Source organism: Paraburkholderia sp. BR10937 (genome assembly GCF_040965695.1).
Lineage (GTDB): Bacteria > Pseudomonadota > Gammaproteobacteria > Burkholderiales > Burkholderiaceae > Paraburkholderia.
On record NZ_JBFRCL010000001.1, the window covers coordinates 282,709 to 338,232 of the forward strand.

General features: G+C 63.2%; 55 protein-coding genes and 1 tRNA gene (2 of these 56 cut by a window edge). 31 read left to right on the forward strand and 25 right to left on the reverse strand.

The annotated features are described in order from the left end of the window. Nucleotides 1-842, reverse strand: partial view of a hypothetical protein gene (locus AB4Y44_RS01265; protein WP_368698486.1) — the 5' end (the start) only. Its footprint begins 1,066 nt before the window's first position; 842 of the gene's 1,908 nt are visible here — the first part of the coding sequence; the start codon lies at nt 840-842; its stop codon lies beyond the left edge, outside the window. Nucleotides 843-1,260: 418 nt separating this feature from the next. Further along, nucleotides 1,261-3,864 carry a DNA phosphorothioation-associated putative methyltransferase gene (locus tag AB4Y44_RS01270; RefSeq protein ID WP_368698487.1) on the reverse strand — a complete coding sequence of 868 codons (2,604 nt, stop codon included), beginning with the start codon at nt 3,862-3,864 and terminating at the stop codon, nt 1,261-1,263. Nucleotides 3,865-4,575: 711 nt separating this feature from the next. On the opposite strand from AB4Y44_RS01270, the gene AB4Y44_RS01275 reads away from it, so the two are divergent. From AB4Y44_RS01275 to AB4Y44_RS01305, 7 genes are all read left to right on the forward strand, one after another. Then, nucleotides 4,576-5,544, forward strand: a complete 969-nt coding sequence (locus AB4Y44_RS01275) for a DUF932 domain-containing protein (protein WP_368698488.1) — start codon at nt 4,576-4,578, stop codon at nt 5,542-5,544. Nucleotides 5,545-5,611: 67 nt separating this feature from the next. After that, nucleotides 5,612-6,607 carry a YqaJ viral recombinase family protein gene (locus AB4Y44_RS01280; protein ID WP_368698489.1) on the forward strand — a complete coding sequence of 332 codons (996 nt, stop codon included), beginning with the start codon at nt 5,612-5,614 and terminating at the stop codon, nt 6,605-6,607. Between the two features lie 41 nt (nt 6,608-6,648). Beyond that, nucleotides 6,649-7,572, forward strand: coding sequence for a phage capsid protein (locus AB4Y44_RS01285; protein WP_368698490.1), 924 nt, complete (start codon nt 6,649-6,651; stop codon nt 7,570-7,572). Further along, complete coding sequence (locus AB4Y44_RS01290; RefSeq protein ID WP_368698491.1) at nt 7,569-8,636, forward strand: hypothetical protein; 1,068 nt, start codon at nt 7,569-7,571, stop codon at nt 8,634-8,636. Before AB4Y44_RS01285 ends, AB4Y44_RS01290 begins: the two co-directional genes overlap by 4 nt. 64 nt (nt 8,637-8,700) lie before the next feature. Next, complete coding sequence (locus AB4Y44_RS01295) at nt 8,701-9,507, forward strand: DUF4942 domain-containing protein (protein ID WP_368698492.1); 807 nt, start codon at nt 8,701-8,703, stop codon at nt 9,505-9,507. A 111-nt stretch (nt 9,508-9,618) separates the two neighbouring features. Next, entirely contained in the window at nt 9,619-10,002 is a 384-nt protein-coding gene (locus AB4Y44_RS01300; protein ID WP_368698493.1) for a hypothetical protein, read from the forward strand. Further along, nucleotides 9,999-10,289 (forward strand): hypothetical protein, encoded by a 291-nt coding sequence (locus tag AB4Y44_RS01305; protein ID WP_368698494.1) that lies wholly within the window; start codon nt 9,999-10,001, stop codon nt 10,287-10,289. The genes AB4Y44_RS01300 and AB4Y44_RS01305 overlap by 4 nt, the downstream gene beginning before the upstream one ends. Before the next feature lie 56 nt (nt 10,290-10,345). Here the strand turns inward: AB4Y44_RS01305 and AB4Y44_RS01310 are convergent, their stop codons facing one another. Beyond that, nucleotides 10,346-10,687, reverse strand: a complete 342-nt coding sequence (locus AB4Y44_RS01310) for a helix-turn-helix domain-containing protein (protein ID WP_368698552.1) — start codon at nt 10,685-10,687, stop codon at nt 10,346-10,348. A 226-nt stretch (nt 10,688-10,913) separates the two neighbouring features. Here AB4Y44_RS01310 and AB4Y44_RS01315 point away from each other — a divergent pair, with 226 nt between their 5' ends. Further along, nucleotides 10,914-12,176, forward strand: coding sequence for a hypothetical protein (locus AB4Y44_RS01315; protein WP_368698495.1), 1,263 nt, complete (start codon nt 10,914-10,916; stop codon nt 12,174-12,176). Between the two features lie 154 nt (nt 12,177-12,330). After that, a complete protein-coding gene (locus tag AB4Y44_RS01320) occupies nt 12,331-13,179 on the forward strand; it encodes a hypothetical protein (protein WP_368698496.1) in 849 nt (282 codons plus the stop codon). Nucleotides 13,180-13,360: 181 nt separating this feature from the next. On the opposite strand, the gene AB4Y44_RS01325 is transcribed toward AB4Y44_RS01320, so the two are convergent. Next, nucleotides 13,361-14,662: a hypothetical protein gene (locus AB4Y44_RS01325; protein ID WP_368698497.1), complete on the reverse strand. Its 1,302-nt coding sequence runs from the start codon at nt 14,660-14,662 to the stop codon at nt 13,361-13,363. 28 nt (nt 14,663-14,690) lie between these two features. On the opposite strand from AB4Y44_RS01325, the gene AB4Y44_RS01330 reads away from it, so the two are divergent. Further along, on the forward strand, nt 14,691-14,846 hold the full coding sequence (locus tag AB4Y44_RS01330) for a transporter substrate-binding domain-containing protein (protein WP_368698498.1): 156 nt from the start codon (nt 14,691-14,693) through the stop codon (nt 14,844-14,846). Between the two features lie 257 nt (nt 14,847-15,103). On the opposite strand, the gene AB4Y44_RS01335 is transcribed toward AB4Y44_RS01330, so the two are convergent. From AB4Y44_RS01335 to AB4Y44_RS01385, 11 genes are all read right to left on the reverse strand, one after another. Then, the gene (locus tag AB4Y44_RS01335; protein ID WP_368698554.1) at nt 15,104-15,745 is read right to left on the reverse strand and encodes a hypothetical protein; all 642 of its coding nucleotides are present in this window, start codon (nt 15,743-15,745) and stop codon (nt 15,104-15,106) included. Between the two features lie 645 nt (nt 15,746-16,390). Continuing rightward, nucleotides 16,391-18,118, reverse strand: a complete 1,728-nt coding sequence (locus tag AB4Y44_RS01340) for a YfjI family protein (protein ID WP_368698499.1) — start codon at nt 18,116-18,118, stop codon at nt 16,391-16,393. Further along, entirely contained in the window at nt 18,115-18,495 is a 381-nt protein-coding gene (locus AB4Y44_RS01345; RefSeq protein WP_368698500.1) for a hypothetical protein, read from the reverse strand. The genes AB4Y44_RS01340 and AB4Y44_RS01345 overlap by 4 nt, the downstream gene beginning before the upstream one ends. Continuing rightward, nucleotides 18,485-18,745, reverse strand: coding sequence for a hypothetical protein (locus AB4Y44_RS01350; protein ID WP_368698501.1), 261 nt, complete (start codon nt 18,743-18,745; stop codon nt 18,485-18,487). Before AB4Y44_RS01350 ends, AB4Y44_RS01345 begins: the two co-directional genes overlap by 11 nt. Beyond that, nucleotides 18,742-18,990 (reverse strand): hypothetical protein, encoded by a 249-nt coding sequence (locus tag AB4Y44_RS01355; protein WP_368698502.1) that lies wholly within the window; start codon nt 18,988-18,990, stop codon nt 18,742-18,744. Before AB4Y44_RS01355 ends, AB4Y44_RS01350 begins: the two co-directional genes overlap by 4 nt. A gap of 138 nt (nt 18,991-19,128) precedes the next feature. Then, nucleotides 19,129-20,193, reverse strand: a complete 1,065-nt coding sequence (locus tag AB4Y44_RS01360; protein ID WP_368698503.1) for a hypothetical protein — start codon at nt 20,191-20,193, stop codon at nt 19,129-19,131. Nucleotides 20,194-20,336: 143 nt separating this feature from the next. Beyond that, nucleotides 20,337-20,412, reverse strand: a tRNA-Ala gene (locus AB4Y44_RS01365). A gap of 67 nt (nt 20,413-20,479) precedes the next feature. Continuing rightward, nucleotides 20,480-20,815, reverse strand: coding sequence for a c-type cytochrome (locus AB4Y44_RS01370; RefSeq protein WP_368698504.1), 336 nt, complete (start codon nt 20,813-20,815; stop codon nt 20,480-20,482). After that, nucleotides 20,815-21,597, reverse strand: coding sequence for a BON domain-containing protein (locus AB4Y44_RS01375; protein ID WP_368698505.1), 783 nt, complete (start codon nt 21,595-21,597; stop codon nt 20,815-20,817). Before AB4Y44_RS01375 ends, AB4Y44_RS01370 begins: the two co-directional genes overlap by 1 nt. 28 nt (nt 21,598-21,625) lie before the next feature. After that, nucleotides 21,626-22,213 carry a phosphoheptose isomerase gene (locus AB4Y44_RS01380; RefSeq protein ID WP_069265196.1) on the reverse strand — a complete coding sequence of 196 codons (588 nt, stop codon included), beginning with the start codon at nt 22,211-22,213 and terminating at the stop codon, nt 21,626-21,628. Nucleotides 22,214-22,326: 113 nt separating this feature from the next. Beyond that, nucleotides 22,327-22,854 (reverse strand): YraN family protein, encoded by a 528-nt coding sequence (locus AB4Y44_RS01385; protein ID WP_368698506.1) that lies wholly within the window; start codon nt 22,852-22,854, stop codon nt 22,327-22,329. Between AB4Y44_RS01385 and rsmI the strand changes: the two genes are divergently transcribed. After that, nucleotides 22,853-23,755: a 16S rRNA (cytidine(1402)-2'-O)-methyltransferase gene (gene rsmI / locus AB4Y44_RS01390; protein WP_368698507.1), complete on the forward strand. Its 903-nt coding sequence runs from the start codon at nt 22,853-22,855 to the stop codon at nt 23,753-23,755. The genes AB4Y44_RS01385 and rsmI overlap by 2 nt on opposite strands. A gap of 154 nt (nt 23,756-23,909) precedes the next feature. Here the strand turns inward: rsmI and AB4Y44_RS01395 are convergent, their stop codons facing one another. Continuing rightward, nucleotides 23,910-24,509, reverse strand: a complete 600-nt coding sequence (locus AB4Y44_RS01395) for a septal ring lytic transglycosylase RlpA family protein (protein ID WP_342924392.1) — start codon at nt 24,507-24,509, stop codon at nt 23,910-23,912. A 769-nt stretch (nt 24,510-25,278) separates the two neighbouring features. Here AB4Y44_RS01395 and AB4Y44_RS01400 point away from each other — a divergent pair. From AB4Y44_RS01400 to AB4Y44_RS01410, 3 genes are all read left to right on the forward strand, one after another. Beyond that, nucleotides 25,279-25,923, forward strand: coding sequence for an MBL fold metallo-hydrolase (locus AB4Y44_RS01400; RefSeq protein ID WP_342924393.1), 645 nt, complete (start codon nt 25,279-25,281; stop codon nt 25,921-25,923). Between the two features lie 14 nt (nt 25,924-25,937). Further along, nucleotides 25,938-26,570, forward strand: coding sequence for an exonuclease (locus tag AB4Y44_RS01405; RefSeq protein WP_321907423.1), 633 nt, complete (start codon nt 25,938-25,940; stop codon nt 26,568-26,570). Nucleotides 26,571-26,647: 77 nt separating this feature from the next. Beyond that, nucleotides 26,648-27,118, forward strand: a complete 471-nt coding sequence (locus tag AB4Y44_RS01410) for an Lrp/AsnC family transcriptional regulator (RefSeq protein ID WP_174479506.1) — start codon at nt 26,648-26,650, stop codon at nt 27,116-27,118. A 61-nt stretch (nt 27,119-27,179) separates the two neighbouring features. Here the strand turns inward: AB4Y44_RS01410 and AB4Y44_RS01415 are convergent, their stop codons facing one another. From AB4Y44_RS01415 to AB4Y44_RS01425, 3 genes are all read right to left on the reverse strand, one after another. After that, nucleotides 27,180-28,361, reverse strand: a complete 1,182-nt coding sequence (locus AB4Y44_RS01415) for a cation diffusion facilitator family transporter (RefSeq protein WP_368698508.1) — start codon at nt 28,359-28,361, stop codon at nt 27,180-27,182. 294 nt (nt 28,362-28,655) lie between these two features. Beyond that, entirely contained in the window at nt 28,656-28,964 is a 309-nt protein-coding gene (locus AB4Y44_RS01420; protein ID WP_069265202.1) for an H-NS family nucleoid-associated regulatory protein, read from the reverse strand. A 413-nt stretch (nt 28,965-29,377) separates the two neighbouring features. Then, nucleotides 29,378-30,064, reverse strand: coding sequence for a pyridoxamine 5'-phosphate oxidase family protein (locus AB4Y44_RS01425; RefSeq protein WP_342924395.1), 687 nt, complete (start codon nt 30,062-30,064; stop codon nt 29,378-29,380). 154 nt (nt 30,065-30,218) lie between these two features. Between AB4Y44_RS01425 and AB4Y44_RS01430 the strand changes: the two genes are divergently transcribed. Next, entirely contained in the window at nt 30,219-31,439 is a 1,221-nt protein-coding gene (locus tag AB4Y44_RS01430) for an MFS transporter (protein ID WP_342924396.1), read from the forward strand. A 126-nt stretch (nt 31,440-31,565) separates the two neighbouring features. On the opposite strand, the gene AB4Y44_RS01435 is transcribed toward AB4Y44_RS01430, so the two are convergent. Both AB4Y44_RS01435 and AB4Y44_RS01440 read right to left on the reverse strand, forming a co-directional pair. After that, entirely contained in the window at nt 31,566-32,711 is a 1,146-nt protein-coding gene (locus tag AB4Y44_RS01435) for a branched-chain amino acid ABC transporter substrate-binding protein (RefSeq protein WP_342924397.1), read from the reverse strand. 571 nt (nt 32,712-33,282) lie between these two features. Next, a complete protein-coding gene (locus AB4Y44_RS01440; RefSeq protein ID WP_368698509.1) occupies nt 33,283-34,449 on the reverse strand; it encodes an NAD(P)H-dependent flavin oxidoreductase in 1,167 nt (388 codons plus the stop codon). Between the two features lie 266 nt (nt 34,450-34,715). Between AB4Y44_RS01440 and AB4Y44_RS01445 the strand changes: the two genes are divergently transcribed. After that, nucleotides 34,716-35,414 carry a dienelactone hydrolase family protein gene (locus AB4Y44_RS01445; protein ID WP_342924399.1) on the forward strand — a complete coding sequence of 233 codons (699 nt, stop codon included), beginning with the start codon at nt 34,716-34,718 and terminating at the stop codon, nt 35,412-35,414. 188 nt (nt 35,415-35,602) lie between these two features. Continuing rightward, entirely contained in the window at nt 35,603-37,117 is a 1,515-nt protein-coding gene (locus AB4Y44_RS01450) for an amidase (protein ID WP_368698510.1), read from the forward strand. Between the two features lie 80 nt (nt 37,118-37,197). Here AB4Y44_RS01450 and AB4Y44_RS01455 read toward each other — a convergent pair whose 3' ends face one another. The 3 genes from AB4Y44_RS01455 to AB4Y44_RS01465 all read right to left on the reverse strand — a co-directional run bounded on the left by AB4Y44_RS01455 (nt 37,198) and on the right by AB4Y44_RS01465 (nt 39,335). Continuing rightward, nucleotides 37,198-37,509 (reverse strand): high-potential iron-sulfur protein, encoded by a 312-nt coding sequence (locus tag AB4Y44_RS01455; protein WP_342924401.1) that lies wholly within the window; start codon nt 37,507-37,509, stop codon nt 37,198-37,200. 209 nt (nt 37,510-37,718) lie between these two features. After that, nucleotides 37,719-38,825: an NAD(P)/FAD-dependent oxidoreductase gene (locus AB4Y44_RS01460; RefSeq protein ID WP_342924402.1), complete on the reverse strand. Its 1,107-nt coding sequence runs from the start codon at nt 38,823-38,825 to the stop codon at nt 37,719-37,721. A 201-nt stretch (nt 38,826-39,026) separates the two neighbouring features. Further along, on the reverse strand, nt 39,027-39,335 hold the full coding sequence (locus tag AB4Y44_RS01465) for a DUF4148 domain-containing protein (protein WP_342924403.1): 309 nt from the start codon (nt 39,333-39,335) through the stop codon (nt 39,027-39,029). Between the two features lie 614 nt (nt 39,336-39,949). Here AB4Y44_RS01465 and AB4Y44_RS01470 point away from each other — a divergent pair. The 14 genes from AB4Y44_RS01470 (at nt 39,950) to AB4Y44_RS01535 (ending at nt 55,318) form a co-directional block, all read left to right on the forward strand. Then, nucleotides 39,950-40,402, forward strand: coding sequence for a hypothetical protein (locus AB4Y44_RS01470; RefSeq protein ID WP_342924432.1), 453 nt, complete (start codon nt 39,950-39,952; stop codon nt 40,400-40,402). A gap of 54 nt (nt 40,403-40,456) precedes the next feature. Continuing rightward, nucleotides 40,457-41,257, forward strand: a complete 801-nt coding sequence (locus AB4Y44_RS01475; protein ID WP_069265212.1) for an endonuclease/exonuclease/phosphatase family protein — start codon at nt 40,457-40,459, stop codon at nt 41,255-41,257. Nucleotides 41,258-41,389: 132 nt separating this feature from the next. Continuing rightward, nucleotides 41,390-42,034 (forward strand): LysE family transporter, encoded by a 645-nt coding sequence (locus tag AB4Y44_RS01480; RefSeq protein ID WP_342924404.1) that lies wholly within the window; start codon nt 41,390-41,392, stop codon nt 42,032-42,034. 650 nt (nt 42,035-42,684) lie between these two features. Continuing rightward, the gene (locus AB4Y44_RS01485; protein ID WP_042265508.1) at nt 42,685-43,455 is read left to right on the forward strand and encodes a ferredoxin--NADP reductase; all 771 of its coding nucleotides are present in this window, start codon (nt 42,685-42,687) and stop codon (nt 43,453-43,455) included. 407 nt (nt 43,456-43,862) lie between these two features. Beyond that, on the forward strand, nt 43,863-44,885 hold the full coding sequence (locus tag AB4Y44_RS01490) for a sensor histidine kinase (protein ID WP_368698511.1): 1,023 nt from the start codon (nt 43,863-43,865) through the stop codon (nt 44,883-44,885). Then, nucleotides 44,882-45,538 carry a response regulator transcription factor RqpR gene (gene rqpR, locus AB4Y44_RS01495; protein ID WP_368689412.1) on the forward strand — a complete coding sequence of 219 codons (657 nt, stop codon included), beginning with the start codon at nt 44,882-44,884 and terminating at the stop codon, nt 45,536-45,538. Before AB4Y44_RS01490 ends, rqpR begins: the two co-directional genes overlap by 4 nt. Nucleotides 45,539-45,862: 324 nt before the next feature. Further along, nucleotides 45,863-47,281 (forward strand): amino acid permease, encoded by a 1,419-nt coding sequence (locus tag AB4Y44_RS01500; protein ID WP_368698512.1) that lies wholly within the window; start codon nt 45,863-45,865, stop codon nt 47,279-47,281. Nucleotides 47,282-47,745: 464 nt separating this feature from the next. Further along, on the forward strand, nt 47,746-48,243 hold the full coding sequence (locus AB4Y44_RS01505; RefSeq protein WP_368698513.1) for a (2Fe-2S)-binding protein: 498 nt from the start codon (nt 47,746-47,748) through the stop codon (nt 48,241-48,243). A gap of 14 nt (nt 48,244-48,257) precedes the next feature. Beyond that, complete coding sequence (locus AB4Y44_RS01510) at nt 48,258-50,648, forward strand: xanthine dehydrogenase family protein molybdopterin-binding subunit (protein WP_368698514.1); 2,391 nt, start codon at nt 48,258-48,260, stop codon at nt 50,646-50,648. Between the two features lie 13 nt (nt 50,649-50,661). Next, nucleotides 50,662-51,459, forward strand: a complete 798-nt coding sequence (locus tag AB4Y44_RS01515) for a xanthine dehydrogenase family protein subunit M (protein WP_368698515.1) — start codon at nt 50,662-50,664, stop codon at nt 51,457-51,459. A 76-nt stretch (nt 51,460-51,535) separates the two neighbouring features. Further along, nucleotides 51,536-52,423, forward strand: a complete 888-nt coding sequence (locus AB4Y44_RS01520; protein ID WP_368698516.1) for an AAA family ATPase — start codon at nt 51,536-51,538, stop codon at nt 52,421-52,423. Between the two features lie 53 nt (nt 52,424-52,476). After that, nucleotides 52,477-53,760 (forward strand): VWA domain-containing protein, encoded by a 1,284-nt coding sequence (locus AB4Y44_RS01525; protein ID WP_342924433.1) that lies wholly within the window; start codon nt 52,477-52,479, stop codon nt 53,758-53,760. After that, entirely contained in the window at nt 53,751-54,323 is a 573-nt protein-coding gene (locus AB4Y44_RS01530) for a CoxG family protein (protein WP_368698517.1), read from the forward strand. The genes AB4Y44_RS01525 and AB4Y44_RS01530 overlap by 10 nt, the downstream gene beginning before the upstream one ends. Then, on the forward strand, nt 54,296-55,318 hold the full coding sequence (locus AB4Y44_RS01535) for an XdhC family protein (RefSeq protein WP_368689419.1): 1,023 nt from the start codon (nt 54,296-54,298) through the stop codon (nt 55,316-55,318). The genes AB4Y44_RS01530 and AB4Y44_RS01535 overlap by 28 nt, the downstream gene beginning before the upstream one ends. Before the next feature lie 175 nt (nt 55,319-55,493). Here the strand turns inward: AB4Y44_RS01535 and AB4Y44_RS01540 are convergent, their stop codons facing one another. Further along, nucleotides 55,494-55,524: the final stretch of an oxalate:formate antiporter gene (locus tag AB4Y44_RS01540; RefSeq protein WP_342924414.1), read on the reverse strand. 98 nt of this gene lie beyond the right edge of the window; the window shows 31 of its 129 coding nt (coding positions 99-129); the start codon falls outside the window, past its right edge; the stop codon is at nt 55,494-55,496.

Sequence of the window (55,524 nt, forward strand, 5' to 3'; positions counted from 1 at the left end):
AGGTCGCGAACTGGAAGATGAAGGCCGTTGAGCCGCGCGATCTCGATCAAATCACCTAAACGGCGTGCAAGCTGCCCCCCATCGGATTCACCGAGGAGCCTACGACGGTTTTCATCGATAGGGCAGACCTTACCTGCTGCCTTGAGCGAGCAACGCTTGCAATTCTCCCACTCGGGGTGACCCGCTACCGCTTTGGCGACTTCTTCGAGCGTCTTCCGACTAGTTGTGCGGCTAAGGTCGAATACAGCGAGCCGATGGGGTGACGGACCCGCCTGCAAAAATCGCTCTTGCAGGGGCTTGCGAAGCGGGTGTATGCGGTCTTGCCGCTTTCCCAAATCACGCAAGCGGTCGAGCAATTGGCCGTGGTTTGCAGCCAGGATAACCACCTCGGAGTCGTCGCTCCCCAGTACAGACTTTTCAAGCCGCTGCAACGGCAGATCGCTCTCCTCGCCGTTAAATTCGGAGAGGTCCTTTATAAAAACAGCTAGACGACCGTCCGCAAGTCTGAGCTCCTTGATGTTGCCCTTGCTCGACCACTCTTTCGGATCGCCTCCCAATCGCGTCCACAACGCGCGACAGTGATAGGTTTTGCCGTCGCCTGCAGTACCAGCGATCAAGATAGAACCTGGAACCTTGGAAGCGACATGCTCCACCATCGCGTCCAGCAACGGTGTCGACAAGCCGATGGGTTGTACTTTGGCCCTTGCGAGCGCACCTGACACGTACTCATCGAACATCGTTAAGTTGTTCGGTGTCGGCCCATAGCTTCGAAGAAACCGAACCCAGGCTGCTGAAGGCAGTGCGTACGAGCTCGCATCCCCCTGCTGTTCAGAATCAATCACGTTGGTCTCCCTCAGGTTATTCGACGCAATGCCGGATATTGACGCGCTCGTGCTGCCATCGAGCCATGAGCGCGACTGGGTAGAAGTTGTAAATGTCGACCGGCGGATGTAAAGGGGCTGCCAATTGGACGTTCACAAACAGGATTACAAGGGCCCCGACGCCTCTTTCCGCCGCCATAAAGACGGCGGCGCAAGCAAGAATTTTTTATGCATTTTGAATCCCCCGCAGTCGCCCATTACTATCGACCGGAAATAGCAATTCTTTCATAGCTTGGCATCGTTGCACAGCGCCGAACCCGCAATTGTTACTCGCTCGGCGGCTTTTTCTAGCGACGAGACTTGGCTGCCCCAGTGCTCGCAACGGCACGACACCGTCATCATTCTCATACAGCCCGGCTCTGGCTCGACAGCGACCCAGTCAAATGCTGATGCGGCGGCGCTTCGGGACCAACCTGCCCTCTGAAGTCTCGATCATATCGATCACCTGTCGAGCCGGCGTCGGGCTATAGCTAACGTGGATGGGCCGCTTGCTACCGTAAAAATACAGGCGGTCAAACTTCACGTTACCTATGATCCATTCGACAACGTCAGCCATATCCTCATCCTCGACAAGAAAATCACACGCCGCGCCGAGACGGTCGCAAATATGTCCGCCACGACGCGTTCTTTCGTGTGCAGCGTGTTGATCCAGCTTTGGCGCGATACGCCCGCTTATCTTTGACGCCAAGGCTGGAGAGCAAAAGCCGAACGTCAATTTGACCATGCCAAAGTACTCGATAACTGGGTCAATTACGTGGGAGGCCAGATCGAAGATCGCATTAAAGCTTTCCGGCTCAAGCGGGATATTATCGACACCCGATGCCGCCTGCGTTTCACCGCATTCAATTAAATCTCGAAATGTTAAATAACGCCCGCAATTCTGGTCCAATGACGGAATCGATTTAGATCGAATCAGCCTATAGCCATCTACAACCAATCGCATCTCATCAATTTTTTTGTTGAATGTCTCAGCATTCGGTCCGTAACCATCAAAATCGAACACCTCCAACTCATCCAGCGCGGACTCAAACAACACTTGCTCGGCAAAAAAAGGCGACTCCTCGTTAAGGAAGCGAGATTTTCTATATAGATACGGTTCAGGATAGACATCCCCGTAATCGAAAATAGTCAACTCCTGCTTACGCAAATTAATCTTTACCCGCTGAATCATTCGAGGCAATGGCGATCCAAAGAAATCGTCAAATTTCATCATCGTCAGCTTTCCAGACGAAATATGGATCTTCAACAGATCTGCGCTCGTGACATCGCCATAAAGAACCGTACCGCAACCAATATAGGCACGGAGGATTGGAGGCAGTCGCTCAACGAGGCCCGTATGGAGCTGAAGAGATACACCATCCTCCAGCCATCCTAAACCTTGCTCCGCCGCTTGAGTGCACGCACTAGATATCTGCGCCACATCCGCCAAGCTGAACAGTAGCTGTTTGCCGGCGAAGAGTGCACTAGGATAGCTGCCGAAGAATGCTTTCACGTCAGCCTGGAGTTGGGGCTCGAGCCTGCTGTATGGGGAACGCTTGTCGAATTCCAGTAACGCGAAGTAGACGCGGAGATCATCCGTGCGCGAGGACGCCGCTCGCTCAAGGAGGAGCGTGGCATCGTCCTTTGTCTCTTTGAGAAACCTGATGGCGGCAGCTGGCGATCCGAACGCACTAACCTCTTGCTGCAGCTCCTGCAATTCGTTTCTGACCGGATCGCGACCGAGCGTCAGGCATAGTCGCCAGAGTTCATCGAGAGACTCCCGATGGCGTTCATACAACAGCTCGAGGCGATTTGTCCGGCGCTTAGCAACCGGATTTTCTGCTGTGCTTCGAGCCACCGGACGCGCCAAGGACGTGGGCGGGACGATTCGCCGCTTACTTTTGACTCGAGCAAAACGAAAGCGCTGCTCCTGATCCTTATCCTTGAAGACAAAAAATACACCCGGCCCAACCGCTATGGCATCGTTCCCCGTGACGCGATCGATGAAGGCCTTCAATTCCGATTGCGAGTAGTACTTTTGGAAAGTATTTCTCGAAGTTAGGACGCCGTCACCGTAGGGAACACCGCGGACAGAATCCTGATTTGAAAGCATGGCTGAAACGACAAGGATCTCGTTCGACAGAGAGTACGATGTCTTAATAGCGAGTTCACGTTCAGCCACGTTCTCGATCACATTTATGACAAATCCAAGATTAACGATGGAAGCAGATGTGATCGGCTGCTCATTCGCGTAGTGAGGATCCCAGCCTGCTGCGTCAACGCCCAGCCCCCTGAGCCCTCTTATGTCGTCCCCTCGGCCACAACCGTAATCGAATAGCGAACGCGTCCCGTCGAGAAATCCAAAGCGTGAAAGCATCTGTATCGGCGCCGAGAAGCTGTAGCGAGACAACGCAGTGCGATGACGTTCGATTAGACCGCTAGTGCTTGCGCTCTGCGAGTCCTCCGGCTCTTGGTTCGCAATCGGCACGAGCTCGTGATCCGACAACAGATAGCCCCGCTGCTTGATGAGAGATTCGAAGTTCTGGCGAAAGCCAATACGAGCTGGATCGTCGAATAGCCCTATCTGCTCAGCCACATCGGTCAACTGCCTGAAGACTTCCCAACGCGGATGATCACGGGCTATGAGCAATTCCTTACGATGCAAGATCGGTGGGTTGATCGACGATTCGTAGCTCCGGAACCGGCACTTCTTCTGATCAAGATCAACAGACCAACTGCGCTGCAAGACGGGGAACGCCTCGTCAAAGAACCTCGGGTAGTCGAGCAAAGACATATTCGACATGGAGAGTCCTACCCGGATAACGTTGAAATCGCTCCCAGCAGTCAGGCTCGCCAGCGAAATACCCTCGCCTATGCTGCGTTGCAACATGTCTGGAAGGCGCTCCAGAAGAGACACATGAAAATATGCGTCGCCCGCAACGACCTTTCCGATCCCACCATCTAGATGCGTCAACAGATTTTCCCTAGTGGTTGTCAAACTCATCTCGTAACTCTCGATACTGGAATCGCCGTTCCCGCGCGCTTGCCGCCTCCGTAGAGGACTGCCTAGTTCGGCCTCACAACAGGATAACGCGCTTCAAGACGACATAAGTACTCTACCAACTGATCGAATTGCAGCACTGGTCAACCGGGAGGCGGAATCAAGCGCACTTAGGCTTCCGGCGCGCACACCACTCCAAACAAATTTCAGACATATATCACCTACCTGAGGACGGCCAATGATGGCCTCTCCACCTGCGCAATTTCGCACTGGTGCAACTTCGCTCAGGAACATTGATGACTACCCCCTGCCCACGCTGCCAGTCCACCCGGATTGAGCCGCTCAACCGAGCAACCAAGATCGGCGGTACAGTCGGAGCCATCGCAGGCACCGCCGGCGGCGTTGCCATGACAGTGACCGGCGCGGAAACCGGCGCCGCGATTGGAATGATCGCTGGTCCCATTGGGGCCGTACTCGGAGGTATCGCAGGCGCGCTCCTCGGCGGATTGGTGTGCGGCACAACTGGATGCGCCGCCGGCGCTGCTCTTGGCGAAGCCGTTGATACAAACGTGCTTGACAACCTCCGCTGCCTGGAATGCGGGCACACGTTCGGCAATCCCCGCCCCTAAATCTCCCCTCCGCTTCCCTTTTTTGCCTCGTGATAGAGCCCGGCGTACGCCGGGCTCTATCCGTTTACGTCCAAGGAGTTTCATCATGCATCTCGTCCAATCCATGGCCTACGTCGGCGAATCCCCGTGGCATGGTATCGGTAATCAACTTGCGCCCAAACAGCCACTCGAAATGTGGGCACGGCAGGCCGGCATGAATTGGCGTATTGAGGAAGCCGAGGTGCGCTTCATCTCGGCAACCGCTGGGTCTGGCCTTGGCGCGATTCAAGCCTTCCCGGAGCAGAAGGTGCTCTATCGCTCGGATACGAAAGCGCCGCTGGCCGTCGTCTCCTCGAAGTATCAAGTAGTACAGCCGGAAGCCATTCTCGAGTTTTATCGAGACCTTGTGGATGTCGGTGGCTTCGAGCTGGAAACGGCTGGCGTGCTCAAGGAAGGGCGCAAACTATGGGCGCTTGCGAAGACGGGCCAGAGCTCCACGCTCAAGGGCCGTGATCGCGTGGATGGCTATCTTCTACTTGCAACCGCTTGCGATGGTTCGCTCGCAACAACCGCGCAGTTCACGTCGGTTCGTGTCGTGTGCAACAACACGCTCGCAATTGCTCTCGGTAGCAATACCGGTGCCGTCAAAGTGTCGCATCGCAGCCATTTCGACGGGCAGGCTGTCAAGCGCCAGCTTGGGATCGCGATCTCATCGTGGGACGGCTTCATGGCACGTGTGAAAGCACTATCGGAGCGCAAGGTCAACGATGCAGCAGCCGAAACATTCTTCCGTCGCGTGCTGACTTATCCCGCAAGTAGCGCCAGTACCACGATCACCGCGACCAACGACAGTGCGGTCAAAGTAGTTCAGGAACTGTTCTCGGGTCGCGGCAAGGGCGCAGACTTGGCGTCGGCGGCAGGTACGGCGTGGGGACTACTCAACAGCGTAACTGAATTCGTCGACCACCAGCGCCGTGCGCGCAGCGACGATCACCGGCGCGATGCCGCGTGGTTCGGCACCGGCGCAGCCCTCAAGCAGAAAGCATTCGATGAAGCGATGAAGCTCGTCGCCTAAAACCATGCCTTTTCCATCCATGCCCGGCCGGGACTTCCTGCCGGGCATTTCATCTGTGGAGGTTGAAATGGCTTCGCCTGAACCCGTGGGACGTCGTCGCAGCCGTCCGGCATTGCGGCTTGTGGAGACGAAAGACATGTCGCGCGAAGACTGGCTGGAGGCGAGAAAATTTGGGATCGGTGGATCGGATGCGGCGGCAGCCGTGGGTCTCTCCCCCTACCAAAGTGCTCTCGAATTGTGGCTTATAAAGACTGGGCGCGACGCAAACCTGCCGAAACCCGATCCGGACGACACGACCGAGCCGGTCTACTGGGGAACATTACTGGAGCCGATTGTCGCGGCGTCTTATACGAAGCAAACCGGCAACCGTGTGCGGCGCGTCAACGCCGTTCTACAGCATCCGTCATTACCCTGGATGCTCGCCAACGTAGATCGTGAAGTCGTCGGAAACCGCGACGTGCAACTGCTCGAATGCAAGACCGCTGGGGAATTCGGCGCACGCTTGTGGCGGGATGGCGTCCCCGAATACGTGACTCTTCAGGTCCAGCATCAGCTCATGGTCACAGGCAAGCAGGCCGCCGATGTCGCTGTATTGCTCTGCGGCCAGAAGCTCGATGTGCATCGCATCGAACGCGACGATGCACTGATCGCCCGACTGGTCGAACTCGAAGCGGCCTTCTGGCGCTACGTCGAAACCGATACGCCACCGCCTGCCGATGGTTCGGAATCGGCGGATCGCGCGCTGCGCTGCCTGTATCCGGGCGCGGGTGGCACGGTCGATTTCACGGATGACCGTCGCATGTCGTCAGCGTTCGCTGATCTGGTCGCTGTACGGGCCGATATCGAAACGCGTCAAACCATCGAAGCCCAGCTCAAACAGCAGATCCAGCAGGCCATGGCCGAGGCCGACCGTGCGCAGTTCGAAACGGGTTCGGTGTCGTACAAGCGCAGCAAGGACGGCTCAGGCGTCGATCTCAAGAAGCTGCTCGCCGATCACCCCGAGCTTGCCTCCCGGTACGCCATCACGAAACCCGGTTCGCGCCGGTTTCTCGTGTCCACCTGATCCGCTTTTCCATTCCCTCTACTTATCTACAGGAGCCAGACATGCTTAAGGGCCTTGCGCTAGTACCCCCCAGTATCGGGAGGATCAGCATCGGGAGAGTTGTCGAGAAGAACGGCAAACGCCTCCCCGAGAAAGACGATCAGTTTACTTTGACAACTCAAATTTGGAGCAGGGAGGGGTGGCTTCTGCACCCGCTCAACGAATCGCTGCGCAAGGCCAGTACCGGCAAGCTGCGTGCGATCCCAGTTCGTTTCCTGTTCAACGATCCCGACCTGAACCTTCGTGCCGAATACTCGTGCTTTGATCGCGATACCGGGAGGCCCGTCTGCGTCGGTAATGGCGAAACCTGCCGTCGCGCGGGAGACGGCGGTATTGAGGAATTGCCCTGTCCGTCACCAGATGCGTGCACCCTTGGCCGTGGCGGCGCATGCAAGCCCTACGGCCGGCTCAATGTGCTGATTGGCGACGAGGACGAGCTTGGGAGTTTCACGTTTCGCACGACAAGCTTTAACAGTATTCGTACTCTCGCAGCGCGGCTGCATTACTTTAGTGCCGTGTCTGGCAACCTGCTCGCCTGCCTGCCGCTCGAACTCAAATTGAGGGGCAAGAGCACGACTCAAAGCTACCGCTCCGCGATCTACTACGTCGATCTCGGCGTGCGCACGGGTAGCAGGCTCGAAACAGCAATTACCGAAGCGCGCGAACTGGATGCCCGGCGCAAGGCCGCTGGCTTCGACCAACAGGCACTCGATACCGCCGCGCACGCCGGGTTCAGTAACGGCGCATTCGAGGAGAGTATCGAGGATGGCGGCGCAGTCGTGGACGAGTTCTACCCACAGGAAACGCCTGGCTACGCGCCGCACGATGCCCCCGCATCCCCCGCAGCGGCAAGCGGGTCGCCGCCGTCAACGCTGCGCGACAAGATGGAACGCAGGGCCGCGCAGCTTGGCGGCAAGGCAGCATGACGCGTCGCACTGCGCTTGCTCTGGCAGTCGTGGCGACGGCAACCGCGCTTAGCCTGTCCGTTCTGGCAGGCTGGCAGCGCGGCGGGTCGCTCCTGGAACGGCTCGCCTGGGTGGCAATCGGCCTAGTGCTCGTCACGAGCGCGCACCTGTTACCGGCTCTACTCCGGGAATCGTCGTTCCTCGTCCGCAGCATAGGTAGCGTTCTATGGGGAGCATGCCTGATCACCGCATGTATCGGCCATGCGGTGTTCTTCGTGACGGCCCAGCAGCATGCGGGGGAACTGCGGGTGTCAGCTGTCCCTGCGCCTCCCGCTCCGGCATCCAGTCGCAGTCTCACGACGGTCATGTCGGAACGGGCGAATGCGACGGCACAACTCGCCACGGCTCATGCCGGTTACTGCGTTGGGAACTGCGCGACGCTGGAAGCCCGTCGCACGACGCTCGCGGCCAGGGTGGAGGCGTTGAACGCCGAAGCGGACGACATTCGACGCCAGCATGCCGACGACGACCGGACCACAGCCCGTCGCGACGCGGTACGCGCCGATCCGGTCACGTCGCGACTCGCTGCGTTACTCGGCATACCCGTCGCACGCATCGACCTGCTGTTCGGGTCACTCTTCGCAGCGGTACTGGAGGGCGTCGCCTGCCTGCTGTGGGCGCTGGCACTGCGGCCATCGTCGTTGCCCGTCGTAACAGAAGTCGCGACGGTACCGGGCTCTGCCGACACGACTTCGCCGACGGTCGCGGCAGTCGCAAACGGGACGCCCCCGCCCGATCCAGTCGTCGCGCCGGTCACGGTAAGTCACACCGATGCAGCCGTTAGTCGCAAAACTGCCTCACCCCGTCGCAGCGGCATGAGGAACAGTCGCGTCCAGCGAAACGATCGGCGATTGTCATCATCGACCTCCGAATCGACAGACGTGCACCTGGCGCAACTCGCTGGCGACGTTGCAGCCGGGATCGTCCGACCGACCGTCGCTGATATCCGCCGTCATCTGGGTTGCTCCCAGGCGAAGGCGGTCGCCCTGCGTCGCCAGCTCACTGAACCCGACGTAACGGCATAGAAGTCCGACCTCGCGTCCGACTTCCTTGCCGTTCATCTCCCTTTCTTTTATTGCGTCATGGAACATGGACCCGACTGATCTCGTCCCCAGCATCAGCATTACGAATCTCGCCAACCAGCGCACCGCCGTCATCGAACGCGTGCGCGCCGCACTCGATCTGCTCGGCGAAGCCCAGCAACTCGCAAAGGCCGCACGTCTCGGATTCCCGAGGCTCATTCTCGACGAAAGCTACGGGTGTCGCGGTCGCCCCACCATTACCGGAGAGTATGCAAAGCGCGATGAAGCGGAAGCCGCCATGGTGCGCATCGTCGACATACGCGGCTGGGATTACCTGCTGTCCGAATCGGGCCTGCGCACCTTCATGGATGCCACGGCCCGCGAGCAGTGGAGCCACCAGATTGCAGAAGGCGACGTGCCCGCACTCACGGCCGACAACATCAAGGCCACTTTCACCCAGCTCTATGGCGCGCGCGGGGACATGTTCGAACGGGGCGTCCTTCAATGCTTCCGGCGACTGTCCTGGAATTACCGGACGAACGAACCGTTCCGGTTCGGCAAACGCATCATTGTGAGGCACCTGCTCTCGCAAGGCAGCACGAACCACCGCATCACCAACGAACTGGACGACTTGATCCGGGTGTTCAGCGTGCTCGACGGCAAGCCCGAGCCGGATCACCGGCATGGGGCGTATTACCTTATCTCAGACGCCCAGCGAGAGCGGCAGACCGAAGCCGCGAACAGCTATTTCCACCTGCGCTGGTACAGGAACGGTAACGGGCATTTGACGTTCAGCCGCACCGATCTGGTTGACCAGATGAACCGCATCCTCGCGAAGCACTATCCGAACGCGCTCGCCTCCGAGGCGCGGTAGCTCCTTTCACCGGACGCGTCCTGCGCCCTGCTTACTTTTTTCTCACTTTCAGCGACACGCTATCCGGTCGATCCGGAGGCCTGTGCTCGACCGTCTTCTGGAGAATTCGCCATGAATCAGCCTACCCGACTCAAACCGCTTTTCCGTCCGGGACGCCTGCTCGTCGCGCCGGACGCGCTCACGGCACTCGGTGCGAACGGCATCCCCGTCGTCAGTGTTTTACTCAGGCATGTGGCGGGCGACTGGGGCTCGGTGTCAGACGAGGACTGCCAGCAGAACGACCTGTCAGTTGCGGCAGGCCTGCGCCTGATCTCGCTCTACCGTCTGCCAGACCAGACCCGCATTCTCGTCATCACCGAGTGGGATCGCTCGAACACGACCATCGAACATCTTGATGACGTCGTGCCCGACTGCGCGGCACGCAAGGACCCGCCCGCGACTCGTCGCTATCCGGTCTGGCCTTCTGTGGGTTACTTGCAGGTGGTACGCGCATGAGCCGCTATGAAAACGGGCCACGCTTCCCGATGGGCCGTCCCGCCATCACGCCTGCGGCCGAAGCCGCCCTCAATGCCGCCGACATTCATCCGGTACGGCTTCTGGCGCGCCATATTCACGGCGACTGGGGCGAACTCTCCGCCGAAGACCGGGCCGCCAATGAACTCGCGCTGCTCTCCGGCAGGCGGCTGCTTTCGAGCTATGCGATACCGGGCGGCACCAAGGTCTGGCTGATCACCGAAGCCGACCGTTCGGTCACGACGATACTGCTACCGGAGGACTATTGATGCCTTTCCTCGTCCAGAAACTGGGCCCGGCTGCGTCCCGGAAAAGCGGCTAATGCTTACCGGAGCCTGCTGCGCTTGATCTCTGGCGGCGTCGCCGCATTCGACCGGCGTTCGCCGGTCGGTGCCAGCGACACACTGTCCAGCGGCGCAAACAGCGACGCCAGCGTGACGTTCAATGAATGGCAGATGTTCGCCAGGGTCTCGACGGACGGATTGGCAATACCCCTCTCGATCGCCGAGATGTATGTCCGGTCAACGTGCGCTTCAAAGGCAAGCGTTTCCTGCGACTTCCCGGCCGCATGCCGGCATTCCTTGACCCGCCTGCCGAGGGCAATCGAGATCGGGGCGGGCCGGGCTACAGGAGGAGTTGGGCGCTTCGCAGTCATGGCGTGCAGGATGCCCGCCCGTCGACTGATTCACGACGCTATAAACTCTACACTTAATGTCGTGTATACACTTCATTTCTTCCGCATATAGCCGATACTGAGGGTTGTGGGCTCGCATCCAAGCTATCCCGCACCCATCTTTGTCGAGTAAACACTACATTTAACCACTTGAGGAAGCTACGCCGTGCAGAAAAACAAGCTCAATACGGGGATCACGAAATTCGCGCTCGGCGCGTCCATGTGCGCGGCGCTCGTCGCCTGTGGCGGGGGCAACAGCAGCAATTCGGGCACCAGTAGCCCAAGCGTCACAACGAACGGTACGGCCGCGGTCGGCTCGGCGATCGTTGGAGGCACCGTTTCGCTCAAATGCGCGTCGGGCGCAACGGCGTCGGCGACGACCGTCGCCGATGGCACGTATTCCGTTACCTTGAAGTCGGCAGATTACCCGTGCGTCGCCCAGGTATCGGGCGGGCAGGCGAATGGCGCAGCCTTCGCGTCGGCGCTGCACTCGGTCGCCACCGCACCCGGCACAACAAACGTTACCCCACTGACCGATCTGATCGTCGGCGTGCTGGGTAATGGAAATGCGGCGGCGCTTGATGGAGCTACGGCGGGCACCCTGTCGAGCACGATTACGGCCGGCAACCTCGCTAGCGCGCTCACGAAGGTCAAGACTGCAATCTCGACCCTGCCGGGCAAACTGGCGATTGCGAGCGGCTTCAATCCGCTGAACTCACAATTCAGCGTGGGCGACGCCAACGATGCGCTACTCGACCAGTATGCTGCGGCGCTGGGTGCTGCCGGTCTGACGCAAGCCGATGCTGTCACGCACACGCAAGCTGGCACACCGATGACGACTACGCCGTATTCGGCGATTGCCTACACGACGCCGGGCATCACGGCCGTTCCGATGGGCACGTCGGTCAACCTCGACAATACTTTCGGCATCGCTATCGCTGACCCGAATCGTGGCCTGTACGTGGCCAAGGCGAATCTCGATGCGAGCGGCAATGTCAGTTCGTTCGCGACTCCCGGCAAGTTCACGGCCATCGTGAGCGTCCTGGGCAACCGCGTCGGCGAACTGTGTACCGCCAACGGCGGCGTCGGCAGTGTGTCGGCCAGTCAGCCGGGCCAGTATGTCTACGTATCGAGCGATATGGTGGAAGTGACCGACCTGAGCGAACTGAACGGCAAGACCTTCGACGAGTACGAAGACTGCGTGCAGTCAGGTACGGCGACGTTCGCCGGCAACGGCATCGTCACGTTCACGGGCAATGACGGGCAGGTGGACTCTCCGGTCAGCATCGTACAGGCGCTCACTACGGCGGGTGCCCCTGACCCGGCAAACCATTCGGTCGAGCATGCCAAAGTCTATAAATACATCGATTCGACCGGTGCTGCACGGTATGCCTACATCACGATCAACAGCACGACGGGCACTGACGATCCGCTCACGTTCGATACCGACACGAAGTACGTGACGATCGGATTGTCGCGGTAAGCATCCTGCTATCCGTACCCCGATGTTCCAACCGGGTGCGGCGGCATCTTTCCTAGCGCAGCGACGGGTTGTTCCAGCCGGCTGCGCTTTCTTTATCTGGCGAGCGCGATGTCATCGTGCTGTGTGCGCCACTTTCCACCTACTTTTGTTACCGATGAAAACGAAATTCACCACGCTTGCTTCGGCGGCGTTGTTGAGCGCAGCACTGGCCGGCTGCGGTCATTCCGAAATCGATACGGTCAAGGCTGCATCCGTTCCGCAAGACTCGACCCATACCTACGAGACGGCTCTTTCGAATCGGGCCTCATGCGAGAAGGATAGCTGGCACACGTTCAAGGACGACACGAACCGTACGGTCGTGGAATACCGCTGCGAACTGAAGAATGGGGCGGCGCTGCTCGCCGCCTGGCGTCAAAAGAAAATCAGCGATACCCAACACGATTTCCAGGGCTATTACAACGGCCTCGACCAGGCAACCGAGAGCGCCCGTCAGCAGAATCCCGAAGAACTGAAGAAGAAACTCGCAGATGCGCAGAGTCAGCTCGCGCAGTTGCAGGTTGATGGAACGCCGTCGGGTGCGGCTACGCCGGAAACTCTGAAACAAGCCATTGTCAACCGCGACAGCGCAATGCAAACGGCCCAGTCCGCCGTCGAGCGTGCGCAACGTGAGTTGGATGACGCCCGAAACGCACTCGTCAGCCTGCCGCAAGATCGTATGCGCCTGGAGCAGCAGGAAAAGGATGCGCTCGCGCAGATCGACAAGGCATATGGCGGCGTGACCGGCGCAAGCGAGGTATTCCAGTGGTACGTTCGGGATAACGATGTTGCGCCCGCATGGGTTGGTGTCGAACTGACAAAGCAGAACGGCAGCAATGTGCGACAGGATCGTGGTTGGCAGCAGACCCTGTGGGATTTGCTCAATCACCGGGGCGACGATCACGTTCATGCGGTGCTCAACATCCCGGACAATTTCGCGCCGAGTCAGCAGCCGTCGGCATCCTGATCAAACTGGCTGAACCAGAACAACGTGCCGCGCCAGTATGGGCGGCATTTTTTTTGGTTCTTCGCGGATTCCCGTGGGGGCAATACCGGCTGGAGTCGGCCAAGAGCGCACTAATCAGCTAGGCTTCATGTCGGTGGCAGTCCGCTCATCCTGTATATCTTGGAGTGCGAGGCGACGGGGCCTACTCGGCTTGTTGCACTTCGAAGTACAAATTGCCAGTTGTTTGCCGTGGCAGTTCATCTGCTCCGACTCGATAGCCAACCTCGAACGAATGGATATCCGCCTGGGTGCTCATCACAATCGTGAACGATTTGAAAATCTTCCGAAACCCATGTTGAATCTTTCCCGCTCGGAAAGCGATGGATTTATGGTCGTCGCCGATACGTGGCCCTTCCCTCAAATACGAACTATCGACCTGCGGGGAGTGAACTGTCGTCGAGCTTATGAATCCATGGGGCGCCAGAGGCGGAGGTTCCGGTAGTTCTGGGCCCTTTGGTAAATCATCCTCTTCGTAGACCAGAACACCGTCCGGGAATGTAACTCCTGCCCATACATCTGTTGCAGGCCGTGTCCCTCGGTTTACAACAGCGAGCTGGATATGCACGGTCCGCTGTAGAAGCAACCTGTGCTCCTTGAGCTTATCGAGGTACTTCTCATAGCTGTCGTAGTACCATTTCACGCGCATGTTGTATCCCTCGAGTTCCTCCTCCGTCCATTCTCCAAATCGCTTAACGCGCGGTCCCCCAAACGGAATCAACGCCCCGGAACGAAGCATTTCAAACGGCGACTCGGGCTCATCCTGTTGAGCCTTTGTTCTCAACGGTGTCTTGGCCATGACGTCAGCTAGCGACGGCACATCGGTCAGTTGTACATCTTGCCGAACGACAAAGACTTTCGGGATATCCTCGGTTACCTCAACCGACAGCGACGGCATTGGATTGCGAATCAACTGGTCTTCTCTCGGCGCTGCCAAATTCGTCCTAAGCGCTGCAACAAGCTGTCCAACAAGACCATTTCGAATCTTTTCGATAGCAGGGTTCTTTTTACTGTCGAGGTGATAGGTGATAGCACCACGCCTGTGCCGCAAGTCGAACGGCAGTTCCTCTGGTTTGCCGCCAAACGCTAGGTTAGCAACGGTGATAACGCGCTGCGGGCCTACTTCACGAATGGCATAGCCCAGCTCAATCATGACATTGGGATTTGGAATCTTCTTCGTCGCCGTATCTTTCTTGACCTCGGCAACCGGAGTGACATCGGCAACAAATATTTGACAGTCGTCTATCTTCCGGAAAATCGTGGCCACGATTTCAACCAGTCCTGCTTCGCCCTTGGTGTCATGGTCTAACTCGAGACGGTCCGCCACCTCTAGCTGAAGCTCCTCGGCAACCTTTTCTATGGCCTGATCGAGCGCATCCTTGATGAAGTCTTTGGTAGTTGCGGCGGGAAGGTCGCTCTGCCACGACCAAAAAACGGTTCTGCTCATGATTTCACGTTGACGGTTGCGCCCACAATTGGACCGAAAATTCTACCAAACACCAACCGAACGAAAGCATCCTCCGGGATCGTTCAAGGACGCATCTGGCCAACTGAACGGCTTCGACATCGATATTGCAAGCGCAGTGTGCGCTGAAATGAAGATGACCTGCCAAATCACCGCGCAGCCGTAGGGCGGCATCATTCCTAGCCTACAGGCAATACGTGAGTGCCCGCTCCTCGCAACTTCAGATGTCCGCATCGGGTCCGGATACCGCCCCTTGCCTCGGTTGCGCGGGACCTGGTCTGACGGTGACTGTCATATCGAGCCCCGACCTCTACACATCAAGCGATTCGCTGAAGGTGATGACCGCAAGCAGGTTGCACTACTGCCCGAATGCGTCGACAACTACATTGGGCACGACAATCCAGTCAAGGTCACAGACTCCCCTCAGTCAGCACCGAACTTCCGTCTGCCACTCAATTTGTCATCCTCCTCTCGATCCACAGGAGCCTGCGTCACCTTGCTCATGTACAGACCGATGACCTTACGTAGCGATTCACGCTTTTCGTCGTCGTCACGGTGAAGATAGCCCACAGCTACGCCCCATTTGTTCTTGTAGGAATGCGCATAGCGATTGCCGTTGTCGTAGTCGCCCCAGCCACGAGTAAGCGCTACCCAATATTGCCCTAGCTCGTCGCAAGCTGTAACGTGATCACGCCGACTGGCAGAAACGAACACGACCAGATGCAGGTGATGATTTTCATCACCTCTACTATCACCGCTGCCACCGCTCTCCTGTCGCCATATCAGGCCGTGAATGTCATGGAGGATTCCGCGAGTCGCATCCTTAATGCGCTGAAATAATGTTCGACGAAGCGTCTGCATCGTTTCGAAGTTGACATCGTCACGTAAATATTTCTTGATAACCAGCGTGATGAAGATGAGTTGGTAGCTCTTACGTCGCTCAAACATTTCCTGCTCAAAGCTTAGGTTCCTGATTCTGCATCTATTGAAGCGTTGCTTCTTACGTCTCTGGGTATTGGAATCATCGCTTCTATCGAGCCAATACTTGTTCGTTCTATCGGACATGGTTGACCTCATTGGTTGCTATGCCAATGAATCAAGTCATGCAGCAGAAAAATATTTATTAAACGTCAATCATCAACATGCCATTTTGGCATGTTGATTTCCCGTTTGTTTTGTTATGCCTCGTTAAATCATTATCCACGTTTTAACAGTGATCATCTAAAACCTATTACATATGGACTGCAATTTACACCAACCAGCATGCAGGAGAAAGAACGACGATTGATTAATAGGAGATCGATGAATCATTGCATTTTTGAAAATTATTTCTTCCTCCCAATATGCAACTGATGCAGAGCGAGAAAGCAGGAAAAGTTGCTTCGCGCTGCACTGCCCGATAGCGCCACGCAGACCAACTTACTTACGTAAAAAATTCGATCCGAGCAGTAACGGCCGGGCCACTTTCTGAGCCAGTTTCAAGGCAATTTTCGGTCTCGACGCCAGGTGATTTCAGGAGCGAGCGGCGGCAGGAGTCCGACCGCTCCGCCCCCTCTCAGTTGCCTCCAGACTCTCGGGGCCTAACCGTCCTGGGGGCTGTTTTGAAAAATCGCGCGCGAAAGACGAAAAAAAATCGCCTTTCTCACCATTAAAAGGCGAAAAAGGCGATGTTTTCCGTGCAACACTACAGAAATTCTTTATATCATCCCGCTACCGAAAGCGGGGACGGCGCCACGGGTTATCCAGGTCGAAGAAGAACTCGTACCCGTTATCGCCTACGCGGCCTTGGATTTCGACGGACTCCTGCGCCAACCTGCTCCGATCCGGCACGTCCCTGGCGCTACGTCGCTCCGCCTCGTGGATGACAACGTTCCCCCTGGCATGCAGCCAGTCCAACACGGACCTGAAATTCTTCATCTCCTTCAACCCATATTTCGAACAGTTGGCGCGAAGATTTTGCACCGGTGTGCGACGCTGGATCACATAGTCTCTCGGCAGACTCTCTAAAGAACCGCCATTCACGCGCTCAAGCATGTCCTTGAATTTTCCCAAAACATACTCTGCCATCTCACGCATCCGGGCTTCCTGGTTGAACACCCGTTTGAACTCGTTGAGATACCACTCTGCCACCTTCATGGCTGATTCCACGGTTGACTTCGGAATTGCCACGCCCGCATTGGTCGGGTTGCTCATTTCGCCGCATTCAAAAAAGTGAAAGAGCGCCGATAATCTTGCTACATGTTCGGCAACGCGATTGGCAAATTCCCGCTCATTTTCAAGCTCGCCATTCGTCGCCATGTCACGCTCAATAGCGTTGTACATCTCCTCCCAGAATTTTTGAGCATCAGGCTCGAAGTGCAGTGTCCACCGGTTTTCCGCTCGATCCTCGATACTTTTGTGCGAGTGCGAAAGCAGCTCTTTAACCCGCCGGTTAAGGCGGTCAATCCATGCGGTCGAGCGATCCTCCGGCCTGACAAAAATACGCTTCCCATACGGCGTATCCGGCCGTGACAGAAGCAATCTGGACATTAACCCGATGCCCTTCGCCAGTTCCCCTTTCCGCTCCAGGAAGCGGTCAAATACGACGGGCTGCACCATGAGCGATAAGGTCAATCTCGGATCGTGGACGGAAAAGCTTTCCTGTTTCGTGCGGCCAACTACATCAATCGCATGACCGTCCCACAGATGATCCAGACTCGCCATGTCCGATTCGCCCTTTGAATTGAGAATCCCGGCGGCTTCGTCCGAAAACAGTCCGGCGGCTGGCCAATTTTGCGACAAGCTCTGCTCAAGCTGGCGTATCGGGATTTTCGAATACAAGACCCGCTGCAATCGCGGCGGGCGGTGATCGATGACTTGCCGGTTGAGTTCAGCAAGCTCCCTCGTTATCGCCCCCGCCTCGTCGCCCGCGTTCTGTGCGAGTTTCTTTACCTCGGCGTCTTCGCTTATGGACAGCGTTCTGGATTTGCGAAGCAATTGCCCTTCGGTCTTTTCCAGCTCACGGATTTTTCGTCGCAATGCAGTCTGATCGAGTTCGTCTGCAGTTGTGTCCGCCTCGAACACCGTGCGCCTGGCGAGGTCGTATGCCTCAATCGGCTTGACAACGAGTTGGTCTGCGCGAGACTTGCGCGCCCCCGTATCAGCCACCGCCAGAAAGAAAAGCGAACACACCGATTTATAACCAGCGTCTATGCCGCGATCTACCCAGATCAGGTCCTGGCAAGCCAGGGAAACGGAAGACAATACCGCCTGTGCCGCAATGGGCACAGACAGGTTGTCGTTCTTACACATTTCGATAACTGCACCCCTGATGGTCTGTGGCAAGGCTTCCCAAGGGTAGGTTTCGTCTTCCGGGTGAAAGTCGGGGAAAGGGGGTTTCTCACTGTACTCGGCTGAGGGTTCTGCCAGCGCTACGGCGAATTTGTCGTCGTCGGTCATGCACGATCCCCCTGCGGTTTCTGCTGCGCCTGCGAGGAAAACGGTGCTAGGGCCGCTTTCAATGCGCTGTCCGGCTTGCGTTTTGTTGCCTTACGTGTCGCACGTGCCGAAGGGTCTGCGCGCCCGTTTTCCTGAAAAAACTTTCCGACCTCGATCCCCGTGAGCTTGGGGCCACCATGTTCAAAAATTGCGTCGGCGATCTTGTCCCAAGAGACATCCTTCTCACGGGCCAACTGGACAAACTTGACGCAGGCCTGGAACTGCTCGCGCTTCACGTCCTCAGCGCTTTTCACATCGGCCAGCGCGGCCAACGCCGCCAGTTCATCGAATACGGACGGAACGGTTAGATTTCTGGAGTCACGATTCTTAGCAGCCACGGCCATTCTCCTTGCCGACGACTACGCGCGCGCGAGGGCGGCTGGCATTCCGCTCATCGACCTCATGCGCGATCCGGCGGTTGCTCACGCGGCGACCCTTGGCGAAAGCATTGATAGGCAAGGGAAAATTGCGGCCACCCACGGAGTCAGGGGTGGGCATGCGGGTTGATACCGAACTGCGAAACAGCTCTGTACGCCGCTGGCCGGGCACGCAAGGAATAACATTCGGATAGGTGAACGCAGCGTTCATGCGAGACCGCCATTGCCGTCGATGGCAGTGTCATTCGCGGCGATCGCACCATCACGCATGGTCACGATCACGTCAGGCCACAACAATCGACCATTGGCAAGCTTGGTGGGTACGACGCCGAGGTACGCGCCATTGATGCAATAGCTCTTGCGAACCGTTTGCGGCTTGACTAGGTTTTTACTGGCAAAAATCGTGGTGTCAACACCGCGCGCCAGCGACGGCATATTTTGATCTGCAAGGGCCATGATGAACTCCGTTCTGAATCGACCAAAGCGTGGTCGCTACGCGCCATCTGCGTGGAGCCATGTGGCTCTGCGTGGATGACGGAACGGAGTGTGCGGGTGAAAAGTCCGCCGTTCAGAGTTATGGGCTGCTATGGTGCCTTATGGGGTCTTGCACGAGGATTTGACCGCCTTTACTGCCCGTCCGAGGCTTTTTTCGAGCGAGCTTTTTTCGTAGACATTCGTCTTGCCTTCGCGGTTTCTAAATCTAATCTTTCCCTCTTCATTCACACTGAGAAGAGGAGCCATCTTCGCCTCAGCCAGTTTAAGCAGCTCCTCCCATACCGAGTGAAAACTTTCCGGATCAACAGCTGCGTGTACGGCATTGGCAATGGCAGAGGACATTTCCCCGCGAAACGGATATTCCGCAATCTGGTTTCTGACAACCGTAGAAACAGAGTCATTCTTCTTGTCCCCGAGGGGTAGACGTTCCGGTAGCTCGTTGGTACCGTGCGCATCCTGTGCTTCGTAAAGCGAACTGGACTGTTCCAACAATCGTTGCACGTCACCGCTGTCCACACGCAGCATCTCGAGCCTGACTACACCCGCATCTGTCGTCCGAGGATGCGCAAAAATCCACGCTACGCTGTTGGCACGATTCTTCATTCGTTCAGCCAGCATCGCAGCTCGTCCTGCTTGCTGCTGTTCTTGTTGCCACTCGGCCGTGTGACGCATCACCAGCTCCGGGCAGATGTAGCCACTGGGTTTCACCGACTGCTCGACCTTGATCTTCTTGATGTCTGCAGGAAGTAGAAGTGCATACTCGCCATATTGCAGTCTCGCGCGGAACACTGGCTCAACACCGTCAATGCTACCCACTAAGCTCGCATGTGGAATGCCGCGATTGGTCACTGGCCATGCATACAGTCCTTCGAGCAAGACCGGCGCGTAGACGTCAAGCTTTCCGGCTACCCCTTTGTCCAGCAGGTCATCCGGCTTACACCCCAGTTGTTCAGCGACATCGACCAATTTTAGATAGACGCGCTCGGCTGGCGCATCTTTCTGCCGCAAGAGTGCAAACGCCTCTTCCTGCCCCAACTTTTCTCGTTCTTTTTTTGCAGCCGATGCCTGGAGCCGAGCCTTCTCCCATCCGGCTCGGTCCACCCGTAGATCCAATGCACTTTGGCCAGGCTGCACTGAGTGGCTATTGTTTTCGAATTCATCCATAACGACACCTTTCCAGCACCAAGATATCAAAGCGGTAGATCGACGTGGATCTGCACGGCCCAAATTCGGTTACATGGTGGTTACATGGGCAGCAAAAACGAAAAAGGGTTACAGGCAAATCACCTGTAACCCTTTGATTTTCTTGGTGGAGCGGATGAGGATCGAACTCACGACCTTCGCATTGCGAACGCGACGCTCTCCCAGCTGAGCTACCGCCCCAACGAATCACCGATTCTACACACACAAAATCCGTTTTGCCAAGCGTCAAATTTGACCCCAAGCAAAACTACTTCGAAGGCGCTCCAGCGAGCACCCAGGTCACGACCGAATGGATATCGGCGGCGCTCATCCCGGGGTGAGACGGCATAGGAATAGCCCCCCACACCCCAGCCCCACCGTCCCGCACCTTCTTCTCCAGCTTGGCCTGGGCCGCGGCATCGCCTTTGTACTTCGTAGCGACATCCGTAAACGAAGGTCCCACAAGCTTGCGATCCACCGCATGGCACCCCATGCAAGCATTCGCCTGAGCGACCTTCAACCCATCCGCCACCGCAGAAAAAGCCGGCGAAGCGAACCCAACAAGAGCCCCTGCAACCACAACCCCACCAACCAAACGCCGCATCACAAAGCCCCCGTATTCCCCGGCTTCGTAGCCGAAGAATTGGACACAGGCGCGGGCGCCTGGTGCTCAATAGGCTGCGAGGTCACGCCGGCATCCGGCACTGCCCCCACCGTCGGCGCATCGACAGCAGGCGCCGCCGCCGGCGCACTGGCAGCCGCCGCCGTCGCCACCGCCGCCTGTTGCGCGTCGATGTACTGGTAGCACTTCACCACCTGCGCCACGCCCATCACCCCGGCCGTCGCATTGGCGGCGATATTGCCTTCATCCGGCGTAACGAGGCCCATCAGATAGATCGTGCCACGCTCGCTCACCACCTTGAAGTTGTTCGCGGAGATGCCCTTATAGGCAATCAGTTCCGCCTTCACGCGTCCTTCGAGGTACGAGTCGTTCGCGCGGTCGGAGAACGAGCTGGCCGGCTGCACCGCCAGCTCGTTGACGATCGATGCAACGTTCGTCACGCCTCGCACGATGCTCTCGGCCTTCTGCTTCGAGGCGTCGTCGGGCACTTCGCCCGTGATCAGCACGCGCTGGTTGAATACCGCCACGTTCACGTGCGCCGTATCGGGCAATTGCTTGCCGAGATCGGCCAGCGCCTTCACCTGGATCTCGCGGTCCTCGGTTTGCGATCCCACCGTGCGGCGGTCGGTTGCCACCAGCGCCGTGCCCCCCGCCGCGCCCGCCAGCGCCAGGAAGCAGCCCTGCAGGCTTGCGCAGAGCGAGGCTGCGAAGCCGATCGTCAGCGTGGTCCGTGCCAGCGCGCGCGTCATGCCGTATCTGCTCATCAACTTCCCCTCTCTTCGTCTTACGGTGTCAGTCTTCGCCCAGCAGCATCGCGTCGATGCCGTCGCACAGGCAGTGAATAGTTAACAGATGCACTTCCTGAACACGCGCCGTCCGGTCGCTCGGCACGCACAGTTGAATGTCGGTATCGGCGAGCACGCTGTTCACGTCGCCGCCGCCCTTGCCGGTCAGCGCGATCACGACCATTTCGCGTTCGTGCGCTTCCTGAATGGCGGCCAGCACGTTCACGGAGTTGCCCGAGGTCGTGATGGCAAGCAGCACGTCGCCGGGCTGACCGAGCGCGCGCACCTGCTTCGCGAATACCTGCTCGTACGCGTAATCGTTGGCAACGGCGGTGAGCACCGAGGCATCGGTGGTCAGCGCGAGCGCGGGCAGGCCCGGGCGTTCGCGCTCGAACCGGCCGATCAGTTCGGCGGCGAGTTGCTGGGCGGTGGCGGCGGATCCGCCATTGCCACACGCGAGAATCTTGTTGCTGTTCGCGAGCGCGGCGAACATCGTATCGACCGCGGCGGCAATCGGGACCGCCAGGGTTTCCATGGCCGCGAGCGTAGTGGCTGCGCTATCGCGGAAGTGCTGTTGAATGCGTTCGACGGACATCGACTCTCTAATCTGTACTGCGGGTATCGCAAAATTTCCGCGTGGTGCGGCGTGCCGCAAGTTTAGCGCACTCGAGGGCGTTCATTTTCACCCTTCTTTCCATTGCGTAAGTTTTAACTCTCGTGGGCTTCCGGTTGAAACGCGTCGCGCAGCCACACGAGCCGGCCGCTCTCGAATGCGATCACGTCGAAGCGGCACGCGGGCGGCGTTCGCGCTTGCGTGGCCGCTTTCCCGTTCGCATCGGTGGTGCGCCACGTCGCGAGAAAGTAGCGCGCCGCGCGCAGCACGCGCTGCTGTTTGCGCCACCCCACGCTCGCCGCCGCACCGCCGAATTCCGGCCGCGCACGGGCGCGTACTTCCACGAAAACCAGCGTGCCGTCGCGCTCGCGCATCACGAGATCGAGTTCGCCGCCGCGGCAATTCACGTTGCGCGCGACCAGCTCCAGGCGTTCGCGCCGCAAAAACGCCAGCGCGTGCGCCTCGAAACGTGCGCCTGTCGCACGGCGTTGGGCATTCGACTGCGCTCGCGCGTAAAAGTTGTCTGCACGTGCGCGTTCGTTTGCGCCGCTTCCCTCCGGTGCGCTCGCGCCCGCGTGGCACAATGTCGGCCTCTTTTCCTGCTTTCGCGCGTTGCGTGTCATGACGTCCCTCTCGTCCCCCTTCGAACTCGCACAGGCCCAGCAGTATCCGGCCGCCACGCTGTACGTCGTGGCCACGCCCATCGGCAATGTCGCCGACATCACTTTGCGCGCGCTGCACGTGCTCGGCCTCGTCGATCGCATCGCCGCCGAAGACACGCGCAACACCGGCCAGCTCCTCGCGCGCTACGGCATTTCGAAGCCGCTCGTCGCCGTGCACGAGCACAACGAGCGCGAGGCGGCGCAGCGCGTGATCGAGTTTCTGCGCGCGGGCGAGCGCGTGGCCTGCGTGTCGGACGCGGGGACGCCCGGCATTTCCGATCCGGGCGCGAAGCTCGTGGACGCCGTGCGCGCCGCCGGCCTGAACGTCGTGCCGCTGCCTGGCGCAAGCGCGCTCGCGACGGCGCTTTCCGCTGCCGGCGACTGGGTCTCGACCTTCACGTTCCTCGGTTTTCTGCCGCCCAAGGCCAAACAACGCGCGGCCGCCTTGCAGCCGCTCGCCTCGCATACGCACGCGATGGTGTTTTACGAAGCCCCGCATCGCATCGTCGAAACCGTGCAGTCGCTCGCCGATGCGTTCGGTCCCGCGCGCCGCATCCTCATCGCCCGCGAATTGACGAAGCTACACGAGTCGCTCTGGAGCGGCACCCTGGCCGAAGCGCCAACGTGGCTCGCAGGGGATGCGAACCGTCAGCGCGGCGAGTTCGTGCTGGTGGTGGAGGGCGCGAGCGAGCAGGCGGAAGGCGAAGCCGATCACGACGCGCTCCTGCGCGTGCTGCTTCAGGAAGTGCCGGTGAAGGGCGCGGCGAAGATCGCGGCGGCGCTCACGGGCGCGTCGCGCAATGCGCTCTACGCGCGGGCGCTGGAATTGAAGGGTGAAGGCGAGGAAGAAGAGGACGACTGAGCCGCCAGCCGAAGCCGTCAAAAACACGAGCCAGAAAAACCGAAGGGCCGCCTGAGTCAATCAGGCGGCCCTTCGCATATGCATCCAGCGGTACCAGGCGGTTCAGCTTCGGGCGCGTCGCGGCGCACTCAGCGCCACGCCCAAACGAAACCGCTTAGTGATCGATGTTCGAGTTCGCGGCAAGCATATCCGCTTGCGCGGCCTTCGCTTCCTGGCGCGTGAGGCCTTCGATGTCCACCTTCGCCGTACCCGCGTGCTGCACGCCAAGGAGCTTGGCGGCGGCATACGACAGGTCGAGTACACGGCCACGTGCGTACGGGCCACGGTCGTTGATCTTCACCACCACCCACTTCGACGTGCCGGGCACGCTCACGCGCACATACGAGCCGAGCGGCAGCGTGCGGTGCGCAGCCGTGAGCGCCTTCATGTTGAAGCGCTCGCCGCTTGCGGTGCGCCGGCCGTGGAACGCGCGGCCGTACCACGAGGCGCGGCCGGTCTGGTGGAACGAGTGGACGTCCGGGCTGTTCTCGTCGATCGCCTCGGCGTTCGCGAGCGAGTTGTCCTTCGCCGTGCCCGATGCGGGCAGCGCAGCGAGCGCGGAGCCGTAGCCCTGCGGCGCGGTGAAAGCCGCGTCCTTCGTGCGAAGGGCGTCGCTGGATGCCTGGTCCTGCTGGGCAGGCGGCATGGCACAACCGGCCAGAATGGACACGGCTGCGAGACTCCCGAGTCGTCGTCGAGTCAGTCTAAGGTTCATAACATTGCCATCACGTTCTCGAAGCCTGTCCCGCGCCATGTGTGCGCGTTGTCGGAAAGGCTTCGGCGGTCGCGGGCAAAGCTTCGCCATCGCTCGCCTGGAATGAAAAAGGCGAACGCGTGCCAATGCCCGGATGCAGCCCTAATAAGCCGCTAACCGCTAGTTATCTTTCACGTCTGGCGCAACCTGTCCCCGGCAGCCTGACCAGACCCCACATGCCGCCATCGAACGATGAAGCTCGTTCAGGCGCGCCGGAAACTCTCGGCGCACAGGAACGGCGGCGTAGGCCCCACCCAGCGTCACGGCATGTAGGCCGTTGCAGGCGCGTGGCACCTGGCTGGGCAAGACGTGCGGCATCGAACGGATCGACACCTGATTTGCTATCTTGTAAGGCAGCCTCTTTCGGCCCGCCTGGAACGACAGCACTGCTTGACGGCGATGTATGCGACCTCTTTTTTTACGAAGGTCACACCGCCCTTTGAAAGCACGAATTCCGTGCGTGATGGGTCGCATTATACCCAAAAGTTATTCCTGTCACGCCTGTGCCTCACAAACCTCCATGATTTTTCACTATTGATGTAACAAAGCCGTTCGCCTTGCGCCGCCGCATCCCTTGTCAGACAAGGGATTGAGGCCGTCGCGAGCAGCGTCGGCGGCGCTTCCTGCACCCCGGTACAATCGATCCTTTGGCTGGGGCCGCTGGCGCGCAACGTCGCTTTAGAAACGTCGCCGCGCCCGCCCCGCGAGACCCGAACCCCACGAACCCCGCATGAAAGTCACGCTGATTCCCGTCACGCCGTTCCAGCAAAACTGCTCGCTGCTCGTCGACGAAACGACGAACCGCGCCGCCGTCGTCGATCCGGGCGGCGACCTCGAACGCATCGAGGCCGAGATCGAGCGTCAGGGCGTGCAGCTGGAAAAGGTGCTGCTCACCCATGGCCACCTCGACCACTGCGCCGGCGCGAAGGCGCTCGCCACGAAGTTCGGCGTGCCGATCGAAGGGCCGCAGGAAGACGAGCGCTTCTGGATCGACCAGTTGCCGCAGCAGAGCGTGCGCTTCGGCTTCGGCCACGCCGAGGCATTCGAGCCCACGCGCTGGCTTCAAGACGGCGACACGGTGCGCTTCGGCAGCGAGGAACTCGAGGTCTATCACTGCCCCGGGCACACGCCGGGTCACGTGATCTTCTTCAGCCGCAGGCATCGGGTCGCCACGGTCGGCGACGTGCTGTTCGCGGGTTCGATCGGCCGCACGGACTTTCCGCGCGGCAATCATGCGGACCTGATCCGTTCGATCCGCGACAAGCTCTGGCCGCTGGGCGACGACGTCACGTTCGTGCCGGGCCATGGCCCGGTTTCGACCTTCGGCGAGGAGCGCCGCTCCAACCCCTACGTCGCAGATGGCGTGCCTGGATGAGAGTGAAAAGTACGATGAATCAAGCCGCAATTGAGGAGATTTACGTCAGCACCGACGTCGAGGCCGATGGTCCCATTCCCGGCCCGCATTCGATGCTGAGTTTCGCTTCGGCGGCGTACACCGCCGACAAGCGTTTGATCGCCACGTTCTCGGCCAATCTCGAGATGCTCGAAGGCGCGGCGCCGCATCCGGTGCAGGCCGCCTGGTGGGAGACGCAGCCCGAAGCCTGGGCCGCGTGCCGCAAGGATCTGCAAGACCCGGCGGCGGCGCTCGTCGCCTATGTCGAATGGGTCGAGGCACTGCCCGGCAAGCCCGTGTTCGTGGCGATGCCGGCTGGCTTCGATTTCACCTTCATGTTCTGGTACATGATGCGCTTCGCCGGGCGTTGCCCGTTCTCGTGGTCGGCGCTCGACATCAAGACGCTCGCCTTCGCGATGACGGGCCTGCCGTACCGCAAGTGCATCAAGCCGCGCTTTCCGAAGCACTGGTTCGACGATCATCCGCACACGCATGTCGCGCTCGACGACGCGATCGAGCAAGGCGCCCTCTTCTGCAACATGCTGGCCGACCTGCGCGCACAGCAAGCCGCGCTCGCCGCTGATGGGGACGACTCAGGGCAAAACGCCGCGAGCGCTCCGGCAAATTAGGTAATCTCCCTCATCATCTGCGCTTCGCATTGCGTTCTGTTCTCCTGGCCTCTAACATTCAGGAATACAGCGACGCAATGGAGGCGCAGTTGACACTCGATACGTTCTCTCAGAAGATCCTGCGCCTGCTACAGCTCGACGCGCGCCGTTCGGTACAGGAAATCTCCGACCAGGTGGGGCTCTCCAGCACGCCATGCTGGCGCCGTATCAAGGATATGGAACAGTCGGGCGTGATCCAGCGCTACACGGCGCTGCTCGATCGCGAAAAGCTTGGCCTGCACGTCTGCGCGCTCGCGCATATCCATCTCACGCGCCACACCGAAGGCGGCGTCGAAGCCTTCGAACGCGAGATCGCCACCTGCCCCGAAGTCACCGAGTGTTACAGCACCACGGGCGAATCGGACTACATCCTCAAGATCGTTGCGCCCGACATCAAGGCCTACGACGCCTTCCTGCACGAGCGCATCTTCCGCATTCCCGCGGTGGCGCAGGTGCGCACGAGCGTCGTGCTGCGGGAAATCAAGTTCGATACGCAACTGCCGCTGTGAAGCCATAACGGCGTGGCGGCTTCCCTGCCGCGCCGTGCGCATGCCGGCCGCGAGGCGCGATTCAATGCGTCTCGCGCGGTTTGTCGTGCGCGGCCAGCGCGCCATGCGCACCGAGCGGCTGCATGATCTCGAGCTTGCTCGCGCCGAGGTGCGCGCGCAGCGCTTCCAGATCTACCGAGGCCACGCGGCGCGCGTCGTCCGCCGCGGCCAGCACCACCTGAATCTCCAGCCCCGTGCTCAAGTAGTGCAGCGTGATCGCTTCGACGTGCACGCCATGCTCCGCCAGCGCGTCTCGCAGACGTGCCGCCACATCGTCGCGCGCGGGCAGGTTGGCCACGGAGCGCACGTGCATGTCGTCTTCGGGATCGACGTGAATCAGCGCGTCGAGCACGCGTGCATCGGTGAGCAGGCGAGCGCGCGCCGACTCCGCGATGTAGTGCCCTTCCGAAACCGAAATCAGCGGATCGACGAGGATGTGCGCATCCACGAGCGCGAGGTCGCCGGTCTTGCGGGTGCGCATCTCGTGCACGTCGAGCACGCCCGGCGTGGCCATCAGCAGCGCGCGCAGGTCCGCGGCGGCGGCTTCGTCGAGCGCGCGGTCGGAGAGGTCCTGCAGCGCGTCCCAGCCGAACACCCAGCCCATGCGCGCGACCATGAAGCCGACGATGGCCGCCGCGATCGGATCGAGCAGCCGCACGCCCGCGAGGCTGCCCACGATGCCGATCGCCACGACGAGCGACGACGCCGCATCCGAGCGCGCATGCCATGCATTGGCGATCAGCATGGCCGAGCGCACGCGCTGCGCCTCGCGCAGCATGTAGCGAAAGAGCCCTTCCTTGGAAACCAGCACGACGAGCGCCACGACCAGCGCGCTCACGTGCAGCGCCGGAATATCGCCGAGATTCATGATGCGCGTGCCGGCGCGCACCAGCATGCCGACGCCCACCGCAATCAATAATGCGCCGAGGAATAACGACGCGACGGTCTCATAACGGCTGTGGCCGTAGTTATGATCGGCGTCCGGCTTGGCGCCGCTATGCCGGTTGGCCAGCAGCACAACGAAGTCGGAAACGATATCGGCCAGTGAATGCACGCCATCGGCGATCAACGCCTGCGAATGCGCAAACACGCCAATGACGATTTGCAGCACCACCAGAACAGAATTGACGGCAACGCTGACCCACGTCGTGCGGCGCGCGACCTCGTGTTTATCTGATAACGGTGGGGCGGCGGAAGAAGTCATGCGCGGCGTGAGAGCAAATTAGGGAATAACCGCGATTGTAGCGACTGTGTGCGTCGATTTTATGGATAGCCCTAAAAATCTCTTTTAAATCAGATGCCTACAATACCAAGACGCATTCTCATTCATGCCAGGGATACGCTTCGAACCAATCGCGCGTGGCGCAGAAAATCAAAAAGCCGCGCGTCCCCGGACTGCGCGGCTTCTTGTTTTCGAGAATCGGGAGATACCTCGCCCGACTCCGCGGCTGCTTTCACCCATGCGCAGCGCGTTCAAACGCGCCGCTGAGGAGTTGATTTACTTCTGGATCAGAAAACGATCGCGGTCTTGACCGGCGATCCAGCGCGGCGGCTTGCCACGGCCCGACCACGTGCTGCCGCTGTCGGGATCGCGGTATTTCGGCGCGACGCTCGCACGCGAACGGCTGGCTGCCTTCGCGGCTTTGGCGCTGGCGCGGCCGCCACCGAGTTCTGCGAGGGTAATGCCGTAGTCGGCCATTTTCTGCTTGATTTCATCGAGGACCTCGGCATATTCGCGAGCCTTCGCCTCTTCAATCTGCTTTTCCAGCTTCTCTCGCTGAGCGAGAAGTTCCTTGTAGGAAGACATAGGTGCCCTTGTGGTTTGATCTTAATGGCTACTGATCTCGCGCCAGTATGCCGATTGATAGATGCGTGCCTCGGAAATCGGTGGCGAGATTAACACAGATTCGAATGCGAGGATGCGTGTAAGCAATAAAAATAATTAAAGCCAGATTTCCAATCCAGCGCCTTCCAGCAAGGCTCTAACTCTTTGTCATTCCGTGCAAATCGGTATTTTTACTAAATCGCGCTTTTGCCAGATAAATCCACATCTCACAATTAGCAGCGGATGAAAATTAAATGCGTTGAAATCCATCAAACATTTCATCGCATGACAACTTTGAGCCGATCAGCGGGGACAGAAACCGGTTGCTGCGAAGCAGCATGAGGTCGTACGCTATATATGATGGTAAATAACGCCCGCATGGGTGGAAAACCCCGTCATTGCGTATGGCGCTCAATGCAGTCGGCTAGCACCGCATGCAAGGATTGCAAATCAAGCTGTGGCGCATCGAAAACGAAGCGCGTACGAGCGCCGTCGATCACGAGATCGGCGCCGTAGCGATCCACACCGGCGAGATCCAGGCCAACGCGTCGCGCGGGGTGCGCTTCGAAGAAGCGGATCAGCGTGGTTTCGTCGGCCGGAGCGAGCGGCGTGAGCGTGTCGAGGTCGGCGCCGTCCATCCAGCCCATCGCGCCAAAGCCGCCGATATAGCGCAGCCGCTCGACGTGCATGACCCAGAAGGTGAAGTCGCCGAGTGCGAGATAGCGCGGGGCGTCCGGGTGATAGCGCACGTAGCGCCGCGCCAGCGCCTCGTTCGCTTCCTGGGCGGCTGAATCGACCGGCGCGACCGGTTCGAAGCGGCCGAGCAGGGTGGCGCGCGGGGCGTTCAGCACGTCGGCGTCGGGTGCGTGCGCGACGAGAAAGCCCGCACGCGGGTCGTCGAGCAGATTGCGCGTGTGCTCGGCCAGGCGGCTCACCAGGATCACCGGACGATGCCGCGCGTCGACCGCGAACGGCAGCAGCGTGGGATACGGGAAACCGCGCGGCTCGCGCGAGTGCGTGGCGAGCGTGCCGGTGGGCGTCTGGTGCAGCAGATGCAGCGGGGCGTGAGCGGGAATCTTCAAGGGCGCATCCTCGAATCGAACGATGGATTCTGCCGATATTAGAGCAGCCGGCCCGGCCAACGCGCTGCGACAGGCCGGTCGCACCTTCGTTAGAATCATCGTTTGCTTTCAGGCGCCTTCCTGGTCCCTTCTCTTCCTTCTGCCCGGAATTCCCGTGTCCGACCGACCGACCGATCCCGCCCTCGCCGTCGCGAGCCCAGCCGCCCATCATCGGGCGCTGCCCGCCGCCACGCGCCATCGCGCGCGCATCGCGACCATGGCGCTGTTTTTCGTCGCCGGCATGATGTACGCGTCGTGGGGCGTGCACGTGCCCACGGTGCGCGACAAGTTCCATCTGAGCCCGGCGCTGCTCTCCTACGCGCTGTTCGCGGTCGCGGGCGGCTCGATCGCCGCGATGACGACCATCGGCGGCTGGATCGCGCGCGTCGGCTCGCGCCGCGCCTGCCTCACCGGCGGCCTGACGATGTCCGTGTGCGGCGCGCTGATCCTCGTGGTCCCGTATTACTGGATGCTGATCGTCGTGCTCGCCTTTTTCGGCGTAGGCATGGCCACGCTCGACGTCGCCATGAACGCCGAAGCGAGCGCCGTGGAAGAAGCCGTCGCCAAGCCGATCATGTCGGGGCTGCACGGCATGTTCAGCCTGGGCGGCATGGCGGGCGCGGCGATTGGCGGCGCGCTGCTCGCGCGCGGCATGGCGCCGGCGCTGCATCTCTTTCTCGCTTCGGCACTGGCGGCGCTCGTGCTGTTCGTCTCGTGCCCGGCCGTCCTGCCACACGTGCCGCACGCCACGCACGGGGAGCACGCGAAAACCGGCAACCGCTGGCGCACGCCCGCGCTCTGGGCGCTCGGCGCCATCGCGCTCATCGCCCTGATCGCCGAAGGCGCGATGTACGACTGGGCCACGGTCTACATGCGCGACGTGGTGCTCTCCACGCCCGCGCTCGCCAGCGCGGCCTACGCGGCGTTCTCGGGCGGCATGGCCGCGGCGCGCTTCGCCGGCGACGCCGTGCGCGCACGCTTTGGCGCGCCGCAGCTCGTGATGGCGAGCGCCTCGCTCGCGTGCGCGGGCATGATCGGCGCGCTGTTGCTGCCGTTCTCGTTCACCGCGCTCACGGGCTTCACGCTGATGGGCCTGGGCCTCGCCAACATGATGCCGGTGCTGTTCGCGGCCGCCGCGCGCGTGAAAGGCATTCACGCGGCCGAAGGGCTCGCGCACGTCGCGGGCATTGCGTATTTCGGTTTGCTGTTCGGGCCGGTGGTGATCGGCGGCATCACGCAGGTGACCAACCTCACCGTCGGGCTGGCCGTGGTGGCGTTGTGCGCGGCGCTCGTGGCGTTAGCGGGGCCGAAGGTGTTGCGGCGGCTGGGGATCTGAGAGCGCATCGATCACTGCGTCACGCGCAACCCCAAACGAAAAAAAGCCCGCGGGCCCAGTTCCAAACTGAGCCGCGGGCTTTTCCAATCGCGTGAGCGAAATCGGTAAATACGCGCTAAGCGCGATTTACATCTTCACGACGTCGAGCAGCGACTTCTTGCCCGACTTGTAGTTGTACAGCGAGATCACGCCGTGCTTGAGGTCGCCCTTCGAATCGAAGGTCGTCTCGCCAATCACGCCCTTGTAGTCCGTCGTCGGCATTTCGGCGAGGATCTTTGCCGGATCCGTCGAGTTCGCACGCTTCATGGCGTCGACGATGATGTACACAGCGTCATACGTGAACGGCGCGTAGATCTGGATCGGCTGGCCGAAGCGCTTCTCGAACTTGGCTTCGAATTCCTTGCCGCCCGGCATCTTTTCGAGCGCCATGCCCGCTTCCGAACACACGATGTTGTCGGTCGCGTCGCCGGCGAGGTCGGCCAGCTTGTCGGTACAGACGCCGTCACCCGCGAGCACCTTCGCGCGCAGGCCAAGCTGCTTGGCTTGCTTGGCGAACGGGCCGCCGGTGGCGTCCATGCCGCCGTACATGATCGCGTCGGGGTTTTCGCCCTTGATCTTCGTCAGAATGGCGCGGAAGTCCACGGCCTTGTCGTTCGTCGCGTCATGCGACAGCACGTTCATGCCGAGCGACTTGGCCGTCTTCTCGAACTCGTTCGCGAGACCCTGGCCATAAGCCGTCGAGTCGTCCACCACGGCAACGGTCTTGACCTTCAGGTTCTTCGCCGCGTAGTTCGCGAGCGCCGGGCCCTGCTGGGCGTCGGTCGCCACGACACGGTAGGTCGTCTTGAAGCCTTGTTGCGTGTAGGCCGGGTTCGTGGCCGACGGCGAGATCTGCACGATGCCTGCATCGCTGTAGATCTTCGATGCCGGGATCGAGGTGCCCGAGTTCAGGTGGCCGACGACGGCAACGACCTTGTCGTCGACGAGCTTCTGCGCGACCTGGGTGGCCGTGCGCGGGTCAGCCGCGTCGTCTTGTGCGTCGAGCACGAGCGTGACCTTCTGGCCGCCGACCATGAGGCCCTTCGCGTTGATCTCTTCGACTGCGAGACGTGCGCCGTTTTCGTTGTCTTTACCGAGGTGCGCAATCCCACCCGTAAGCGGCGCGACGTGGCCAATCTTGACCGTAACGTCTGCGCTCGCTGCCGTTGCGAACGACGCGAACATAATGGCCGCAGCGCTGATCGGCAACAGCTTGTGAAGCTTGATAGTCATGTAAGTCTCCAGTTTCGAACCCAAAAGCTACGTAATCGCCCAGTGCTCCCGCGCCCCGAACGTGTCGCTCCCCGTGCGGACGACCACGCAGGATGCATCCTTGATGCACCTGGCCAGCATGGCGAATGGTCCGTTCATGGCGGGCCGCCCATCCATACTTGCGCGCAAGTGTAGGTGATCAAATTAATTTGGGGGATTTTTTTCAGATATTGGTGCGAGTACCAATATGCGTGGTGCAAGAACAGTTCGAAACCCTGATCAATCGACCGCAAGCCTTATGTAATAAGGCATCCCGACTTTGGATCCAATTATTGGGAGATTCCCTGAGGGGTCCCGCGCGAATCGTTTTTTGGATTATTTGACGGGAGTTATTGGTGTGTTAGCGCACGCGTTGCGGGAATACACCAGGACGCCTTGCGACCATATGAAAATCCCTCGCATTCGCGATAACGTTTGCGAGTTGCGCGCGCGTCGGGCACGCGTTTTTTTTGCGCGTGCCGGTTCAAGTAAGCATTCGATTAATTTCGGACGCCGACGCGTTGCAGACCCGCATCTCATGCGGCCAGATACCTCACGCGTCGTGACTGAGCTTGCCGGGTCGTTCGCCGAGTAGTTTGCCGAGTAGTTTGCCGAGAAGCGCGCGCGATTCGGCATCGAGCGTCGCAACGATTTGCGCTGCGCCCAGACCGGCCTCGCGCGTGCGCGAAAGCGGTGCGCCCTGCCCCGACCACAGCGAAAGATAATCTCCGTCGTTCTCGCGCGCGGCGCGCTGCCGCAACGGCTGCGTGAGCGCGTTCTGCACGGGGTACGGCGCGACCGTCTCGGGCCGCGCCTCGAGTTGCTGCATGAGCGGATTACGAATGCCGCGCGCGTGGCGCCCGGTGATCGCGCGCGTGACCGAGGTCGCGGTATCCGTCGACCCACGCAGCCGCGCCTTCCAGTCGGCGGGAATCGCACTTTCCGCGCAGCCGAGAAACGCGGTGCCCATCTGCACGCCTTGCGCGCCGAGCGCGAGCGCCGCGACGATGCCGCGCCCGTCCATGATGCCGCCCGCCGCCAGCACCGGCAGGCTGGCCGCCTCGACGGCATCCACGAGTTGCGGCACCAGCGCCATCGTGCCGACGAGCGCGTGCGGCGCCTCGCCGATGAACGTGCCGCGGTGCCCGCCCGCCTCGGCGCCTTGCGCGACGATGGCATCCGCACCCGCGTCGCGCCACGCGAGGGCTTCGGCCACGTGCGTCGCCGTGCCCATCACGTAGCTGCCCGCTGCCTGCAGGCGCGCAACATCGGCCTTGGGCAACAGGCCGAACGTGAAGCTCACCACCGGCACGCGCAGCGCGATCACCGTGTCCAGTTGCGCGCGAAAGTCGGGCGCGTAACGTGCGAGCGCCTCACCGGGCGGCAAGCCATGCTGCGCGGCCACCGGATCGATCGCGTCGAGCGCGCGGCGCACAGTGGCCTCGTCGGGATGTGCGGGGTCGAGCACGAAGAGATTCACGCCGAAGGGCTTGCCCGTGAGCGCGCGAATCGCGGCGACTTCGCTCGCGATCTTTTCGGGCGCGAGCGCCGCGCCGGCGAGAAAACCGAGCCCGCCCGCGCTGGACACCGCCGCGACGAGTGCGGGCGTGGTCGGGCCGCCCGCCATCGGCCCCTGCACGAGCGGCAGGCGCAAACCGAAGCGGCGGCTGAACGGCGTGGAAAAGTCGGGCGATGTGCGCAACGCGGGAGCAGAACTCATGAGGCGATCCTTGTATGGCGGAACGAGCGATGACGGTACGAATCGCTACCGACTCTAGCCAAAGCCCTCGTGGCCGAATAATGAATAATCGAGATCATTACGATCCGCTTGCGAGAACGCGTTTTCCGTGGCGTGCGCTGCAGAGGGTCAAGGGCCTATGGCAAACTGGCTCCCCGATTTCGCGACGCGCCGCGGGCAGTATGCGAGCCGCCTGGCAGAGCGCTGCGGCGCGTCGCATGACTCATTGATGAAGACGGAGAAACAACATGAGCGTTTCGACCCAATGGATCGACATTCCCGCCGGCAATGACAGCTTCGGCGCGTACCTCGCGCTGCCCAAGGGCGGCAAGGGCCCGGGCATCGTCATCCTGCAGGAGATCTTCGGCGTGAATGGGCACATCCGCGACGTCGTCGAGCAATACGCGCTCGACGGCTACGTGGCGATCGCCCCCGACGTGTTCTGGCGCGCGGCCCCGCGCGTCGAGCTCGACTACGTGGGCGCGGACCGCGATCGCGGCATCGCGCTGATGCAAAAGACCGACGTCAACCTCGTGGTCGACGACATCGCCGCGACGGCGGCCGCGCTGCGCGCGCTGCCCGAGTGCACGGGCAAGGTCGCAGCGATCGGCTACTGCTTCGGCGGCCGCCTTGCCTACCTCGCGGCCGCCGGCGGCTCGGTGGATGCAGCGGTGTCCTACTACGGCGGCGGCATCCAGAATCAGCTCGATCTCGCCGACAAGGTCACCAGGCCGATTCTCTTCCACTACGCCGAACTCGATCACGGCATTCCGCTGTCGGCGGTGGGCCAGGTGAAGGAGCGCTTCGCGGGCCGCCCGAACGCCGAGTTCCACCTGTACCCGAACGCCGATCACGGCTTCAACTGCTCGGCGCGCGCCTCGTACAACCAGCACGCTTCGGCGCTCGCGCACGGCCGCACGCTGAGCTTCCTCGCCGAGCATCTGTAATACCCTTCGGGCGGCGGCGGTTGTCGCGATGATGCCTTGCCGCCGCCCGTCTGTCGTTGTGCGCGCACCCCTTGACGCATCGATGCGCGCGCAACGACAAACCCGGCGGGCGCGCCGCCCGCTTACACTCCTTGCGTAGCCCGTATTGCCCCAGCCCGTCCCCAACCCGACGACGAGGAGTGCGCGCCTTGCAGTCCGACTATCTGGAATACGACGCCATCGGCCTCGCCGATCTCGTGCGCCGCCGCGAGGTGAGCGCGCGCGAGTTGCTCGACACCGCCATCGCCCGCGCGGAAGCCACCAATCCTGCGATCAACGCCATCGTCCTCAAGGACTATGAAGCGGCGCGCGAGCGCGCGCGGCGCATCGAGGCGTCCGGCAACGGCGTGAGCACGCTGAGCGAAGGGCCGCTCGCGGGCGTGCCGTTTCTCGTCAAGGACCTCGGTGCGGCGGTGGCCGGGCTGCGCATGACGCTCGGCAGCCGCCATTACCGCCACTACATCCCCACCGCGGACGCGCCCGTGGTCGCGCGTTTTCGCGCCGCGGGCCTGAACATCTTCGGCAAGACCAGCGCCTCGGAACTCGGGCAGATGCCCTATACCGAACCCGATCTGTTCGGCCCCTGCCGCAACCCGTGGAACCTCGATCACACGCCCGGCGGCTCGAGCGGCGGCGCGGCCGCCTCGGTCGCGGCGGGCATCGTGCCGCTCGCGCATGCGTCCGACGGCGGCGGGTCGATCCGCATTCCGGCGTCGTGCTGCGGGCTCTTCGGCTTCAAGCCGTCGCGCGCGTTCCAGCCGGCGTCCGACGTGCCGCCGCCGCCCGGCGCGCTCGGCGTCGATCTCGCCGTTTCGCGCAGCGTGCGTGACAGCGCGCTGATGCTCGACCTCATCGCCGGCGACCCCGCGCTGCCTGCCGGCGCGCCCGGCACCTTCCTCGCCGCCGCGCGCGCGCCGCTCGACGGATCGAAGCCGCTCGCCATCGCGCTGTTGACCGAGCCGATGTTCGCGGACACGGTTTCGCCCGAAGTGCGCAGCGCACTCGACGACGCCGCCGAGCTGCTCACGTCGCTCGGCCATCGCGTGGAGCCATATTCGCTGCCCGTGAACTACGCGCAGGCGCGCGAGGCGTTTCTGATGCTGTGGTCGGTGGTGGCCGAACAGTACGTGCTGCACGCGGACGACATCACGGGCACGAAGCCGCGCCGCCGGGAGTTCGAGATCGCAACCTGGGCCATGGCGCACATCGGCCAGAAACTCGGCGAGCGCGAGCTGCCCGCGGCGCTCGACGTGCAGCAGCGCATCACGGCGCAGCTCGCCGACCTGATGAAGCGCTACGACGTGCTGCTGTGCCCGACGCTCGCGGCGCCGCCGGTGAAAATCGGCGAATTGAAGCCGAGCCAGAGCGAGCGCATCCAGATGCGCGCGGTCACGGCCATGCCGGTGGAAGTGCTGATGAGAAAGCTGCTGACCGAAGCCTCGAACAAGGCGTTCGCGTGGGCGGGCTGCACGGAGCTGTTCAACCTGACGGGCCAGCCTTCGATGTCGGTGCCGCTCGCGTGGAACGCACGTGGGCTGCCGATCGGCGTTCAGTTCGCCGCACGCGAGGGCAACGACGCGTTGTTGCTGCGCCTCGCGGCGCAACTGGAGGCGGCGCGCCCGTGGTTCAACCGCCGGCCGCCCTTGCTGCAGGCGCGCCGCTAGCGCGCTTGCGCTTTCATGATCGACGGGCGCGGGCAGCGAGGCGTGTGGGGTCTACGCACTGCGCCGCCCGCGCCGGTTCATCACGCCTTCTTGTTATAGGCGCTGCACCAGCCCTTGCCCGCGACCTGCTTGCCGCCGAACATCGGGCACGGCGCGAACGCGTCGGTGGCCTTGCCCTGGTAGAACGTGCAGTTGCTGCAGTCCTGGCCGGCGGCGTACTTCGCGAACTTGGCCTTGTCGACCTTGGTCGCGTCGAGCTTGTAGCCGAGCGCCTGGGAGGTGGGATCGGATTCGGCAGCCCTGGGCGCGTCGGCGAAGGCCTGGCGCGAAAGCGCGAGCGTCGAAGCGACGCCGATGCTCGTGATCAGAAAGCTGCGGCGGGACGATTTCATATGACTCACTCCAGTATTGTGGCGATGCGTTCGCTGGGTTTGCGCGCGGCGCTTTTGTGTGGCGCGTGCCGCGCATGCCTCTGAGCCGCTCTGGTGGCGGCGTCGCGAAGAAGCTTAACAACGAAGCAAGCCCCGGTGACGCTGCAATGCTGGAGATAAGTGAGCGGCATGATGCCGCTCATTGGAAGAAGGGCGCAAGCAAAGCCCGATCAATCGAACGAAGCCATCTCGCAGACGCGCTGCGCGATCGCCAGCGAAGCCGTGAGCCCCGGCGACTCGATGCCGAACAGGTTCACGAGGCCGCGCACGCCGTGCGACGCCGCGCCCTGGATCATGAAATCGGCGGCCGGTTCGCCCGGCCCGGAGAGCTTCGGGCGGATGCCCGCGTAGGCCGGCTGCAGCGCGCCGTCGGGCAGCGCGGGCCAGTAGGTGCGGATCTGCGCGTAGAAGGAATCGGCGCGGCGGGGATCCACGTCGTAATCGACCGCATCGATCCATTCGACGTCGGGGCCGAAGCGCGCCTGGCCGCCCAGATCGAGCGTGAGATGCACGCCGAGGCCGGCGTCGTTGGGCATCGGGTAGATGAGACGCGAGAACGGCACGCGACCCGACACGCTGAAGTAATTACCACGCGCCAGATAGAACGGCGGCACGTGGCGCGCGTCGAGCCCGCGAATGCGTTTGGCGAGCTTCGTCGCATACAGGCCCGCGCTATTGACGACGCAGCCGGCGCGGATATCGAAGGGCGCGTCGCCGCCCGTTCGCACCGTGAAGCCGCTGCCCAGCGCATCGATCGATTCGACCGGCGACTTCAGCGCGATCACGGCGCCGTCGCGCTCGGCGTCGCCTTGCAGCGCGAGCATGAGCTGATGGCTGTCGACGATGCCGGTTTGCGGCGAGTACACGGCCGCGACGCATTCGAGCGCCGGTTCGAGCGCGAGCGCCTCGCTGCCGCTGATGCGCGTGAGGTCGAACACGCCGTTTTCCTTGCCGCGCGCGCGAATCGCCTCGAGCTGCGGAATCTGGTTCGCCGCCGTGGCGACGAGCAGCTTGCCGCAGCGCGCGTGCGTGACGTTGTGCGACGCGCAGTACTCGTAGAGCATTTCGCGCCCGCGCACGCACAACGTGGCCTTGAGCGAGCCGCGCGGGTAGTAGAGCCCGGCGTGAATGACCTCGCTATTGCGCGAACTGGTGCTGGTGCCGATGGCCTCGGCGGCTTCGAGCACGATCACCTCGCGCCCGCGCGCGGCAAGCGCACGCGCTACGGCGAGGCCGACCACGCCCGCGCCGATCACCACGCATTCGATCTGGTCCATGTCCCTGCGTTCCGCCTTCGCAGCGCCGGCAGGCAAGCCAGCCGCGCCGCGATCCTCTCTGCCATGGGGTCAGCAGCGCACAACGCGCGCCGCCGCGTGACAAAAATTGTACGCCGCGCGGCGGGGAGGCTACGCCAGACTCTCGCAAGGAAAGAGCGGAAGGGAACAGAGAAAGTTTGTCGCCGCGCACCGGCCGAGGTGTCAGTTGGCGACGTTGCGAGCGTGGAAGAAGCCTGCAGCCTGCTCGCGAGGCGCGGTATAGCCGCCCATCGCGTATTGCTGCGGATAAGCCGGCGAATTCGGGTCCAGACTCAATTCGCCGTGCGCACGGGCGCTGGCCAGCTCGGCCTTCACCTGGGCGCGCGTCTTCGGGGCGTTCGTGGCGACCGCCGCGACGGGAAGCGATTGAACCGCCGGCGTCGCCGCATCGCCGCCCGCGAATGCGGGCGCGGCGGCAAGGGCGGTGGCGGCGCTGACCAGCAGGGCAGCAAGCGTAACGGACTGCTTCATGGCGATGCTCCTTCGAGGCGATGCCCGGCAAGCTTTGCAACCCATGCTGGCCAGCCGGCGGAATCCGGACAACGTGCCGGACACGTCGAAGCCAGTGTAAACACGGGCTATCGAAAAACCATCCCGATAAGCAACAAGTCACCGTTGCAACCACGACAACAATTTTCGCCAAAACACCGCAAACAGATTTATGTTTGTTGCACTTCAATAACCAATCGTTCGGCGCACGATGGTTGAAGCGCGCCCGCCGCGTCCCCATCTCTCATGAACCGCTGCGGTCCGGCGTTTGCGAACCCGGTATAGGATCGATGGTCAGAACGTACCCGCCCCGCCGTAGCGTCGCCGACACTGTCGCTTCGCGCGGCGCCGTGCACGGAGCCACCCATATGAAGTTGTGGAAACATTGCCTTGCCCTGCTGCTCCTGGCCGCCCTCGCTGGAACGAGCGTGTGCGCGCTGGCGCAGGCAACGGCGCAGCCGGCCTATACGACGCCTTCGGCCCCCCCCATCCTGCCGGGCGCGCAAGCGCCGGCGCAGCCCCCGCCGCCTCCCGCGACCTCACGCGCCGTGACGCCCCCGCCACCACCGCCGCCCGCGGCACCCGCCGCGGCCGCAGTGGCGCCCGAGGCGGCGCCTGTGACCCAGGGCGCTGTTCAGTGGGAGCTGCAGGTCATGCGCGACGGCCAGCAAATCGACGCGTTCAATGGCACGACCTCGATCGGCCAGGCGCATACGGACACGCATCACAAGGTCGTCTCGCACAACGTGGGCTGCAAGGATCAGCCGGCAGGCAGCATCGATCTGTCGCGCACGATCACCGTTTCGCCGTTGCAGGTGCGCGCGAACCTGGTCGTCCTGTCGGTCGAGGCGCAGGAAACGCTCGAAAGCGACGCCGTGCCGACAACGCCCGAAGGCTGCCGGCTGCCGCCGCAGCCGCGCCAGGTGAACGCGAGCCATCCGGGCCTGATCGTGCCCGATGGGCAGTGGGTGACCTGGCAGATCGTCGACCAGAACCCCTCCCTGGCGTACCGGGTGCGCGCGATACTCGCGCCGCCGTCCGCACAGTGACCGCACCGATCCAATGCACGACCCGGCGTGACCCAATCCGTTAGAAAAAAACGCATGCGAAATCCCGAACAGCCGCTCATCGACACCTCACTGAGCAAAGACTTCGTCGCCGTGAGCTGGAATCTGCACAAGGGCCGCTCGCCGCTGGGCTTCGAGGCCTGGGAGGCGATGCGGCGCTGGGTGCAGTCCACCCATGCCGACGCCTGGTTTCTGCAGGAAGCGATGGCCCGCCGCTTGCCGCAGCCGGTGCTCGCCTCGGCCTTCGGCGCGCAGCTGGGCGACCCGCTCGACGACGTCTGGCACTGCCAGGCCACCGAAATCGCCACCGCGCTCGAATTGCAGATCGCCCTCGGGCCCAACGTGTTCAAGCCTTCATGGCGGCACGGCAATGCGATTCTCTCGCCGCATCCGCTCGATCTGGGCGGACGCTGGGACATCTCCGCGCACCGCTTCGAGCGGCGCGGGCTGCTCGTTGCGCGCGCAAACATCGCCGGGCAGTCCGTCACGCTGCTGTGCGCGCACCTTGCGCTTACGCGCAGCGCGCGGCTGCGGCAGATGAACTGGATCGCGCACTGGATCGTGAAGGAAGCGCCGCAGGGGCCGCTCGTGCTGGCGGGCGACTTCAACGACTGGCGCAACGACTCCGTACCGCTCTTCGCCGAGCATGGGCTGCAGGAAGTCGCGACGCTGCTTGGCGAGCCGGCGCGCACCTTTCCGGCCTTCTCGCCGGCGCTTGCGCTCGACAAGATGTTCGTGCGGGGCCTCAAGCCCGTCGAGCTGATCCAGCCCGCGCAGGAGACCGCCTGGCTCTCCGATCACCTGCCGTACATGGCGCGCCTGCGGCTCGAAGACTGACGCGCCGGGCAGCGGCGCGCGGCTCACCCGAAGCATCCGCGCGACACTCTCCCGATCGCGGCCACCGGCACGCGCAAGCCCGCGCTAATATGTCGCGTCGCGCGCGCCGCGCGTTTCGTCTGGTCTCCTCAGATGCATTACCTCGCCACGCTGCTGCAAATCGTTGTCGTCTATCTGTTTGCGCTCATCAGCCCTGGCCCGAACTTCTTCATGGTCACGCAGCTTTCGCTCGCCGGCCGGCGCGGTCTGGGCGTCGCCTCGGCGGCGGGCGTGGGCGTCGGCTCGACACTCTGGGCGGCGCTCGCCATGCTCGGCTTCGCGGCCGTGCTGCAGCACGTCGGCTGGCTCTACAACGGCGTGCGCGTGGGCGGCGCGCTCTATCTCGTCTGGTTCGGGCTCAAGCTGCTGCGCTCCGGCGTGCGCCGCGAGCTGGCCGCCGCGGCACAGGCCACCGTCGCACCGCCGCCTCTCGCCGACCGGCGCGCGTGGCTGCGTACCTGGCGCGCGGGACTCATCACCTGCCTCACGAACCCCAAGTCGTGCGTGTTCTGGACCAGCGTGTTCGCGGCCGTGTTTCCGGCGCATCCGCCGCTGTGGTTCTATGGCGTCGCGCTCGCCACGGTCGCCGCGATGTCGTTCGGCTGGCATTGCAGCCTCGCCTTCCTGTTCGCCGACGACCGCACCCAGCGCGGCTACCGCCGCCTGCGCCGCCCGATTGATGCGTTTTGCGGCGCCGCGCTGATCGGTCTCGGCGTGAAGCTCGCGGCCGACCGCTAGGGCGCGCTCATGCGCCTCGGGCTCCTCGCGCGCCGCGGCGCACCGTCGCACCACCGCTGCAGCGCCGAAAATGGCGCCATTACGCGCGCATCGGCGCCTAAAAGCCGCGCCGAAACTGCCCCGCCAGCAGGGTCAATGCTGCGGGCTGTCAGACCTTCCGGTATCATTTAGCCGAAAATTCGCACACGCTGATCGCGTTTTCGCAATCTGGCGCGTGCCGCCAGCAACAGGAAACCCGCTCTCGCGGGTCCTGGCAAGGTCCGCTCCGGCCCGCGAAGCCGGGCGAAGTTTGACCCGCGCCGCCCCCTTTTGCCGTCGCCAGCCGTCCTCGCCGTTGCGTGTTGCGCCCGCGCGCGGATGCCACCATACCGCCGCAGCGAGCCACCCTCCCTTGCCGCGCAGGGGACCCAACCCGGTCCAGGCAGATCGACGAGCAGGATCGACCGGGTCCTTGCGGCTCGAGCGCGGTAAAATAGCGGATTGCGCCTCGTTCGCAGCGGGGCGAACTGGCAAAACAACAGGGACTTGCCTGCCGTGGCGTAAGGCCAGGCCGCCGGGTCCCGGGCATATCGTCAAAGCTACGCTGTACTGGACAGCAGGCCGGCAGGGTCGCCGCAGTCAGGCGGCGCTTGTTTCGCACTTCAGGAACCATGAGCAAATTCACCGAAGAAACCGTTCTGAGCGTCCATCACTGGACCGACACGCTTTTCAGCTTCACCTGCACGCGCGACCAGGCCCTGCGTTTCGACAACGGCCAGTTCACCATGGTCGGCCTCGAAGTCGATGGCAAGCCGCTGATGCGCGCGTACTCGCTCGCGAGCGCCAACTACGAAGAGCATCTAGAGTTTCTCAGCATCAAGGTGCCGGACGGCCCGCTCACGTCGCGCCTGCAGCACCTGAAGATCGGCGACAAGGTGCTGATCGGCAAGAAGCCCGTCGGCACGCTGGTGGCCGACAACCTGCTGCCCGGCAAGGTGCTGTGGCTGCTCTCGACCGGCACGGGCCTCGCGCCGTTCATGTCGATCATCAAGGACCCCGACATCTACGACCGCTTCGACAAGATCGTGCTCACGCACACTTGCCGTTTCGTCGACGAACTCGCGTACAAGGACTTCATCACCGAAGAACTGCGCGAGCATGAATACCTCGGCGAAATCGTGCGCGAAAAGCTGGTGTACTACCCGACCGTCACGCGCGAAGTGTTCGACAACCGCGGCCGCATCACCGAACTGATCGACACGAAGAAGCTGTTCGAAGACCTCGATCTGCCGCCGTTCTCGCCCGAGCGCGACCGCATCATGCTCTGCGGCAGCACACACATGCTGCGCGACACCGTCGAGCTGCTCGAAAAGGCCGGCCTCACGGAAGGCAGCAACAACCAGCCGGGTCACTACGTGGTGGAAAAGGCGTTCGTCGGTTAAGCGCCCGTCACAGGTCGCTCGCGACACGAAGAACCGGAGCCTCGCGCTCCGGTTTTTTTTCGCCTGCGCGCTTTATTTTGGCCCTTTACTTTGTCGTTGGCGCGGTTACAGTTGTCACACAAATGCGATACCTTTCCTGTCAGTATTTTTCCTACATGACAAAGGCCTGCGACCTCATGCGACACCTGAAGTTTGGCCGCTAACCCTTGTCCAGCCTGAAGTTTTTCCTTTTTTAAGATATTATCGCAATGCAACATTGGACACCCTGATACGTGTCCAGGGGCAGAGCCAGGTTGTTACTGGTTGTAAATTTCGTTACGCTGCGCCGTGCTGTTCGCCGTCACGCCGGGGAGGCGAAATCCCGACGGACGTCTGACAGCAGGAACCGGTTCCTGAACGGGGGAATGATGGATACGTCGAGATTCGCCGCGCCGAACGCGCGCACGCCCGCCAGCGATGCGCCGCGCGCCGCTCATGGCGTCGACGGCCTCGCCCTCCTCGCATGGTCCGCTGCGGCCGACGAGGCGGCCACGGTGGCCGCGCTCGAAGGCCTCGACCGCGCGCATCGGCAGATTGCCGCGCCAGCACGCGGCGCACGCCGGCGCGCGAGCCGCACGCTTGCCCACGGCAGCGCCGCCCAGTCCATTCACGCCGACGAAGCCGTCCGCCACCAGCTCGCGCGCGACCTGCACGACAGCGTCGGCGCGGAACTCGCCGCCACGCACTTCGCACTCGCCAACGTCCACACCTGGCTGCCCGCCAACGCCCCGCCGCAATGCGCCGAGGCGCTCGCGCTCGTCGCCCGCTCGCTCGAAGCCGCCACCGGCGCGATGCGCCAGGTGCTCGACGGCCTGCACGCGCCGCACCTCGACGCGGGCCTGGCGCCCGCGCTGTCGAGCTGGGTGCACGGCTTCGCGGCGCGCACGGGCCTCGCCGCAAGCGTAGCCGGCGCCAGCGACGACGCGCGCCTCGCCCGCCTGCCCGCCGAGGCCGCGCTCGCTGTGTTCCGCGTCGCCCAGGAGGCGCTCGCCAACGTGGCGCGCCACGCGCAGGCCACGTGCGCCGAGGTTCGGCTCGAAAGCACGGCGCGCCACCTCACGCTCACCATCGCCGACGACGGCATCGGCCTCGCGCGCGCCGCGGGCCGCACGCGTCGCAGCCTGACGAACGGTCATGGCGACGACAGCACAGACAAAGGCACGAGCCGCTCCGGCCACTACGGCCTCGCCGGCATGCGCGAGCGCTGCGCCGCCTTCGGCGGCTCGCTGCGCGCCGTCAAGGGCGGCATCGCGCGCGCGCGCCACGACGACGCCCGGCAGCAAGCCGCCCCGCGCGGCACGACCGTGCGTGCGCGCTTCGCGTGGGACGCGCTGCTCGGCGTCTCGCATTCCGCCTCGCCCCTCCTCATCAAAGAAGGCGCCCGCTCATGACCCATCGCATCCTGCTCGTCGACGACCATGCCGTCGTGCGCCAGGGCGTTCGCCAGTTGCTGCTCGACCGCGGCATTGCCGCCGAGGTGATCGAGGCGCAAACGGGCGCCGAGGCGCTCGCCGCGATCGCGAAACACGTGTGCGACGTGGTCCTGCTCGACATCTCGCTGCCGGACATGAACGGCGTGGAGGTGCTCAAGCGCGCCAAGAAAAAGGCGCCGCGCGTGCCGGTGCTGATGTTCTCGATGTATCGCGAGGATCAATACGCGGTGCGCGCGCTGAAGGCGGGCGCGGCCGGCTATCTGTCGAAGACGGTGGACGCCGCGCAGATGATCTCCGCGATCCAGCAGGTCGCCGCGGGCCGCAAGTACGTGAGCCCGGCGATGGCCGAAGCGCTCGCCGACTACGTACTGGTGGACGGCGAGCAGCTGCCCCACGAGAAGCTCTCCGACCGCGAATACCAGACGCTGTGCATGCTTGCCTCGGGCAAGCGTCTCACGGACATCGCCCACGCGCTCTCGCTGTCGGTGAAGACGGTGAGCGTCTACCGCACACGCCTGCTCGAAAAGATGAAGCTCACCAACAACGCCGAGCTGACCTTCTATGTGATGAGCAACCGGCTCGTCGACCTCTCGCCGACCGTCAACGCCTGACATCGCGGCGCCCCTGCGGCATCAAGGCGGCCTTCTCGCCACAACCCGTTGATCCGGAAATGAATTGCGCCGTTCGCGCGGGTCCCGGCAAGGATCGCGCTCGCGCGTCCCGGATTGCGGCGGAATCGTCCGCGTCAAACGAGTGTTTCCGACCCTGCTCGACCGGTCTCGCGCGCGACTTCCGCTAAAATTTAGGGTTTCCCCCAAAGACATCCGGCACGCGAAGCCGGCGCAGGCGGGCGTAGGTCAATCATGGGTCAACCACGGGTGAACCACCGCTCCAGCTCCTCGCCTTCGCGCGTTTTACGTGGAGTTCCCCGCCAAATGTCCCTCTTTCGCAAGAAGAACGTCGAGCACATGTTGCAGGCGAGCGCCCAGGGCGCTGGCCTGAAAAAAGCACTCGGCGCACTCGACCTCACCTTTCTCGGCATCGGCGCGATCATCGGCACCGGCATTTTCGTGCTGACCGGCACGGGCGCCGTGCAGGCCGGCCCGGCGCTCATGATCGCGTTCCTGATCGCGGCCGTGGCCTGCTGCTTCGCCGCGCTCGCCTACGCCGAGTTCGCCTCGACCATTCCCGTGGCCGGCTCGATCTACACCTATTCGTACGCCACGCTCGGCGAGCTGGCCGCATGGGTGATCGGCTGGGACCTGATGCTCGAGTACGGGCTCGCCACGTCCGCGGTCTCGGTGGGCTGGTCGGGCTACCTGCAGTCGCTGCTTTCGGGCTTCGGCCTCACGCTGCCCGCCGCGCTCTCGGCCGCGCCCGGCGCCGTGCCCGGCGTGCACACGTTCTTCAATCTGCCCGCATTTCTCGTGATGATGGCAATCACGGGGCTGCTTTCCGTGGGCGTGCGCGAATCCACGCGCATCAACAACATCATGGTGGCGATCAAGGTGACCGTGGTGCTGCTCGTGATCGCCGTGGGCGTGTTCCACGTCACCCCCGCGAACTGGCATCCGTTCATGCCCAACGGCTGGCGCGGCGTGTTCGGCGCCGCGGCCGTGATGTTCTTCGCGTTCATCGGCTTCGACTCGGTGTCGTCCGCCGCCGAAGAAGTGAAGAACCCCAAGCGCGATCTGCCCGTCGGCATCATCGCTTCGCTCGCCGTGTGCGCGGTGCTCTACGTCGCCGTGGCGGCGGTCGTGACCGGCATCGTGCCCTCGCCGCGCTTCGCCCATGTCGGCCACCCGGTTTCGTTCGCGCTGCAGGTGGCGGGCGAAAACTGGGTCGCGGGCTTCATCGATCTGGGCGCCGTGCTCGGCATGCTCACCGTGATCCTCGTGATGAGCTACGGCCAGACCCGCATCATCTTCGCGATGTCGCGCGACGGCCTGTTGCCCGCCAAACTCTCGAAGGTGCATCCGCGCTTCGCCACGCCGTTCTTCACGACCTGGCTCGTCGGCATTTTCTTTGGTCTGATCGGCGCGCTCGTGCCGCTGAACGTGCTAGCCGAGCTGATCAACATCGGCACGCTCGCCGCCTTCTCGATGGTGTCGATCGCCGTGCTCGTGCTGCGCAAGACCCACCCGCACCTGCCGCGCGCGTTCCGCTGCCCGGGCGTGCCCGTGGTGCCGATTCTCGCGGTCGCTTCGTGCCTGTTCCTGATGATCAACCTTCAGCCGCTCACGTGGGTCGCGTTCCTGGTCTGGACCGCGTTTGGACTCATCGTCTACTTCGGCTATTCGCGCCGCCATTCGCGTCTCGCGCACGCACCGCACGAGCGCGTGCATCACGACTGATGTTTGCGTGATCTTCGCGGCGCTTCGATCCCGCCTGGATCGCCTTTGATCGCTGCACTGCAACGCAACGGCCCGCCCCGAGTCATCGAGGCGGGCCGTTTCTTTGCGCACGCTGCAGGCATTCTGGAGGGTAAAACCCCGCGCAGCGAAATTCGGCAAATTGTGCTTTACTGTCCGGGCGTCACCCCCAGGCTTCACTGAAAAGCAAGGCACCAGCCGGACCCAGATTCCGCTCCACCCGCAATGGTTCGATCCGCCCGAAGCGCCCCGCGTGGTTTGCGTGGCGCCGTGCGTTGCGCGCGCAAAGAGGCGCAATGCGTTGGACGGGCGAGTTTTCCTGCGGGCGGTTATGGCGGTCGATTCAGTGTAAAAAAGCGGGCCCAGGCAGGTCTCTATCCCATCATCTGGCATGGGACCGGAGCCACACGCAGCGCCGTGCTCCGGTCGACATTGGAGACACATCAATGGCGATCAGTATTAGCCTCACGGTCAACGGCGCGCCCGTGACCGCCGAGGTCGAACCCCACACGCTCCTCGTCCAGTTCCTGCGCGAACAGCAGCGTCTCACCGGCACGCACGTCGGCTGCGACACCGCACAATGCGGGGCCTGCACCGTCCACCTGAACGGCCGCGCGATCAAGTCGTGCAACCAGCTCGCGGTGCAGTGCGACGGCATGGAGGTGACGACGATCGAAGGCCTCGCGAAAAACGGCGAGCTGCATCCCATGCAGGCCGCGTTCCGCGAATGCCACGGCCTGCAATGCGGTTTCTGCACGCCCGGCATGGTGATGTGCGCGACCGCGCTCGCCGCCGCCAAGCCCGACCTCACGGAAAGCGACATACGCGAAGGACTCGACGGCAACTTCTGCCGCTGTACGGGCTATCACAACATCGTGAAGGCCGTGGCCGCCGGCGCGCAGGCAATGCGCGCGGGCGCCCCCGCTGCCGCCACGACGACGTGACTCGGGAGGCCACCATGAACGCACCCGAACCCAACCGCATGATCGGCGCACCCGTCAAGCGCAAGGAAGACTTCCGCTTCCTCACCGGCGTCGGCCAGTACACCGACGACGTCGTGCTGCCCGCACAGACCTACGCCGTGTTCGTGCGCTCGCCGCACGCCCACGCGCGCATCAAAAGCATCGACATCGACGCCGCGAAGGCATCGCCCGGCGTCGTGGCCGTCTTCACCGGCGCAGACCTCGCGGCGGAAAACGTGGGCGGCCTGCCGTGCGGCTGGCTCATCCACAGCATCGACGGCACGCCCATGAACGAGCCACCGCATCCCGTGATCGCGCACGAGAAAGCGCGCCACGTGGGCGACCAGGTCGCGCTCGTGATCGCCGATTCGGTCAAGGCCGCGAAGGATGCCGCCGAACTAGTCGAGGTCGATTACGAAGAACTGCCCGCCGCCGTCGATACGGCGCACGCCGCCGACGCCGGCCAGCCGCTCGTGCACGACGGCGTGCCGAACAACACCTGCTACACGTGGGGCCACGGCGACAAGGCCGCGACCGACGCCGCCTTCGCGCAGGCCGCGCACGTGACGACGCTCGACATCGTCAACAACCGGCTCATACCGAACGCCATCGAGCCGCGCGCCGTGAATGCGAGCTACTCGCCGCACGACGACAGCTACACCGTGTACGTGGCGAACCAGAACCCGCACGTCGAGCGCCTGCTGATGGCCGCGTTCGTGCTCGGGCTGCCGGAAACGAAGCTGCGCATTGTCGCGCCCGACGTGGGCGGCGGCTTCGGCTCGAAGATCTTTCTGTATGCCGAAGATGTCGCGCTCACGTGGGCCGCGAAGAAGATCCGCCGCCCGGTGAAGTGGACCGCGGAACGATCGGAGTCCTTCGTTTCCGATGCGCACGGCCGCGACCACGTCACCAAAGCCGAACTCGCGCTCGACAAGGACGGCAGGTTCCTCGCCATGCGCGTGCACACCACGGCGAACATGGGCGCGTATCTCTCGACCTTCGCCTCGAGCGTGCCGACCATCCTCTACGCCACGCTGCTCGCGGGCCAGTACACCACGCCCGCAATCTACGCCGAGGTGAAGGCCGTGTTCACGAACACGGTACCCGTGGATGCGTACCGCGGCGCGGGACGTCCGGAAGCGACCTACGTGGTCGAGCGTCTGGTGGAAACGGCCGCGCGCGAGATGAACATCGACCCGGCCGAAATCCGCCGCCGCAACTTCATCACGAGCTTCCCGTATGCCACACCCGTAGGCCTCACCTACGACACGGGCGACTACGAAGCGTGCCTCGGGCGCGCACTGGAACTCGCCGATGTGAAGGGCTTCGCCGCGCGCCGCGACGCCTCGAAGGCGCGAGGCTTGCTGCGCGGCCTCGGCTACTCGTGCTACATCGAGGCGTGCGGGCTCGCGCCGTCGAACATCGCGGGTGCGCTCGGCGCGCGCGCGGGCCTGTTCGAAGCCGGCGAGGTCCGCGTGAACCCGACCGGTTCCGTCACTGTGTTCACGGGCTCGCACAGCCACGGCCAGGGCCACGAGACGACCTTCGCGCAGGTCGTGGCCGATCGCCTGGGCGTGCCGATCGAACAGGTCGAGATCGTGCACGGCGACACGGGCCGCATTCCGTTCGGCATGGGCACCTATGGCTCGCGCTCGATCTCGGTGGGCGGCTCGGCCATCATGAAGGCGCTCGACAAGATCGAGGCGAAGGCGAAAAAGATCGCCGCGCACATGCTCGAAGCGGGCGTGGAGGACATCGAGTTCGCCGACGGCGTGTTCCGCGTCGCGGGCACCGACCGCACGAAGACCTTCGCGGAAATCTCGCTCGCCGCGTACGTGCCGCACAACTATCCGCTGGAGACGCTCGAACCGGGCCTCGATGAAAGCGCGTTCTACGATCCGACCAACTTCACCTATCCGTCGGGCGCGTATCTCTGCGAAGTCGAAGTCGATCCCGAGACGGGCGAGACGCGCATCGAACGCTTCACCGCAGTGGACGATTTCGGCAACGTCATCAACCCGATGATCGTCGAAGGCCAGGTGCATGGTGGGCTCGGCCAGGGGATCGGCCAGGCGATGCTCGAACAGTGCGTGTACGACAACGAGAGCGGCCAGCTGCTCTCGGGCTCGTACATGGACTACGCGATGCCGCACGCGTCGGACGTGCCTTCGTACACGGTCGAAACCGCGAAAGGCACGCCGTGCACGCACAATCCGCTTGGCGTGAAGGGCTGCGGCGAAGCCGGTGCGATCGGCTCGCCACCCGCCGTGATCAACGCGATTCTGGATGCACTCGCGCCGCTAGGCGTGAAGGACCTGCAGATGCCGGCCACGCCGCATCGTGTATGGCAGGCGATCCAGGCCGCGCAGGCCCCTTCACAACCTTGAGCGGAGGCGCTCCATGTACGCATTCGACTATCAGCGCGCAAGCGACGCGCAAGGCGCCGTGAAAGCCCTCGCGGCCGACGCCGACGCCAAATTCCTCGGCGGCGGCCAGAGCCTGCTCGCGGCGATGAAGCTGCGGCTCGCGCAGCCCACCACGCTCGTGGACGTCACGCGCATTCCCGAGCTGAAAGCCGTGCAGGTGGACGGCAAGGTGGTGAAGGTGGGCGCGGCCGTGTGCCATGCCGACGTCGCCGAAAACGCGCAGATCCGCAGCACGCTGCCGGCGCTCGCGGACCTCGCGGGCATGATCGGCGACCGCCAGGTGCGCGCGCTCGGCACGCTGGGAGGCTCGCTCGCCAACGACGATCCGGCGGCCGACTATCCGGCGGCGGTGCTCGCACTGAGCGCGACGGTGGTGACGGACCGGCGGCGCATCGCAGCGGACGACTTCTTCCTCGGCATGTACGAAACGGCGCTGGAACCCGACGAGCTGATCGTGGCCGTCGAATTCCAGGTGCCCGAGCGCGCGGCCTACGAGAAGTTTCCCAATCCGGCCTCGCACTTCGCGCTCGCGGGCGTGTTCGTCGCAAAGTACGGTGGTGATGTGCGCGTGGCGGTCACGGGCGCCGGGCCTTCGGTATTTCGCGCGGGCGCGCTGGAAAGCGCACTGAAGACGAACTTCGCGCCCGAAGCCGCACGCGCGGTCAGGGTGCCCGCCGACGACCTCAACACCGACCTGCACGCAAGCGCGGCCTATCGCGCGCACCTCATACCGGTGCTCGCGGCGCGCGCGGTGGCGAAGGCCAACGGCTAGGCTGCCCCGAGGGCGAGCGCTTCCCGGTGGACATGGGAGCGCTCGCCACCTTTGATTTGCGTTGCCAGAATCCCGCATGCAATCCGCCTCGATCGACGACACCCTCGCACAACTCGAAGCGCGCGGCTATTTCGCGAGCCGCGAACTCGCCACGGCGCTCTTTCTGGCGCTGCGCATGGAACGCCCGCTGTTTCTCGAAGGCGAGCCGGGCGTGGGCAAGACCGAACTCGCGAAGGCCGCGGCGGCGATGCTCGGCACGACGGTCTTGCGCCTGCAGTGCTACGAAGGGCTCGATACGGCGAGCGCGCTGTACGAGTGGGACTATCCGCGCCAGATCATGGCGCTGCGTCTTGCCGAAGCCGCCGGCGAAAAGCCCCGCAACGACACGCTCTATCGCGACGAATTTCTGCTCAAGCGCCCGCTGCTCCAGGCGCTGCAACCCGACCCGCACAACCCGGGCGCGCGCCGCGTGCTGCTGATCGACGAAATCGACCGCGCCGACGAACCGTTCGAAGCCTTCCTGCTCGAACTCCTTTCGGACTTCCAGGTATCGATTCCCGAATACGGCACCGTGCGCGCGAGCACGCCGCCGCTCGTCGTGATCACGTCGAACCGCACGCGCGAAGTGCACGACGCGCTCAAGCGGCGCTGCCTCTATCAATGGCTCGGCTACCCGGACCGCGCGCGCGAACTCGCGATCGTGGCCGCACGCGCGCCCGAAACCGCGCCCGACTTGCAGCAGCGCGCCGTGGCGTTCGTGCACCAGTTGCGCACGCTGGACCTCTTCAAGGCGCCCGGCATCGCGGAAACGATCGACTGGTGCCGCGCGCTTAGCGCGCTCGCCGTGACGGAACTCGATCCGCAGTCGGTGCAGGACACGCTGGGCGTGCTGCTGAAGTACCAGGACGACCTCGCGCAGCTCGACGCGCAACGCATCGCGCAAACGCTCGCGCTCGCGGAGTGAGCACGATGCCCGCTACCCCATCGTCCGGAACCCACGCCATCTCGCCCGCCGCCATGCCCACGCTCGCGAGCGTGTTCGCGCGCAACGTCGTGCATTTCGTGCGCGTGCTGCGCGGCGCCGGCCTGCCGATGTCGCCTTCGCGCGCCGTCGACGCGATCGAAGCACTGCGCCACATCGACCTCGGCCGCCGCGACGACGTGCATGCGGCGCTCGCCGCGCTCCTCACGAGCGCGCCCGACGAGCGCGAGATCTTCGACGCCGCGTTCGCCCTCTTCTGGCGCGATCCGGATTTCGAAGGCAAGCTGCGCGCGCTGCTGCTGCCGAAGGTGCAAGGCGGCGTGCCGCCGCCGCGCCGCAACAACCGCCTCGCCGATGCGCTCGCGGCGCGTCCTGCCCATCGCCCCGGCGCGAAGCCACCGCCCTCGCACGAAGAACACGAGTTGCGCGCACACGCCACCTTCAGCGCCGAAGAACGCCTGCGCCAGCGCGACTTCGACACGCTCAGCGCCGACGAATGGCGCACGCTGCGCCACCTGATCCGCGCGCGCCGCCTGCCGCTCGCCACCGTTCGCACGCGGCGCCTGAAGGCAGCGTCGCGCGGCACGCACGCGGATCTGCGCGCGAGCGCGCGCCATGCAGTGCGCGCGGGCGGCGACTGGACCGTGTGGAAATATCGAGCGCCCGTGGAACGCAAGCTGCCGCTCGTGCTGCTGCTCGACATCTCCGGCTCGATGAGCAGCTACTCGCGCGCGGTGCTCTACTTCTGCCACGCGTTGCTGCAATCGCGCGAACGCCTGCAGGTGTTCCTGTTCGGCACGCGCCTGACGCACGCCACGCGCGCGCTGCGCGAACGCGACCCCGACGTCGCGCTCGCGCAGCTCGCCACCCAGGTCGCGGACTGGTCCGGCGGCACGCGCATCGGCGCCACGCTCGCGGAATTCAACCGCCGCTGGGCGCGCCGCATGCTCGGTGGGCGCGCGACGGTGCTGATCGTCACCGACGGGCTCGATCACGATGAATGCGGCCGGCTAAGCGAAGAGATGGCGCGCCTGCACCGCTTCGCGCATCGCGTGATCTGGCTCAATCCGCTCTTGCGTTACCGCGACTTCGCGCCGAAAGCGCGCGGCGTGCAGGCGATGCTGCCCCACGTCGACGCGCACTACCCCGTCCACAATCTCGACAGCCTCGAATCGTTCGCGCGCAGCCTGTGCGAAGCCGCGCCGATCGGGTCTGCGCCTCATGCGGCAACGCATCTGGCGACTCATCTGCCAAAACCGGCACGCGCGTTGCACACCCTGCAGGCGCGCCCGGCACAAGGAGAAACACGATGGAGCTGACCGAAAGCCACACGCTGCCGGTGCCGCAACAGCGCGCCTGGGAAGCGCTCAACGACACCGCGATCCTCAAGGCGTGCATACCGGGCTGCGAAAGCATCGAAGCCGACGGTGAGAACGCCTACGCGGTCGCGCTGACCGCCGCCGTGGGACCGGTGAAGGCGCGTTTCAAGGGCCGCATGCAGCTCGCCGATATCGACGCCCCGAACAGCTACACGATCGTCTTCGAGGGCCAGGGCGGCGCAGCCGGCTTCGGCAAGGGCGACGCGCACGTGAAGCTCGAAGCCGCCGGCGACGAATCGACCACGCTCACCTACACCGCCAACGCCCAGGTAGGCGGCAAGCTCGCGCAGATCGGCTCGCGGCTCGTGGACGGCGCGGCGCGCAAGATAGCCGGCGAGTTTTTCAAGCGTTTCGGGGAACAGCTGGGGGGCGGCGCGCAGGAAAATACCGACGAGACGGCGGAATCTGCCGCGAGCGACGCCGAAGGCCAGCCGCAAGGCGAAGGCGCAGAGGAAACACCGAAGAGGAAACGATCATGGACAGCGTGGATCTCGAAGTCCTGAAATCCAGCGTGCGCTGGCTCGACGCAGGGCACCGCGCGCTGCTGGTGACAGTGGTGAAAACGTGGGGCTCGTCGCCGCGTCCCGAGGGCGCGATGCTCGTGGTGCGCGGCGACGGCCTCGTGGTCGGCTCCGTGTCGGGCGGCTGCATCGAGGACGATCTGATCGACCGCGTGCACCGCGAAGGCGTGACGATCGTGAAGCCCGAAGCCGTCAAGTACGGCATCACGGCGGAAGAGGCGCATCGTTTCGGACTGCCATGCGGCGGCACGATCCAGCTCGTGCTCGAACCGCTCTCCGAAGCCTCGGGCATTCGCGAACTGCTCGAAACCGTCGAGCGCGGCGAACTCGTTGCGCGCACACTCGACATGGCGACCGGCCGCGCCACGCTCGGCCCTGCAAAAGCGACCGACGGCGTGGACTTCGACGACGTGCGCCTGCTCACGATCCACGGGCCGCGCTACCGCATGCTGGTGATCGGCGCGGGGCAGCTCTCGCGCTATCTCTGCCAGATCGCCGTGGGGCTCGACTATCAGGTGACCGTGTGCGATCCGCGCGAGGAATACACCGACACCTGGGACGTGCCCGGCACGGCGCTCGTGCGCACCATGCCCGACGACACGGTGCTCGACATGAAGCTCGACGAACGCTGCGCCGTGATCGCGCTCACGCACGACCCGAAGCTCGACGACCTCGCGCTGATGGAAGCGCTCAAGACGCCCGCGTTCTACGTGGGCGCGCTAGGCTCGCGGCGCAACAACGCGGCGCGGCGCGAGCGGCTCAAGGAGTTCGACCTGAGCGAGGCGGAACTCGCGCGGCTGCATGGGCCGGTGGGCATTTACATCGGCAGCCGCACGCCGCCGGAAATCGCGGTGTCGATCCTCGCGGAGGTCACGGCGGCGAAGAACGGCGTCTCGCTGCCGACCATTCTCCAGGTGGAAGGCGCAAAGGCCGCGCGCGAACACGCGGCGGGCGCGGGATCGACGTGCGATGTGTGAGGGCGCTGCGCGGCCGCCTTCAGGCGTGAGGTGAGCGTCCGTCGTCGTCCGTCTCGCGCTCGTGTCACTACTTCGCCCCCAAAAAAACTGCGGGCCGCGACTTTCGTCGGCGGCCCGCAGTAGGGGTTTCTGGCGGGCGGCTCGCGCCGCCTCGCTTCACTCGAGCGTCACGGCATCAGCCGAACAGCTTCATCGCCTGCGTGAGC

What these genes read in the sequence shown, in the direction of transcription:
- AB4Y44_RS01270 (WP_368698487.1), bottom strand. Translation starts at nt 3,864, where the DNA reads ATGAGTTTGACAACCACTAGGGAAAATCTGTTGACGCATCTAGATGGT.
- AB4Y44_RS01275 (WP_368698488.1), top strand. Translation starts at nt 4,576, where the DNA reads ATGCATCTCGTCCAATCCATGGCCTACGTCGGCGAATCCCCGTGGCAT.
- AB4Y44_RS01280 (WP_368698489.1), top strand. Translation starts at nt 5,612, where the DNA reads ATGGCTTCGCCTGAACCCGTGGGACGTCGTCGCAGCCGTCCGGCATTG.
- AB4Y44_RS01285 (WP_368698490.1), top strand. Translation starts at nt 6,649, where the DNA reads ATGCTTAAGGGCCTTGCGCTAGTACCCCCCAGTATCGGGAGGATCAGC.
- AB4Y44_RS01290 (WP_368698491.1), top strand. Translation starts at nt 7,569, where the DNA reads ATGACGCGTCGCACTGCGCTTGCTCTGGCAGTCGTGGCGACGGCAACC.
- AB4Y44_RS01295 (WP_368698492.1), top strand. Translation starts at nt 8,701, where the DNA reads ATGGACCCGACTGATCTCGTCCCCAGCATCAGCATTACGAATCTCGCC.
- AB4Y44_RS01300 (WP_368698493.1), top strand. Translation starts at nt 9,619, where the DNA reads ATGAATCAGCCTACCCGACTCAAACCGCTTTTCCGTCCGGGACGCCTG.
- AB4Y44_RS01305 (WP_368698494.1), top strand. Translation starts at nt 9,999, where the DNA reads ATGAGCCGCTATGAAAACGGGCCACGCTTCCCGATGGGCCGTCCCGCC.
- AB4Y44_RS01315 (WP_368698495.1), top strand. Translation starts at nt 10,914, where the DNA reads ATGTGCGCGGCGCTCGTCGCCTGTGGCGGGGGCAACAGCAGCAATTCG.
- AB4Y44_RS01320 (WP_368698496.1), top strand. Translation starts at nt 12,331, where the DNA reads ATGAAAACGAAATTCACCACGCTTGCTTCGGCGGCGTTGTTGAGCGCA.
- AB4Y44_RS01325 (WP_368698497.1), bottom strand. Translation starts at nt 14,662, where the DNA reads ATGAGCAGAACCGTTTTTTGGTCGTGGCAGAGCGACCTTCCCGCCGCA.
- AB4Y44_RS01335 (WP_368698554.1), bottom strand. Translation starts at nt 15,745, where the DNA reads ATGTCCGATAGAACGAACAAGTATTGGCTCGATAGAAGCGATGATTCC.
- AB4Y44_RS01340 (WP_368698499.1), bottom strand. Translation starts at nt 18,118, where the DNA reads ATGACCGACGACGACAAATTCGCCGTAGCGCTGGCAGAACCCTCAGCC.
- AB4Y44_RS01350 (WP_368698501.1), bottom strand. Translation starts at nt 18,745, where the DNA reads ATGAACGCTGCGTTCACCTATCCGAATGTTATTCCTTGCGTGCCCGGC.
- AB4Y44_RS01355 (WP_368698502.1), bottom strand. Translation starts at nt 18,990, where the DNA reads ATGGCCCTTGCAGATCAAAATATGCCGTCGCTGGCGCGCGGTGTTGAC.
- AB4Y44_RS01360 (WP_368698503.1), bottom strand. Translation starts at nt 20,193, where the DNA reads ATGGATGAATTCGAAAACAATAGCCACTCAGTGCAGCCTGGCCAAAGT.
- AB4Y44_RS01370 (WP_368698504.1), bottom strand. Translation starts at nt 20,815, where the DNA reads ATGCGGCGTTTGGTTGGTGGGGTTGTGGTTGCAGGGGCTCTTGTTGGG.
- AB4Y44_RS01375 (WP_368698505.1), bottom strand. Translation starts at nt 21,597, where the DNA reads ATGAGCAGATACGGCATGACGCGCGCGCTGGCACGGACCACGCTGACG.
- AB4Y44_RS01380 (WP_069265196.1), bottom strand. Translation starts at nt 22,213, where the DNA reads ATGTCCGTCGAACGCATTCAACAGCACTTCCGCGATAGCGCAGCCACT.
- rsmI (WP_368698507.1), top strand. Translation starts at nt 22,853, where the DNA reads ATGACGTCCCTCTCGTCCCCCTTCGAACTCGCACAGGCCCAGCAGTAT.
- AB4Y44_RS01385 (WP_368698506.1), bottom strand. Translation starts at nt 22,854, where the DNA reads ATGACACGCAACGCGCGAAAGCAGGAAAAGAGGCCGACATTGTGCCAC.
- AB4Y44_RS01395 (WP_342924392.1), bottom strand. Translation starts at nt 24,509, where the DNA reads ATGAACCTTAGACTGACTCGACGACGACTCGGGAGTCTCGCAGCCGTG.
- AB4Y44_RS01400 (WP_342924393.1), top strand. Translation starts at nt 25,279, where the DNA reads ATGAAAGTCACGCTGATTCCCGTCACGCCGTTCCAGCAAAACTGCTCG.
- AB4Y44_RS01405 (WP_321907423.1), top strand. Translation starts at nt 25,938, where the DNA reads ATGAATCAAGCCGCAATTGAGGAGATTTACGTCAGCACCGACGTCGAG.
- AB4Y44_RS01410 (WP_174479506.1), top strand. Translation starts at nt 26,648, where the DNA reads ATGGAGGCGCAGTTGACACTCGATACGTTCTCTCAGAAGATCCTGCGC.
- AB4Y44_RS01415 (WP_368698508.1), bottom strand. Translation starts at nt 28,361, where the DNA reads ATGACTTCTTCCGCCGCCCCACCGTTATCAGATAAACACGAGGTCGCG.
- AB4Y44_RS01420 (WP_069265202.1), bottom strand. Translation starts at nt 28,964, where the DNA reads ATGTCTTCCTACAAGGAACTTCTCGCTCAGCGAGAGAAGCTGGAAAAG.
- AB4Y44_RS01435 (WP_342924397.1), bottom strand. Translation starts at nt 32,711, where the DNA reads ATGACTATCAAGCTTCACAAGCTGTTGCCGATCAGCGCTGCGGCCATT.
- AB4Y44_RS01440 (WP_368698509.1), bottom strand. Translation starts at nt 34,449, where the DNA reads ATGAGTTCTGCTCCCGCGTTGCGCACATCGCCCGACTTTTCCACGCCG.
- AB4Y44_RS01445 (WP_342924399.1), top strand. Translation starts at nt 34,716, where the DNA reads ATGAGCGTTTCGACCCAATGGATCGACATTCCCGCCGGCAATGACAGC.
- AB4Y44_RS01455 (WP_342924401.1), bottom strand. Translation starts at nt 37,509, where the DNA reads ATGAAATCGTCCCGCCGCAGCTTTCTGATCACGAGCATCGGCGTCGCT.
- AB4Y44_RS01460 (WP_342924402.1), bottom strand. Translation starts at nt 38,825, where the DNA reads ATGGACCAGATCGAATGCGTGGTGATCGGCGCGGGCGTGGTCGGCCTC.
- AB4Y44_RS01465 (WP_342924403.1), bottom strand. Translation starts at nt 39,335, where the DNA reads ATGAAGCAGTCCGTTACGCTTGCTGCCCTGCTGGTCAGCGCCGCCACC.
- AB4Y44_RS01475 (WP_069265212.1), top strand. Translation starts at nt 40,457, where the DNA reads ATGCGAAATCCCGAACAGCCGCTCATCGACACCTCACTGAGCAAAGAC.
- AB4Y44_RS01480 (WP_342924404.1), top strand. Translation starts at nt 41,390, where the DNA reads ATGCATTACCTCGCCACGCTGCTGCAAATCGTTGTCGTCTATCTGTTT.
- AB4Y44_RS01485 (WP_042265508.1), top strand. Translation starts at nt 42,685, where the DNA reads ATGAGCAAATTCACCGAAGAAACCGTTCTGAGCGTCCATCACTGGACC.
- AB4Y44_RS01490 (WP_368698511.1), top strand. Translation starts at nt 43,863, where the DNA reads ATGGATACGTCGAGATTCGCCGCGCCGAACGCGCGCACGCCCGCCAGC.
- rqpR (WP_368689412.1), top strand. Translation starts at nt 44,882, where the DNA reads ATGACCCATCGCATCCTGCTCGTCGACGACCATGCCGTCGTGCGCCAG.
- AB4Y44_RS01500 (WP_368698512.1), top strand. Translation starts at nt 45,863, where the DNA reads ATGTCCCTCTTTCGCAAGAAGAACGTCGAGCACATGTTGCAGGCGAGC.
- AB4Y44_RS01505 (WP_368698513.1), top strand. Translation starts at nt 47,746, where the DNA reads ATGGCGATCAGTATTAGCCTCACGGTCAACGGCGCGCCCGTGACCGCC.
- AB4Y44_RS01510 (WP_368698514.1), top strand. Translation starts at nt 48,258, where the DNA reads ATGAACGCACCCGAACCCAACCGCATGATCGGCGCACCCGTCAAGCGC.
- AB4Y44_RS01515 (WP_368698515.1), top strand. Translation starts at nt 50,662, where the DNA reads ATGTACGCATTCGACTATCAGCGCGCAAGCGACGCGCAAGGCGCCGTG.
- AB4Y44_RS01520 (WP_368698516.1), top strand. Translation starts at nt 51,536, where the DNA reads ATGCAATCCGCCTCGATCGACGACACCCTCGCACAACTCGAAGCGCGC.
- AB4Y44_RS01525 (WP_342924433.1), top strand. Translation starts at nt 52,477, where the DNA reads ATGCCCACGCTCGCGAGCGTGTTCGCGCGCAACGTCGTGCATTTCGTG.
- AB4Y44_RS01530 (WP_368698517.1), top strand. Translation starts at nt 53,751, where the DNA reads ATGGAGCTGACCGAAAGCCACACGCTGCCGGTGCCGCAACAGCGCGCC.
- AB4Y44_RS01535 (WP_368689419.1), top strand. Translation starts at nt 54,296, where the DNA reads ATGGACAGCGTGGATCTCGAAGTCCTGAAATCCAGCGTGCGCTGGCTC.